The sequence below is a fragment of the Shewanella sp. 433 genome, assembly GCF_059338565.1.
In genome coordinates, this window is sequence record NZ_CM181703.1 from 461,372 (window position 1) to 519,042 (window position 57,671).

Annotated in this window: 50 protein-coding genes and 1 pseudogene (1 of these 51 cut by a window edge); 19 read left to right on the forward strand and 32 right to left on the reverse strand. The window is 48.4% G+C overall.

The window, feature by feature from the left end; all coding sequences use genetic code 11:
• Positions 1-432: 432 nt before the first annotated feature.
• Complete coding sequence (polA, locus tag AC5YB1_RS02220) at positions 433-3,192, reverse strand: DNA polymerase I (protein ID WP_494520544.1); 2,760 nt, start codon at positions 3,190-3,192, stop codon at positions 433-435.
• 386 nt (positions 3,193-3,578) lie between these two features.
• Between polA and elbB the strand changes: the two genes are divergently transcribed.
• A complete protein-coding gene (gene elbB, locus AC5YB1_RS02225; RefSeq protein ID WP_494520545.1) occupies positions 3,579-4,232 on the forward strand; it encodes an isoprenoid biosynthesis glyoxalase ElbB in 654 nt (217 codons plus the stop codon).
• Positions 4,233-4,263: 31 nt separating this feature from the next.
• On the opposite strand, the gene glpG is transcribed toward elbB, so the two are convergent.
• From glpG to AC5YB1_RS02250, 5 genes are all read right to left on the reverse strand, one after another.
• On the reverse strand, positions 4,264-5,100 hold the full coding sequence (gene glpG / locus AC5YB1_RS02230) for a rhomboid family intramembrane serine protease GlpG (protein WP_494520546.1): 837 nt from the start codon (positions 5,098-5,100) through the stop codon (positions 4,264-4,266).
• A gap of 19 nt (positions 5,101-5,119) precedes the next feature.
• Positions 5,120-5,425: a thiosulfate sulfurtransferase GlpE gene (glpE, locus tag AC5YB1_RS02235; protein WP_475515266.1), complete on the reverse strand. Its 306-nt coding sequence runs from the start codon at positions 5,423-5,425 to the stop codon at positions 5,120-5,122.
• Positions 5,426-5,513: 88 nt separating this feature from the next.
• Positions 5,514-6,539, reverse strand: a complete 1,026-nt coding sequence (gene tdh, locus AC5YB1_RS02240; protein WP_475515265.1) for an L-threonine 3-dehydrogenase — start codon at positions 6,537-6,539, stop codon at positions 5,514-5,516.
• A gap of 90 nt (positions 6,540-6,629) precedes the next feature.
• On the reverse strand, positions 6,630-7,826 hold the full coding sequence (locus tag AC5YB1_RS02245) for a glycine C-acetyltransferase (protein WP_475515264.1): 1,197 nt from the start codon (positions 7,824-7,826) through the stop codon (positions 6,630-6,632).
• 436 nt (positions 7,827-8,262) lie between these two features.
• Complete coding sequence (locus AC5YB1_RS02250; protein ID WP_494520547.1) at positions 8,263-8,916, reverse strand: TetR/AcrR family transcriptional regulator; 654 nt, start codon at positions 8,914-8,916, stop codon at positions 8,263-8,265.
• Between the two features lie 302 nt (positions 8,917-9,218).
• On the opposite strand from AC5YB1_RS02250, the gene waaA reads away from it, so the two are divergent.
• A complete protein-coding gene (waaA, locus tag AC5YB1_RS02255) occupies positions 9,219-10,484 on the forward strand; it encodes a lipid IV(A) 3-deoxy-D-manno-octulosonic acid transferase (protein WP_494520548.1) in 1,266 nt (421 codons plus the stop codon).
• A gap of 77 nt (positions 10,485-10,561) precedes the next feature.
• Here waaA and AC5YB1_RS02260 read toward each other — a convergent pair whose 3' ends face one another.
• Positions 10,562-11,287 carry a 3-deoxy-D-manno-octulosonic acid kinase gene (locus AC5YB1_RS02260; protein WP_494520549.1) on the reverse strand — a complete coding sequence of 242 codons (726 nt, stop codon included), beginning with the start codon at positions 11,285-11,287 and terminating at the stop codon, positions 10,562-10,564.
• A gap of 462 nt (positions 11,288-11,749) precedes the next feature.
• On the opposite strand from AC5YB1_RS02260, the gene AC5YB1_RS02265 reads away from it, so the two are divergent.
• The 3 genes from AC5YB1_RS02265 (at position 11,750) to AC5YB1_RS02275 (ending at position 15,097) form a co-directional block, all read left to right on the forward strand.
• Positions 11,750-12,793: a glycosyltransferase family 9 protein gene (locus AC5YB1_RS02265; protein WP_494520550.1), complete on the forward strand. Its 1,044-nt coding sequence runs from the start codon at positions 11,750-11,752 to the stop codon at positions 12,791-12,793.
• 112 nt (positions 12,794-12,905) lie between these two features.
• Positions 12,906-13,982 carry a hypothetical protein gene (locus AC5YB1_RS02270; RefSeq protein ID WP_494520551.1) on the forward strand — a complete coding sequence of 359 codons (1,077 nt, stop codon included), beginning with the start codon at positions 12,906-12,908 and terminating at the stop codon, positions 13,980-13,982.
• Positions 13,979-15,097: a glycosyltransferase gene (locus AC5YB1_RS02275; protein ID WP_494521561.1), complete on the forward strand. Its 1,119-nt coding sequence runs from the start codon at positions 13,979-13,981 to the stop codon at positions 15,095-15,097. The genes AC5YB1_RS02270 and AC5YB1_RS02275 overlap by 4 nt, the downstream gene beginning before the upstream one ends.
• Positions 15,098-15,236: 139 nt before the next feature.
• On the opposite strand, the gene AC5YB1_RS02280 is transcribed toward AC5YB1_RS02275, so the two are convergent.
• The 5 genes from AC5YB1_RS02280 to AC5YB1_RS02300 are packed head-to-tail and all read right to left on the reverse strand — an operon-like array spanning position 15,237 to position 20,096.
• Positions 15,237-16,373 (reverse strand): glycosyltransferase family 9 protein, encoded by a 1,137-nt coding sequence (locus AC5YB1_RS02280; protein WP_494520552.1) that lies wholly within the window; start codon positions 16,371-16,373, stop codon positions 15,237-15,239.
• Positions 16,374-16,381: 8 nt separating this feature from the next.
• Positions 16,382-17,158 (reverse strand): glycosyltransferase family 25 protein, encoded by a 777-nt coding sequence (locus AC5YB1_RS02285; RefSeq protein ID WP_494520553.1) that lies wholly within the window; start codon positions 17,156-17,158, stop codon positions 16,382-16,384.
• Positions 17,159-17,176: 18 nt separating this feature from the next.
• A complete protein-coding gene (locus tag AC5YB1_RS02290; RefSeq protein ID WP_494520554.1) occupies positions 17,177-18,022 on the reverse strand; it encodes a glycosyltransferase in 846 nt (281 codons plus the stop codon).
• 43 nt (positions 18,023-18,065) lie between these two features.
• Positions 18,066-19,019: an ADP-glyceromanno-heptose 6-epimerase gene (gene rfaD, locus AC5YB1_RS02295; RefSeq protein WP_494520555.1), complete on the reverse strand. Its 954-nt coding sequence runs from the start codon at positions 19,017-19,019 to the stop codon at positions 18,066-18,068.
• 60 nt (positions 19,020-19,079) lie between these two features.
• Positions 19,080-20,096, reverse strand: coding sequence for a glycosyltransferase family 9 protein (locus tag AC5YB1_RS02300; protein ID WP_494520556.1), 1,017 nt, complete (start codon positions 20,094-20,096; stop codon positions 19,080-19,082).
• 361 nt (positions 20,097-20,457) lie between these two features.
• Here AC5YB1_RS02300 and coaD point away from each other — a divergent pair, with 361 nt between their 5' ends.
• The gene (coaD, locus tag AC5YB1_RS02305; protein ID WP_494520557.1) at positions 20,458-20,934 is read left to right on the forward strand and encodes a pantetheine-phosphate adenylyltransferase; all 477 of its coding nucleotides are present in this window, start codon (positions 20,458-20,460) and stop codon (positions 20,932-20,934) included.
• Between the two features lie 10 nt (positions 20,935-20,944).
• Positions 20,945-22,453 carry a capsule assembly Wzi family protein gene (locus tag AC5YB1_RS02310; protein WP_494520558.1) on the forward strand — a complete coding sequence of 503 codons (1,509 nt, stop codon included), beginning with the start codon at positions 20,945-20,947 and terminating at the stop codon, positions 22,451-22,453.
• Positions 22,454-22,514: 61 nt separating this feature from the next.
• On the opposite strand, the gene mutM is transcribed toward AC5YB1_RS02310, so the two are convergent.
• From mutM to AC5YB1_RS02350, 8 genes are all read right to left on the reverse strand, one after another.
• Entirely contained in the window at positions 22,515-23,330 is an 816-nt protein-coding gene (gene mutM / locus AC5YB1_RS02315; RefSeq protein WP_494520559.1) for a bifunctional DNA-formamidopyrimidine glycosylase/DNA-(apurinic or apyrimidinic site) lyase, read from the reverse strand.
• An 8-nt stretch (positions 23,331-23,338) separates the two neighbouring features.
• Positions 23,339-23,791 (reverse strand): hypothetical protein, encoded by a 453-nt coding sequence (locus AC5YB1_RS02320; protein ID WP_475515251.1) that lies wholly within the window; start codon positions 23,789-23,791, stop codon positions 23,339-23,341.
• 82 nt (positions 23,792-23,873) lie between these two features.
• Positions 23,874-24,860 carry a GTP 3',8-cyclase MoaA gene (gene moaA / locus AC5YB1_RS02325; protein WP_475515250.1) on the reverse strand — a complete coding sequence of 329 codons (987 nt, stop codon included), beginning with the start codon at positions 24,858-24,860 and terminating at the stop codon, positions 23,874-23,876.
• A gap of 66 nt (positions 24,861-24,926) precedes the next feature.
• Positions 24,927-26,732 carry a bifunctional molybdopterin-guanine dinucleotide biosynthesis adaptor protein MobB/molybdopterin molybdotransferase MoeA gene (locus AC5YB1_RS02330; RefSeq protein ID WP_475515249.1) on the reverse strand — a complete coding sequence of 602 codons (1,806 nt, stop codon included), beginning with the start codon at positions 26,730-26,732 and terminating at the stop codon, positions 24,927-24,929.
• An 8-nt stretch (positions 26,733-26,740) separates the two neighbouring features.
• Positions 26,741-27,337 (reverse strand): molybdenum cofactor guanylyltransferase MobA, encoded by a 597-nt coding sequence (gene mobA / locus AC5YB1_RS02335; protein ID WP_475515248.1) that lies wholly within the window; start codon positions 27,335-27,337, stop codon positions 26,741-26,743.
• Positions 27,321-28,040, reverse strand: a complete 720-nt coding sequence (locus AC5YB1_RS02340) for an ABC transporter ATP-binding protein (protein ID WP_475515247.1) — start codon at positions 28,038-28,040, stop codon at positions 27,321-27,323. Before AC5YB1_RS02340 ends, mobA begins: the two co-directional genes overlap by 17 nt.
• A gap of 2 nt (positions 28,041-28,042) precedes the next feature.
• On the reverse strand, positions 28,043-28,750 hold the full coding sequence (locus AC5YB1_RS02345; protein ID WP_475515246.1) for an ABC transporter permease: 708 nt from the start codon (positions 28,748-28,750) through the stop codon (positions 28,043-28,045).
• Complete coding sequence (locus AC5YB1_RS02350) at positions 28,747-29,559, reverse strand: ABC transporter substrate-binding protein (RefSeq protein ID WP_475515245.1); 813 nt, start codon at positions 29,557-29,559, stop codon at positions 28,747-28,749. The genes AC5YB1_RS02345 and AC5YB1_RS02350 overlap by 4 nt, the downstream gene beginning before the upstream one ends.
• A gap of 277 nt (positions 29,560-29,836) precedes the next feature.
• Here AC5YB1_RS02350 and AC5YB1_RS02355 point away from each other — a divergent pair, with 277 nt between their 5' ends.
• Positions 29,837-31,222: a sigma-54-dependent transcriptional regulator gene (locus AC5YB1_RS02355; RefSeq protein ID WP_494520560.1), complete on the forward strand. Its 1,386-nt coding sequence runs from the start codon at positions 29,837-29,839 to the stop codon at positions 31,220-31,222.
• A gap of 1 nt (position 31,223) precedes the next feature.
• The gene (locus AC5YB1_RS02360; protein WP_494520561.1) at positions 31,224-33,362 is read left to right on the forward strand and encodes a sensor histidine kinase; all 2,139 of its coding nucleotides are present in this window, start codon (positions 31,224-31,226) and stop codon (positions 33,360-33,362) included.
• Between the two features lie 291 nt (positions 33,363-33,653).
• Here the strand turns inward: AC5YB1_RS02360 and AC5YB1_RS02365 are convergent, their stop codons facing one another.
• The 3 genes from AC5YB1_RS02365 to AC5YB1_RS02375 all read right to left on the reverse strand — a co-directional run bounded on the left by AC5YB1_RS02365 (position 33,654) and on the right by AC5YB1_RS02375 (position 36,540).
• On the reverse strand, positions 33,654-34,115 hold the full coding sequence (locus AC5YB1_RS02365; RefSeq protein WP_494520562.1) for a GNAT family N-acetyltransferase: 462 nt from the start codon (positions 34,113-34,115) through the stop codon (positions 33,654-33,656).
• Between the two features lie 85 nt (positions 34,116-34,200).
• Positions 34,201-34,860, reverse strand: coding sequence for a 7-cyano-7-deazaguanine/7-aminomethyl-7-deazaguanine transporter (locus AC5YB1_RS02370; RefSeq protein ID WP_494520563.1), 660 nt, complete (start codon positions 34,858-34,860; stop codon positions 34,201-34,203).
• A gap of 321 nt (positions 34,861-35,181) precedes the next feature.
• Positions 35,182-36,540 (reverse strand): isochorismate synthase, encoded by a 1,359-nt coding sequence (locus AC5YB1_RS02375; RefSeq protein WP_494520564.1) that lies wholly within the window; start codon positions 36,538-36,540, stop codon positions 35,182-35,184.
• A 386-nt stretch (positions 36,541-36,926) separates the two neighbouring features.
• Between AC5YB1_RS02375 and AC5YB1_RS02380 the strand changes: the two genes are divergently transcribed.
• The 8 genes and pseudogenes from AC5YB1_RS02380 (at position 36,927) to AC5YB1_RS02415 (ending at position 44,077) form a co-directional block, all read left to right on the forward strand.
• A complete protein-coding gene (locus AC5YB1_RS02380) occupies positions 36,927-39,068 on the forward strand; it encodes a TonB-dependent receptor (RefSeq protein WP_494520565.1) in 2,142 nt (713 codons plus the stop codon).
• 26 nt (positions 39,069-39,094) lie between these two features.
• Positions 39,095-39,550, forward strand: a pseudogene (locus tag AC5YB1_RS02385) (ABC transporter ATP-binding protein); the annotation flags it as partial.
• Positions 39,527-40,480 carry an ABC transporter ATP-binding protein gene (locus AC5YB1_RS02390; protein WP_494521562.1) on the forward strand — a complete coding sequence of 318 codons (954 nt, stop codon included), beginning with the start codon at positions 39,527-39,529 and terminating at the stop codon, positions 40,478-40,480. The pseudogene AC5YB1_RS02385 and the gene AC5YB1_RS02390, both read left to right, overlap by 24 nt.
• A complete protein-coding gene (locus AC5YB1_RS02395; protein ID WP_494520566.1) occupies positions 40,455-41,153 on the forward strand; it encodes an energy-coupling factor transporter transmembrane component T in 699 nt (232 codons plus the stop codon). Before AC5YB1_RS02390 ends, AC5YB1_RS02395 begins: the two co-directional genes overlap by 26 nt.
• Positions 41,154-41,167: 14 nt before the next feature.
• The gene (locus AC5YB1_RS02400; protein WP_494520567.1) at positions 41,168-41,707 is read left to right on the forward strand and encodes a core component of ECF transporter; all 540 of its coding nucleotides are present in this window, start codon (positions 41,168-41,170) and stop codon (positions 41,705-41,707) included.
• The gene (locus tag AC5YB1_RS02405) at positions 41,707-42,465 is read left to right on the forward strand and encodes a DNA-binding protein (protein WP_494520568.1); all 759 of its coding nucleotides are present in this window, start codon (positions 41,707-41,709) and stop codon (positions 42,463-42,465) included. Before AC5YB1_RS02400 ends, AC5YB1_RS02405 begins: the two co-directional genes overlap by 1 nt.
• Before the next feature lie 10 nt (positions 42,466-42,475).
• Positions 42,476-42,691 carry a hypothetical protein gene (locus tag AC5YB1_RS02410; protein WP_475515235.1) on the forward strand — a complete coding sequence of 72 codons (216 nt, stop codon included), beginning with the start codon at positions 42,476-42,478 and terminating at the stop codon, positions 42,689-42,691.
• A gap of 210 nt (positions 42,692-42,901) precedes the next feature.
• Positions 42,902-44,077, forward strand: a complete 1,176-nt coding sequence (locus AC5YB1_RS02415) for a cyclic di-GMP phosphodiesterase (RefSeq protein ID WP_494520569.1) — start codon at positions 42,902-42,904, stop codon at positions 44,075-44,077.
• Positions 44,078-44,385: 308 nt separating this feature from the next.
• On the opposite strand, the gene AC5YB1_RS02420 is transcribed toward AC5YB1_RS02415, so the two are convergent.
• The 8 genes from AC5YB1_RS02420 to AC5YB1_RS02455 form a co-directional block, all read right to left on the reverse strand.
• Complete coding sequence (locus tag AC5YB1_RS02420; RefSeq protein ID WP_494520570.1) at positions 44,386-45,333, reverse strand: YeiH family protein; 948 nt, start codon at positions 45,331-45,333, stop codon at positions 44,386-44,388.
• A 159-nt stretch (positions 45,334-45,492) separates the two neighbouring features.
• Positions 45,493-46,863 (reverse strand): magnesium transporter, encoded by a 1,371-nt coding sequence (locus tag AC5YB1_RS02425; protein ID WP_494520571.1) that lies wholly within the window; start codon positions 46,861-46,863, stop codon positions 45,493-45,495.
• 190 nt (positions 46,864-47,053) lie between these two features.
• Complete coding sequence (locus tag AC5YB1_RS02430; RefSeq protein WP_494520572.1) at positions 47,054-47,479, reverse strand: ATP-dependent zinc protease family protein; 426 nt, start codon at positions 47,477-47,479, stop codon at positions 47,054-47,056.
• 44 nt (positions 47,480-47,523) lie between these two features.
• Positions 47,524-48,549 (reverse strand): succinylglutamate desuccinylase/aspartoacylase family protein, encoded by a 1,026-nt coding sequence (locus AC5YB1_RS02435; protein ID WP_494520573.1) that lies wholly within the window; start codon positions 48,547-48,549, stop codon positions 47,524-47,526.
• Positions 48,549-49,454 carry a 30S ribosomal protein S6--L-glutamate ligase gene (gene rimK / locus AC5YB1_RS02440; RefSeq protein ID WP_494520574.1) on the reverse strand — a complete coding sequence of 302 codons (906 nt, stop codon included), beginning with the start codon at positions 49,452-49,454 and terminating at the stop codon, positions 48,549-48,551. The genes AC5YB1_RS02435 and rimK overlap by 1 nt, the downstream gene beginning before the upstream one ends.
• A 595-nt stretch (positions 49,455-50,049) precedes the next feature.
• The gene (gorA, locus tag AC5YB1_RS02445; RefSeq protein WP_494521563.1) at positions 50,050-51,405 is read right to left on the reverse strand and encodes a glutathione-disulfide reductase; all 1,356 of its coding nucleotides are present in this window, start codon (positions 51,403-51,405) and stop codon (positions 50,050-50,052) included.
• 140 nt (positions 51,406-51,545) lie between these two features.
• Positions 51,546-52,055, reverse strand: a complete 510-nt coding sequence (locus tag AC5YB1_RS02450) for a hypothetical protein (RefSeq protein ID WP_494520575.1) — start codon at positions 52,053-52,055, stop codon at positions 51,546-51,548.
• 98 nt (positions 52,056-52,153) lie between these two features.
• Positions 52,154-52,930, reverse strand: a complete 777-nt coding sequence (locus tag AC5YB1_RS02455) for a hypothetical protein (protein ID WP_494520576.1) — start codon at positions 52,928-52,930, stop codon at positions 52,154-52,156.
• 281 nt (positions 52,931-53,211) lie between these two features.
• Between AC5YB1_RS02455 and prlC the strand changes: the two genes are divergently transcribed.
• Positions 53,212-55,251: an oligopeptidase A gene (gene prlC / locus AC5YB1_RS02460; RefSeq protein ID WP_494520577.1), complete on the forward strand. Its 2,040-nt coding sequence runs from the start codon at positions 53,212-53,214 to the stop codon at positions 55,249-55,251.
• Positions 55,252-55,414: 163 nt separating this feature from the next.
• The gene (locus AC5YB1_RS02465; RefSeq protein WP_494521564.1) at positions 55,415-56,284 is read left to right on the forward strand and encodes a LysR family transcriptional regulator; all 870 of its coding nucleotides are present in this window, start codon (positions 55,415-55,417) and stop codon (positions 56,282-56,284) included.
• A gap of 57 nt (positions 56,285-56,341) precedes the next feature.
• Here AC5YB1_RS02465 and AC5YB1_RS02470 read toward each other — a convergent pair whose 3' ends face one another.
• Positions 56,342-57,671, reverse strand: the 3' portion of a protein-coding gene (locus tag AC5YB1_RS02470; protein ID WP_494520578.1) for an AbgT family transporter. The gene runs 287 nt beyond the window's last position; only the last 1,330 of its 1,617 coding nucleotides appear in the window; the start codon falls outside the window, past its right edge; its stop codon occupies positions 56,342-56,344.

Consider the following 57,671-nt stretch of genomic DNA (forward strand, 5'->3'; position numbering starts at 1 on the left):
AGCAATTAAATCGCTGAGGCGCCATAATTCGGCTATCCACTTAACAAGTGAATTAAAAAAGGTCTGAAAGATAGAACATCTTAACCTCTGTACCCTACGCCGAGAATAATACTGCATTAGCCGTTATTTGGGAAACTGTTTTTTATAAAAAACGACAATAATGTGAGCAACATCTAAACTTTAGGCGATAAAAACAGCATTTTTTTGATCTTAAAGTTTCATATTTGCACTTTAAAATAATAATTTAGCTGTTTTAACACTCAAAATGAAAATAAATTACTTTTTCAGGTGCAGATGCCCCGCAATGACTTAAGATGAGCGCGTTGATAGTCTATGTGGCTTTTTGCTGCAATAAAAAGCCTCACACTAAGTGAGGCTTAATCAATTCAAATATTGCGCCTTTAGTCAGTTGGCTACTGGATATGCATTGTATTAGTGCGCCTGTTCCCAGTTGTCACCAATACCCGCCTCGGCCAGTAGTTCGACATCAAGACTGGCTGCACTGGCCATTAATTGACAGACTTTTTCTTTTAAGCTCTCGGCTTTATCACTATCAACTTCGAAAACCAATTCATCGTGTACCTGCATGATCATGGTGATCTCACCTTGAGTGTCGCTTGCAATCCAATGCGCTACATCAATCATCGCTTTCTTGATGATATCGGCAGCGGTGCCTTGCATCGGGGCGTTGATTGCGGCGCGTTCAGCAGCTTGGCGCCGCATAGCATTTCTATCTTTGATGGCTGGTAGGTAGAGCCTGCGGCCAAATAGCGTCGATACGTAACCTTGTTCGGCTGCCGCGGCGCGTGTTTCTTCCATGTACTTGAGTACGCCTGGGTAGCGTTTAAAGTAAATATCGATATATTTTTGCGCTTCGGCACGAGGAATATCGAGCTGACGCGCTAGCCCAAAGGCGGACATGCCATAAATGAGGCCAAAGTTGACCGCTTTGGCGCGGCGACGTTGTTCGCTTGTCACTTCACTAAAATCGACATCAAAGACTTCAGCAGCAGTCGCGCTATGGATATCTTTACCCTCGGCAAACGCGCTCAGTAGGCCTGAGTCTTGCGATAGGTGTGCCATGATGCGTAATTCGATTTGCGAGTAATCGGCAGCCAGAATTTTACGTCCTTCACCCGCGATGAAGGCGTGGCGAATGCGGCGACCCTCTTCGGTGCGGATTGGGATATTTTGTAGGTTAGGCTCACTCGACGATAAACGACCGGTTGCAGCATTGGCCTGATGATAACTGGTGTGTACTCTGCCAGTATTTGCATCGACCATCAAAGGTAGTTTGTCGGTATAGGTACTCTTTAATTTAGATAAGCTTCTGTGCTCTAGCAGTATTTTAGGTAAAGGGTAGTCAAGCGCCAGTTCGACTAACACTTCTTCGGCTGTCGATGGTGCGCCTTTGGGGGTTTTCTTAATCACAGGGTAGCCGAGCTTCTCAAAAAACAGGGCTTGTAACTGTTTAGTTGAGCTGAGATTAAAGGTTTCGCCGGCGATGTCGTAAGCTTTTTGTTCTAGCTCATCAATTTTTCGTGCGAGTTCTTCACTTTGCTGGCCGAGTAACATGCTGTCAATTAGCACGCCTTGGCGTTCAATTTGTGATAGTACGCTCACCAGCGGCAATTCGATATCACTGAACACGCTCGCAAGTTCAGGGGCCTTGGCTAATCTTGGCCACAAATGCTGATGTAATCTTAGGGTGATATCGGCATCTTCAGCGGCGTAAGGCGCAGCTATCTCTAGCGGAATTTGATTGAAGGTCAGTTGCTTGGCGCCTTTTCCTGCAATCTCTTCGAAACCGATAGTCTTATGTCCGAGATACTTCAGAGCTAAGTCGTCCATATTGTGTTTCGAGGCGACCGAATTAAACACGTAAGATTCGAGCATGGTATCGAAGGCTATGCCGCGTAGCGTGATCCCCACGTTGGCCAGAATACTCATATCGTACTTTAGGTTTTGGCCAACCTTTTTGATACTAGCATCTTCCAGTAGTGGGGTTAATTTGGCTAAGGCTTGCGTCATGTCCAGTTGTTCTGGCGCGTCGGGGTAATCATGTGCCAGTGGCAGATACGCAGCCTGACCCGCTTCAATAGCAAAGGATAAGCCGACTAACTTAGCCTGCATATAGTTAAGGCTGGTGGTTTCGGTATCGACGGCAAAGAGTTCGGCGCTAGCGAGTTTTTCAATCCACTCGTCCAGTTGTTGCCAACTTAAGATGGTGACGTAATCGGCATCGATATCTTGTGGTACAGGAGGGGTATCTTCGTCCTTAGCGTCATTGGTTATGTTATTTGCGCCCTTACCATCGAGCACTTCTGCAAGCCAGCGCTTAAATTCCATTTCGCTATAGCATTTGATCAACTCTTCATTATCGGCTGGAGCGATATTCAGCTGATGCCAATCTTGCTCTAATTCTACATCTAACTTAATGGTCGCGAGCTCATATGAGAGTCTTAGCATCTCGCCATGTTCGGCAATTTTGGCCGGCATGGTTTTAGCGCCGCGAAAGCCGAGCTCTGGCATTTTTTCAGGATGAGCTAAGATCTGCTCAATACTACCAACGCCATTAAGCATCGCCAGTGCGGTTTTTTCACCCACACCAGGTAAGCCTGGAATGTTATCGGCTTTATCGCCTTGCAGTGCTAATAGGTCGACAATCAATTCTGGGCCGACGCCAAACTTTTCGAGCACTTCTTCAGGCCCTAATATGGTATTGGTCATGGTGTTGATAAGGGTAATATTATTATCGACTAGCTGCGCCATATCCTTATCGCCAGTGCTGATCAGTACCGAACGCCCCTCTTTACTCGCTTGAGTAGCAATGGTGCCAATAACATCATCGGCTTCGACGCCAGGCACACAGACTAATGGCAGGCCAAGTGCTCGCACAATACGGTGTAGCGGTTCAATTTGAGAGCGTAGGTCATCAGGCATCGTTGGGCGATGCGCCTTATATTCTGCATACAAATCATTACGGAACGTTTTACCCTTGGCATCGAATACCACAGCCATCTGTGTCGGCTTGTATTGCTTTAGCAAGCTACGCAGCATATTAATTACGCCATAAACGGCGCCAGTGGCTTCGCCTTTCGAGTTCGTTAGGTGAGGGGGGGCATAATAAGCGCGGTAAAGATAAGAAGAACCATCCACAAGGATCAGTGGGTTTTCAGCAATAGTAGGCATAATATCTATTCATTTATCGGTATTCGATGATGGCGCTAGCATGCCACATTAGGACGATTTCGGCCACGCAAAATTACTCACTAGGCTGTGGATAAGTCTGTGAGCTAAAAAAAAATCAACGAGCAGGCTTTATAACCGCGACGACATGGTGTGATTTTAAGTTATTGATTTTATGTGATGTTTATTTTTTGTGTGAACTAGGTATTACTTCCAAGTAAAATTTCCTAATGTGTGGACTTTTATTTTCATTCCATTTATCGGCTCTGGCTTGGCGAATTGACAGCGGCTTGCTAAAGTCGATGCACTAACTTAGCACGAAAAATAAACAGATCAAGTTGTTTGTTTCATTGTTGTTAAAACTATTGGGTATATAAAAGGAGCTGTTAATGAAAAAATTCGCAGTGTTATTGAGTGGCGCGGGGGTGTTTGATGGTAGCGAGCTCCAGGAGGCGGTGCTGACCTTGTTATCCCTCACTCAAGCTGGTGCTTGTTACCAGTGTTTTGCGCCTGATATTGACCAGATGCATGTGGTTAATCATCTTACTGGTGAGGTAGATGTCGAAGATAAACGTAATGTGCTGGTGGAGTCGGCGCGTATTGCTCGTGGTGAGATAAAGGCGACGACAGATCTTGTTATCGGAGAGTTTGATGGCTTACTGATCCCCGGTGGTTTTGGCGCCGCCAAGAATCTATGTAACTTTGCTGTTGCGGGCAGCGAATGCGAAATCGCACCAGAGGTGAGCCATTTTATTAATGAGTTTATCGAAGCAAAAAAACCAGTGGGCTTTATCTGTATTTCTCCGGTGATGATCCCTAAGTTGTATCATCAGGCTCGCGGCACCATTGGGCATGATACCGAAACTGCACATGCCTTTAATTTGATGGGGGGGCAGCATGTCGAGACTAATGTGGAGCAGATAGTGGTTGATGAAGCCAATAAATTAGTCAGTACACCAGCTTATATGTTGGCAGAAAACATTGCCCAAGCACATATAGGTATCAATAAACTGGTGAGGAAGGTGATTGAACTGGCCTCTTAGGCGGTTAACACTAAGCCCTAGGCGCTAGCGCCTAGGTGCGTTTTCTACTGTCGATAAAGCCCTGAATAACTCCAACAATCAATCCGCCAATATGGGCACCGTTGGCTATCGAGAGTCCAAATATATCGGTAAAGCCTAGTACTAGCCAGAGTAGCATAAAGACAATATAGGCGGGTGGCAGACCTATGCCAGCTTCAGGGCGTTTAACGCCCATCACCCAAGTGTAGCCAACTACCGCATAGACGACGCCAGAAAGGCCGCCAAAGTTAGGGCCAGTAATAAAATACTGCACAATATTGGGTAGGGTTCCGGCGACTAACAGTATGATAAACAATGGCGCTACGCCGAGCTTGTTTTCGATTTTACCGCCTAAATACCACCACCAGAGTAAATTAAACAAGATATGCATGGCTGAAAAGTGCATCAGGCTGGGAGTAAAGACGCGCCATACTTGCTCAAAGCCACTATTGGGGACGGCGCCAAAGAATGACAGGTGCTCAAATAGCACATTGGCAAAGCCAATATTAAAGCCTAAATAGATCACGGCACAAATGGCAATAATGCCTAGCGTGAGTGGTCCTGCGCCAGAAATAAATTGGCTTAGCAGTTGTAAGCTAGGTGCACCATAATCTAATTTTGTTGCTGGGCTGCCATTATCCCAAGAAGCCTGCAGGTATTTATCATCATGGGGATGTTGAATAAATTGCTCATACTCGGCGCGGGCTGGAGCATAGTCCTGTTCGCGCTCGACAGAGACGATAACATCTTGTTCATCGTAGGATAGTTGGCAGCTTACACCTTGACCTTTTAAATAGTCGATAAGTGCCTGTGCGGCACGTGCGTTGGGTAAGCGACCAATTTCTAGCATTAGCATCTTCTCACTGAGGTTAGTTCGCTTCGCGCCACGCTTGAAAGCCGCCATCTAGGCTATATACGTCATCGAAGCCTTGTTCGTGTAAATAGTTTGCGGCATTTTGGCTACTAATGCCATGATAGCAAACCACCACCAAGGGCTGATCCATATCGGCTTCAGCAATATAGGCTGCAAGATTGTCGTTAGTCAGGTTGGTTGCGTCTGCAATGTGTCCAGCCTCGAAACTAGCATTGTCGCGAATATCGACTATCTGGAGCGGACTGTTTTCTTGTTGCATTTGCAGCAGTTGATTAACGCTTAAGTGTTTAAAAGCTGACATAGTAAACCTGTAGAAATCAATAATTATTGGTGAGTGTGTGATAGGAGGCTGCAGCTGAACAGCCTCCTACTAGCTCAATTATACCGAGTTAATCCCAGCTAAGGATCACTTTACCAGATTGACCAGAGCGCATGGCGTCAAAGCCCGCTTGGAAATCATCGACATTGAAGTGGTGGGTAATAATGGGCGAAATATCTAAACCCGACTGGATCAGGCTGGCCATCTTGTACCAGGTTTCAAACATTTCACGACCGTATATGCCTTTGATAATTAATCCTTTAAAGATCACTTTGCTCCAATCGATTGCCATCTCTCCACCAGGAATACCCAGCATAGCAACTTTACCGCCATGGTTCATGGTATCGAGCATTGAGTGGAACGCCGCAGGAACCCCCGACATCTCCAGCCCCACATCGAAACCTTCGGTCATGCCAAGTTCGTGCATCACATCTTCGAGTTTTTCGGTCGCGACGTTAACGGCGCGAGTGGCGCCCATCTTTTTCGCTAACTCAAGGCGGTATTCGTTAACATCGGTGATCACCACGTGACGCGCACCGACATGGCGACATACGGCTGCCGCCATAATGCCGATAGGACCCGCTCCGGTGATTAAGACATCTTCACCTACCAGATCGAATGACAATGCGGTATGTACTGCGTTACCAAAGGGATCAAAGATAGAGGCTAAATCATCAGAAATATCATCAGGGATCTTAAAAGCATTAAAAGCTGGGATCACCAGATACTCTGCGAAGGCCCCTTCACGGTTAACCCCAACACCTGAAGTGTTACGACACAAGTGAGTACGACCTGCGCGGCAATTACGGCAATGTCCGCAGGTTATATGGCCTTCACCCGATACTCTATCGCCAATGGAAAAGCCACGTACCTCTTGGCCAATCTCAACCACTTCACCTACATATTCGTGACCCACTACCATAGGGACTGGGATGGTATTTTGTGACCATTCGTCCCAGTTATAAATATGTACGTCGGTGCCACAGATGGCAGTTTTACGAATTTTAATCAGTAGATCGTTATGGCCAACTTCAGGTTTTGGCGCATCGACCATCCAGATGCCTTCTTCAGGCTTTAATTTGCTTAGTGCTTTCATGTTCCACCCTATGACTGACTCACCCTAGCGGTCAGTAAAAAATGTCATTCAATAAGGGCTACAACACAATGTAGTCCCTTTGGTTTTATATTAGCCGATAATGCCCATCTCTTTACCGATACGGGTAAAGGCATCGATGGCGCGATCTAACTGCTCACGGCTGTGGGCGGCAGACATTTGGGTGCGAATACGCGCTTGGCCTTTCGGTACCACAGGGAATGAGAAGCCAACGACGTAAATGTGCTCTTCGAGTAATCGGTTGGCAAAATCGCCCGCTAACTTAGCATCACCAATCATCACAGGAATGATGGCGTGATCGGCACCGCCTAAGGTAAAGCCGGCAGCAGTCATTTTTTCGCGGAAATAACGGCTGTTCTCCCACACGGCTTCACGCAGTGCTTGGCCAGATTTGAGCATTTCAAGGACATGGATCGATGCGGTTACAATGGCTGGCGCTAAAGAGTTAGAAAACAGATATGGGCGTGAACGCTGACGTAACCAGTCGATGACCTCTTTTTTACCCGCGGTAAATCCGCCCGATGCGCCGCCTAATGCCTTACCTAAGGTACCAGTGATGATGTCGACTCTGTCCATCACATCGCAATATTCGTGGGTGCCACGGCCATTTTGGCCAATAAAGCCCACGGCATGAGAATCATCGACCATGACGAGTGCGCCATACTGGTCGGCAAGGTCGCACACACTCTTGAGGTTCGCAATAACCCCATCCATAGAAAACACGCCATCGGTGGCGATAAGGATATGGCGTGCACCTGCTGCTTTGGCGGCCTTAAGCTGTGTTTCTAAATCGGCCATATCATTGTTGGCATAGCGAAAACGCTTGGCTTTACACAAGCGTACGCCATCGATAATTGATGCGTGGTTAAGCGCATCGGACACAATCGCGTCTTCGGCGCCCAATAGGGTTTCGAACAGGCCGGCGTTCGCGTCGAAGCAAGAAGAGTAAAGAATGGTATCTTCCATGCCGAGGAATTCACTTAGGCTGGCTTCAAGTTGCTTGTGGATATCTTGTGTGCCGCAAATAAAGCGCACCGATGCCATACCAAAACCGTGATCGTTTAATCCTTGCTGCGCCGCGGCGATAAGCTCAGGGTGGTTGGCAAGGCCGAGATAGTTGTTGGCACAGAAATTCATCACTTCGCTGCCATTTACTTCGATTGATGTCTGTTGAGGAGAGGCGATTACACGCTCGCTTTTGTATAAGCCTTCAGCTTTTACTTCAACAAGTTGCTGATTAATTTGGTCGTAGAATGAGGTTTTGGTCACAGGAGGTCTCCTTCTTGGGGATAATTTTATTGTTATCATTTGCGCTTGATTCATCGAGCCTATTTAGACGCAAAATGAACGAAATGGCCTCTAACTAAGGGCCCATTTCGTCGCCGGAGTCGCGGCTTAGATGTTGTTTGAGCTCATTACGCGAACGTCAATAAGTTAGGTTTACTTGTCGATATTTACTGCCATGGTGGCCGTATTATCGACACATGAACACAGCGAGCACCAGCCACGCTAAGCGATAGGTTGGCCGAATTCTAACCTTAAATGGGCTCGGCACCACACTCTTTTTTTCATCATTAACTTAGCTAGTGCAATAACAACTTTTGCATAACAAAAAGTAATGTGAAATGTCACATAGACAACATTGTGAGGAGCAGCTTTATGTTGACTAAAGCTGCGGGGGGGATGAGTGATTGCTCCTTGGTGCTTAATCAGCGTGTTGTTCGTTCTGCGCTAGCGTCTGATAATGTTGCTCGAGTCGCATAAAGGTGGGCTTAGCATTATCACTGGCGTAAGCTCTAAAAATCATCAACACCCTAAGTAAACCCTCATACAAGGAAGTTTTGGTGATTATGGTGGTTTCAGAGTGGGTGAGGCGATTACTTATCCAGAAACAAGCGACCATTCTAATGGTGTCGGCCAACGGGGCGATATCATGATCATCGATGGTTAGTACGCCGTCTTGTTTCAGTTGGTTTAAAATGTTGCTCGCGCGTGCAAGTACCTGTTCTTGCACCTGGGTATATTGCTTATTGAGCTCGGGATCGCGGCCTAAAATGATCACTAAGTTAGAGTACATAAAGCGGAACTGCCACAGGGTATAAAATAGGGCATCGAAATAGCCAATTAATAGGTCAACATCCACTTTTTTGTCTTGATAGGGCTGAAAGCCTGATTCAAGGTGTTGCTGGTAGAGGGTGAAAATAGAGCGAATAATGTCTTCTTTATTGCGAAAGTGGTAATAGAGGTTACCCGGACTGATCCCTAAATGCGCGGCAATATGGTTAGTGGTAATGCTTCTTTCGCCGTGCTCATTAAAGAGTTCTAAGCTGGCATGGACAATTTTATCGCGGGTTTTCATGCAGATCCCAAATTAGGTCGATTAAGAAAAATGCTTAAGGTAAAGCCTTTGTTGTCGTTAGGCTCTAAGGTTGGGGTCGTTATTGTGCAAGCCCGTTGAGCTCAGGCTCTAAATGCCAACTTAAACAGCCCCTAGGCAAATGTCAATCGATGGCTTATCAGACCAGTTTGAGAGACAGTATGTATCAGTGACACATAATCTCCCTTATTTTTAAGCTGTTAACCTTGGGGGGAAAGTGCCTATAACGGCCTAGCATGCTAATATTAGGTCTCCTGTGCTTAACCGATTGACAAGCCTATCTCATGAACCGGATTTTATACTCAGCTCTACTTTATTTAGCTTCACCCCTGTTATTGCTTTATTTGACGTTTCGCGCTATAAAAAGTCCCGCTTATCGAGGCCGCTGGGCAGAACGTTTTGGCTTAAGTCGTTTACAGGCTACCGATCTGTTAGTCCATTCAGTATCGATGGGAGAAACCCTCGCGGCCATCCCGCTGATTAATAAAATAATGACCCAGTATCCGCATCTGACTCTCACCGTCACGACGACCAGTCCAACAGGGTCGGCAGAGGTCATTAAGGCGTTTGGTGACCGAGTACAACATTGCTACCTCCCTTTCGACCTGCCGCTATGTGTGGCTCGCTTTCTCAACCAAGTGCAGCCTCAACAGTGCATTATTATGGAAACCGAGCTGTGGCCTAACTTACTGCATCAGGCCAAACAACGTGGCGTAAAGTTGATGTTGGCCAATGCACGTTTATCTGCCAAGTCGGCCAAGCAATATCAGCAGCGGCCTAAACTGGTGAGCCCCATGTTGCAGACCTTAGATGTGATAGCGGCGCAGTCGAGCCCAACCGCAGAGCGTTTTATCGCCTTGGGGGTGCCGGCCAGCAAAATTGAGGTGACAGGTAGCTTGAAATTCGATCTCACCATTGGTGAGCAGCATATCGCCAAGGCAAGGCAGCTGCGCAGCGAGTGGCAGCGCCTAGAGACGCCGGTATGGGTTGCAGGCAGCGTGCATCCGGGGGAGTTTGACGCCATTTTATCGGCGCATAAAAATGTATTGATCCGCTTTCCTCATGCGCTGTTGGTCATGGTGCCAAGGCACCCTGAGCAGTTTGAGGCTGCAGCCAGTCGAGTTAACACTGCGGGATTAACGCTGGCGCGTCGCAGCCAAGCAGACAAGGTAGATACCGATACCCAAGTGTTGCTGGGCGATACCATGGGAGAACTACTCAGTTTCTATGGCGCCGCAGACCAAGCTTTTGTCGGGGGCACGCTTATTGAAAATGGTGGCCATAACCCGCTCGAACCTGCCGCCATGGGACTGCCTGTTTACGTGGGGCCCAATTTCAGGGACTTCGCCGAAATTGCGCTCATGCTACAAGAAGCAGGTGCCTTATCTGTGGTGAAATCTGCCGAGGACTTGTCACTACAATTAGTGGATAAATTTGATGACAAAGAGGCGTATCTGCTGGCTAGGGAGGCCGGGCTTAAAGTGGTGGAAGACAATAAAGGGGCGCTTGCTGCCCAATTTGCACTGGTGTGTGGTTTGCTCGACCAGTAATGCTGCATCACTTGTCGAGTACCGAGGCATGCTTGCGTTAATTTATCTTTATCAGATAGCGCCGTAATCGTCTGAGTTTACGCTTGTGAATAGCCAGCCATTAACTGCTGCCAATTGTGGTCGTTAAAATGCAGCGTGGCGAGTTTAGTTTTCTCTTTGTTAAATGAGCGTAATAAGCGGTCTAGATTAGCCTGCTGCCATTTGGGCGAGGGCGTGCGCAGTTCACCGCGGTCGAAATCAATCAAGGTGAAGTTGTCATTGCCGATTAAGATGTTTTTGGCATTAAGATCGGCGTGGTAAACCCCGCGCTGGTGGAATGTGGCGATAAGCTTACCCAAGGCTTGCCACTGGGCGTCTGTCATGGAAGCATGAGATAACTGAGCCACTAAGTCTTGTGCGCCTTCGATGCGTTCAATAATGATATCACCGCGATAATGCATACCGTGACGCTGAATTTGCGCCGCGACCGGTTTAGGTACCGCAAAGCCTTCGCTAAATAACTGTTCGAGTAATGCCAGCTCGGCGATAGCACGGGTGCGCTTGAGTCCGGTATACAGGTAGCTGTCTCGGCTGAATTTAGCCATCACGCCGCCGCGGTAATAGTGACGTATCACCCACTGAGCATTCTTGTGGCGGGTAATATGTTGTGGGTCGACAAACCAAGTGGTGTAACGGCCAGTTGAAGATCCTGTGATGTCACCCAGATCCTGCCAATAGTCAAAGGTAAACCAATCGGGTGTGATGGGTTTAAGTTCTGGCTCACAAAAGGCGATATAACCGGCGTCGGTACGTTTGATTTGCATAAAATTACAAGCTAACTCTGATGGCATTAAGCGAATGGCTTAATTGTAACTGATCTTCAGCGTCGAGCAGAACTGTTTCACCGACTGTTTAAGTGCTTGAATCACAGTGTTGATATTCTTCTACTAGGGCTTGCTCAAGCGATTGTCCGCTGGGTTGCCGCGAGTCAGGTGGTGCGTTTAATTGTGAGCTTGATAGACAACATCATCAGTGGGTATTTGTCAGAATATTTAGGCCCGATTTCAGATAATAACTGCGACGCTAGTTTGGTGCGCCGCCATACTCTTGCCGTCTGGGGGAGCCTACCAATGCGAGCCTTTGGATCTTTTGGCGACAGGGCTGTAATAGCGCGCTTAAGGCTATTTGCCCGGTTTTGGGGGCTAAACATGGAACCTAGCAGCATTCTACATTAAACTCGTTGCGGATCTTTAACGGCTATTAATCCCAGTGAACCCTGAAATCTTATGAGCTTAAATTTACAGTCCGCCCACTCTTTATGTTTGCTTCGTTTATCGGCCATTGGCGATGTTTGTCATGCCGTTGCCATGGTACAGGCGATCCAGCGGCATTATCCTCATCTAGAGATCACTTGGGTGATAGGCAAGGTAGAATATCAATTGCTTAAGCATCTACCTGGGGTGCAGTTTGTGGTGTTCGATAAGTCACAAGGCTGGCGAAGTTATCTTAATCTTAAGCGTGCCATAGCTGGGCAGCGTTTTGATGTGCTGCTGCATATGCAGGTGGCGCTGCGGGCAACGATTGCTTCATTGGCCATTACCGCAAAATACCGTTTGGGATTCGATTGCGCTAGGGCTAAAGAGGGCCAATGGTTGGTGACCAATCAGCGGGTTGCGCCGTTAGCGACTCCCCATGTGTTAGACGGTTTTATGGGGTTTGCTAAAGCTTTAGGGGTAACCGATTTGCAGCCATCGTGGAATATTCCAGTCCCAGCCTCTGACACTGAATTTGCGCAGAATTTGATCCCCAGCGGCCAGAATACCTTAGTTATCTGCCCTGCAGCCAGTAAAGCCGAGCGTAATTGGCTACCTGAACGTTATGCCGCAGTTGCCGATTATGCGGTCGCGCAAGGTTATCACGTCATATTGTGCGGCGGACCTACAGCGTTAGAGCAAGATTTAGCCATTGCAATTCAAGGCTTTGCCCAGCATGAGTTGGACAATCAAGTCGGGCGCACCTCTTTAACGCAATTATTGGCCGTACTCAAACAGGCCTCCATGGTACTTGCGCCTGACACCGGTCCCGCTCACATGGCTGTCACTCAAGGCACTCCAGTGATCGGTTTGTATGCACACTCTAATCCTGGGCGCACAGGCCCCTATACTTGCTTAGATTTAGTGGTGAGTGTTTATGATGACGCTATCAGGGCACAAACATCGGGTAAGGTGGTCTGGGGTACCCGTGCAAAAGGTGCTCAACTGATGCAGATGATTAGCGTCGAGAGCGTGCTTGCTCGCTTTAATCAGCTCTCGCAACGGTTAAGCCACTAATGGTAAACTGACCAGCGCTGTGCTTACTTGGGCAAGTTACAGCGAGCAATAGTCAATAGGTACCCAATATCTTAAGGGTTGCTTACGTGGTGAAGCAATAGGGAAAGAGTGAATGTCGATAGCGCCAAAATTTCTGTTTGTCCCAGTTTCCTCCGAAGAGGGAATTGGAGAGTATATGCGCTCAAAAATTGTCGCCGATGAGGTGTGTAAACGTTGGCCTAATGCCCAAGTTGAATTTGTGCTTAATAGTCATGCTCCATATGCTCAGTCTTGCCCCTATCGTGCTCATTTAGTCGATGACACACCGACAAAACATATCAGCGCCGTCAATCAGTTGATTACCCAATTTAAGCCCGATGTGGTGATTTTTGATGCGTCGGGTCGCAAAGCCCAGCTTAAACACGCCAATTTACATGGGGCAAAAGTGGTGTTTATCAGCCAGCATCGCCGTAAGCGTGCCCGAGGCATGAAAATTGAGCGCGCACTGGTGACCGACAGTCATTGGGTCGTTCAACCTGAATTTGTCATTGGCGATATTAATTGGTTGGATAAGTTAAAACTCAATTTGATTAAACGTGAGCCGCCCATTTTTACCGGTTCAATCTTTGCTAACCCGACTCAAGCCGAGCAAGCGGTTTTGCAGCAACACTATCAGGTTAACCCTAAGCAATATCTGCTCTACAGTGCCGGTTCCGGTGGGCATAAGTTGAAAGGTGGGTTAGCCGCCGATCTGTTTGCGCAGGCGGCGCTGGCGGTGTTTAAGCAAACTGGCGTGCCAAGTTTGATGGTGTTTGGTCCTAATTACCCCAAAGCCTTACCCGAGTTTGAGGGGGTTATCGCCATTAAGCAGCTTAATACTGACGATTTTATTAATTTACTCGATGGCGCTAAGGCGGCGGTATTGAGTGGGGGGGATACCTTGTTGCAAGCCATTGCATTAAGAGTCCCGACGCTAGCCGTGGCGGTGTCGAAAGATCAGCCCAGTCGTATTAAGCAGTGCACAGCAAAACACTTGGCGCTTGACTGTGAGCCGGAAGTTGCGTCAATGAGTGAGCAGATCATGCGATTACTGCAAGAGGATACCGCCAAGCAATTAACCCAGCAGATGCAGCAAGTAGCAGAGGCTAAAGGGTTAGACATTTGTATGGCTGAAATTTCCCGCTTATTAGGACAACCCTTGTGCAAATGAAACGTATCGGCATCGCCATCGACAGTTTAGCGGGGGGCGGAGCAGAAAAAATTGTATTAACCCTTGCAGCTCAGCTTAAAAAACTAGGCCATGAGCCTCACCTCCTAGTACTGACACCTAATTGTGACTACGAGTTACCTGACGATATTCCGGTGCACTTTTGTTTCTCGCCAGAGCAGAAACAGATCGATAGTGTATGGCGCCTGCGTCACTCTGTGGCGCAAGTGCAGCAATGGCTAGAGGGGCTTGTCGAGCAGTTTGGTCAATTCGATCTGTTTTTATCCAATTTAGATAAGACCAATTTATTATTTACCAAGGCCAGCATCACTCCGCTTTACTGCGTGATCCATAACTCGATTGAAGAGGAGTTAACCCGGCAATTAAAGCTAGGTCCCTTGGCTTATTTTAATATGCTACGAGCTAAAAAAGCGCTTAATGGTCAGCACTTGGTGACGGTGTCCGAAGGGATTGAGCGTGAAATTGTGCAATCAAAGCGCGTGAGCCCCGCCTCAATTCGTACCATCTACAATCCGTTTGATATTGCGCAGATCCGTGCGCGAGCCGACGAGGAGAATAGCGACATTCCTCAAGGCAATTATCTTATTCATGTCGGACGAGTGGCTAAGCAGAAACGTCACGATATTTTATTTAAAGCCTTAGCCAAGATGCGCCAGCCATTGCCGTTAGTCCTATTATGTAATAATCCGAAAAAGGCGCTTAAATTGGCTAAAAAGCATGGCGTCGCCGACCGAGTGATCTGCCCCGGTTTTCAGGCCAACCCGTTTCCTTGGATAAAGCAAGCCAAATTGCTGGTGCTGAGCTCTGATTATGAGGGGTTTGGTAATGTGCTGCTCGAAGGGCTTGTTTGTAACACGCCAGTGGTGAGTACTCGCTGCCCTCATGGGCCCGATGAGATCTTAACTCAGGGGTTAGCCCAATATCTGGTGCCGAGACGAGATGCTGTGGCGTTGAGCCAAGCCATGGACGCCGCATTAACGGCTTATCCCGATATTACTCATATTGATATGTTTGATCGTGTGGCAATAGCTGAGATAACTCAGGCTTATTTGGCCCTGTGTGATGCGGAGTCTGAGTCAAACCAATCAAACTCATGATCCCTCTAGCGGGGGAGCTTTAATCATTATTGTCGCATGCTAGCCATTCAGAATGGTTAGCATGCGATTAAGCTCAGTGAGGCAGCAGAGCATCACTTTGCACAGTGACGCTCTGCTGCTGTATTAGTCGCTAGTGGGCTTAACGAGGCTGATACTTGCTAGTGCCGTTAAAATGAGTCTCAACTTGGCACGTAAATGCCTTGCAAACTTGCTCTGGCGTCACCGTTCTAGCCTTACCCGTGCCCTCTAAAACTAGGCTATCACCCAAAGGTTGCCACAGCTTAAAATCGCTCGCCATGATAGTCACTTGTGGTTTGCCCATACAAACGGCTAAATGCGCCGTTGCCGTGTCGACACTTATCACGATATCGCACAGACCAATCAAGGCGGGTAGTTCGAAAAAGTTATCCAATGCTGTGAAAGTGAGTATGGGTAATGGCTTCAATGTCGTATCTTGATTGATCACATCTTTGACAGCGTGTAATTGATCCGGCGGAGTATTAATCACAAAAACCAGATTGTTATATTGGTGATTGAGTTGCAATAGTAGGGCTTTGACTTGCTCCCAAGGGTAGTCTTTCTTGGTTGCGGTAGAGAGGTGGTTGATAAACACCACTAACTTATTAGGATCGCTATCGGTTAACGCTGCAATAAGCGGCTTTACGCTGTCGTGGTATTGAGGTTTGATATCGATACTAAGCTGGGTTTTGCCATCTAACAGATCTTTTGTTTCCACTCCCAAGGCTATTTTAAAGCATTGACGGTAAAGATCGGTTACATGTTGGCTATTGTTGGCAAGCTTATCGTAGTTAAAGGTCGCATCTAGCTTTTTAAAGTGTTGGTAGCCTTTAATCGTACGGATAAGGCTGCCACTTTTAGATGCCACTATGGTAGCGGTGGGTGAAATTTGCCGAGCAATTTTGGCAAATTGCTCGGGTCTATTTTTACCAATAAAGACGATCGCATCGTAATGCTTATCTTGGGCTCGTTTGATGGCCGCTTGGCGTTCATCTAGGTTGCTGACAATGGGGTAAGTTTCATTAAAGTCACCAATGGCCTCAATCCACTCCCCTAAAATCTTATTACGTCCAGTAGCCCAGTCATGGGGTTTAGTGCGGCAATCATCAAACCAAATATCTATGATTAAATGTGGGTATTTTGCTTTTAAAGCGCGTAACCACACACCTTGGTACACAAAGTCACCAATGGCAAGATGAGTCATATACAAAAGGCGCTTGGCGCCCTGCAAGGTTGAGTGATTAATTAAAGCTGCCACATAAATCCTTACTTCAGGCTCTTACTAAATAAGCTAAAAGCGTTATCTAATTTGGGCGTTGACACCAGCCGCATAAAGGCACGTTGCCAATTTAAATACAATTTATGCAGACGACGTTGTGGTAATTTTTCTAGCCCACCCGTTGGATTAATATCTGATTGTCCTTGTAAATCGACCGAGACACAATAAGGAATTAAACCAAATGGATAGATACCTAATGTCCACCAAGACTTTAAATGCCCGTCAACCGGTTGTACTACATAGGGCATACGCTGCAATAGTGTTGTCGCCCCTTGATGGCTAATCACCTGCGCTACCGCGCTGAGAGGAAACTTGTGGTAGCTAATAAACTGGTGCTGCTTATAAGTGACCGATTGGCGAATATTTTTGGGACTTCCTTTGCGCAATGGATACAGCTTAATAAAGTCCCAATTGGCGTGAGGTAGCCCAGCCATCAGCTCGACTACGTCGGCAAAGTTGCTTTCAAGATCGATATCATCTTCTAAAATAAAAGCGAAATCCAATTGATCATCGACTATCTGCTGCCAGGCTTTTTTATGGCTTAAACTGCAGCCGACTTCGCCCTTATTCAGTGCTCTGTAATAATGCTTTTTAACTAAAGCGGCCGGTGATACTTGTTCAATTTCGGCATCGGAGAGCAAATTACCATCGACTCCTTCGATGCGTTCAAAGGGGACGTTGGCGTCTGCTAACTGCTGGCTTATACGAGCCATACGTTCTGGCGAGCGAGCCAAGTTAATCACAAATACTTTGTATTTCAGCATGATGATCTGTCTTATTCGTTATATGGTGACGAAGCTTTTAGCTAGCGTATTGATAATTGGTTTGGGCAATTTATAGCGTTTATGCGCTTTATCGATAAACAGCTGCCATCCTGCTTGTTGCAGATCTGCTAGGGTTTCGCTATCAAGATGCTGGTCGAACAGTTCACAAAAATCATTGATAAACCTTACTTCGCGCTTTAGCGATGAGTTGGTATATCCTCGTCCAGCATAATGAATAAAGCTAGCCTGCTTGTAACCATCGAGACCTAATACATCCATTCTGTTAAATTCGGCAGAAATGCTTTGATGCTTTAAATTATCTCTATGAATAAGATAGTTAACATAGGTTTGCTCGTAATACTTAATGTGATTACATATTTTTTGTAAATCATCTAACTGTGCAATTTCAAATAAAGGGCACTGCTTTGAGATCAGCATGCAGCCTAAGTTGTAGTACACAGGGCGTTGATTAACCTGAGGCCAATTGGGTAGGTCACCCATGATGTGGGTAATTTTATCAATAACCGGTTGGCGTTCGAGTAACTCACCTTCATTAAACAGATACAGGGTTTCGAGGTCATCGTACACCTCAAAAATATTGTTAGCATCTGGAGTGATAATGATATCGGCATCGACATACAAAACCCGATCATATTCTTTAAGTAGCTCTTTAATATAGAGCTTTTCTGTCCATGCAGGGCTTGCAGTATGTTTAGGTTCGCTAATCGTGATCGGGTAATGCAGCTCTTTCGAAACAATGAGATCGGCACCGACTTTTTTGGCGTACTGTTCGAAGCTCAGTAACGCCGCACGATACATCGGATTTTCATCGCCAATAGCAAGAGTGAAAATAGCTTTTTTCATCATTGTGTCCATGTTGAAGAATTAGGTACGGTGAACTTGCAGGTCATTGGCCAATGAAATGCTGTGTTTTAAGCCAGTTTAAGTATTCAGGCACGGCCTGCTCAACGGTCTTAAATACGTCGGTGTAGCCCGCCGCCCGCAGTTGAGTCAAATCGGCTTGGGTGTAACTCTGGTAGGCACCTTTTAACTTATCGGGGAAAGGAATGTACTCAATGTGGCCTTTCGTGTGATAGTCGATAACGGCGTTGGCGACATCATTAAAGCTCTGGGCTTGGCCGGTACCGCAGTTGTATACACCTGAAATACTGGGGTTTTGCCATAACCACAAGTTAACTTTGACGACATCTTCAACATAGACGAAATCACGTAATTGCTCACCATTGTCGTAACCATCGATGCCTTCGAACAGACGGCAAATACCGTTAGCATTAATCTGATTATTAAAATGAAAAGCCACGCTGGCCATGCCACCCTTGTGTTGCTCGCGAGGTCCGTAAACGTTGAAGTAACGTAGGCCAGCGACTTGGGTATTAACGTTTTGTCTTCTCACATATTGGTCGAATAAAAACTTAGAATAGGCATAAACGTTAAGTGGTTTTTCTAACTCACGCTGCTCGATAAACTTGTCACTGCCGCCATAAACCGATGCCGATGAGGCATAAATAAACTGGCAGTTATTTTGGGCACTAAAGTGCATTAACACCTTAGAATACTCATAATTATTGGTCATCATAAACTTGCCATCCCACTCTGTGGTAGAAGAGCACGCACCTTGATGAAAAATAACTTCGAGTTGGTTGTCGAACATGCCACTGGTTATTTTGGCAAGAAAATCATCTTTATCGAGATAATCGGCAATTTCACAATCGGCCAGATTGAACATTTTTGTGCCATCGGTCAGATCGTCCACCGCGATAATATCGCTGCGGCCCATGTCGTTGAGGGCCTTGACTAAGTTACTACCAATAAATCCTGCTGCACCTGTCACTACTATCATATTATTCTTCCAAATTTTTTAGCAAACCTAAGGATAAGCGCAATGATGAAGCTCGATTGCTTATTGCTGATCCGCGTAATGAGTATCTAAAAAAGCCGCGATGTCGTTGGCGGCGGCATCAAAATCTATCAGCGCCATATTACGGCCAGTTCGCTTGCCTACCGGTGGGGTAAACGCTAAACGTTTGTGGCTTTGAGTTAACGTTTGCCAGCGTATCTTGGGTGCTGAGCGTCTACCCGCATAAAAACCCACTGTGGGTACGTCATGTAAGCCGGCTAGATGCAACGGACCAGTTGAGCCCGCGATAAACATATCCGCCGCGACAATGGATTCGGCAAAGTCGGCCAAGCTGGGCAGTGGCTTAGCCATCACCACTTTAATGTCATCTTGGCGTAAGTTGTCATAAATGCTTTGCGCCAGCACCTCTTCGTCACCACTAAAGGTTAGAACAAACTTGCAATCTCGCTGCGTCTGCTGATTTACCTTACGTAACAGGGCGGCAAAATCTGCTGGCGCTAAAGCGCCAGAAGAGCCTCCAGTGCCAGCATGAGCAAAAATTAATAACTCATTACCTTGTTGACCATAATATTGCTGCCATTTCTGTCTGTGTTGACTCATGTCCCAATATTGCTTGGGCAGTGCAGGGATAGGGTAGCCGTGATGACGTAAAAAATGCTCTACAAGCATGCAGCTGCCGCGCCAGCAGGGTTCATCTTTACGGTAGATGACATTGGCTCTATGACGATAGAGATACTGAAACCAAGCATGCTTAGGAGCCAGCTTGTAAGGCACATCTAAATGGCGGATCAGTTTATAGGTGCGCAACTCTGATAATGAAACCAAAATCGCATCATATTGGCGCTCGGCAAATTGTTGGCTGATGGCGGCGTCGTCGCCATTATCGACGATGACATGGTCAATATAGGGGCACGCTTGGGCAAAGGCTTTGACTGCAGGCGAGACAAACACTTCAATGCTGGCTTGAGGCAATGCCGTTTTGAGCAGATACAAAGACGGCCAAGTGAGGACAAAGTCCCCAATCTTATCGTGTTTTATCAGTAAGACTCTTTTTATCATATAAAAATCAACCAACTACAGTTTATTACGTCAAGCGAGGCCCAGTCTTGTTCGCGATAATCACTCCCGAACCGCCTGCGACAGGATAAAATTTGCAGCAGTATAACAATTATAACGCTTTTGATCTGTGTTTTAAGCGTGAGATATGCAGGGGCTATCTCAGTTTATTCTGGGTAATTGAGAACGTTACTGTCATCGGACGGTCATGAAGGTAACAATGTTGGCCGATAGTTGTGGCAGCTATAATCACTGATAGTAGATCGCAGTTTTGGCGGCGATTAAGCTAAAAAGATTGGTTCATTCTAGCAGATAAAATCGTTACACTATGCGCCATTACGACGTGAGCTAAAGTGAGTCAAATATGCACACGAAAGCGATTTACCCTGGAACATTTGATCCTATTACTAATGGCCATGCGGATCTCATAGAGCGGGCCGCCAAGCTATTTAAGCATGTAGTTATCGGTATTGCCGCTAATCCTTCTAAGCAGCCGCGCTTTACTTTGGCCGAACGTGTCGAGCTAGTGAAGTTAGTGACCGCTCATTTGGATAATGTCGAAGTGGTTGGTTTTAGTGGGCTATTAGTTGATTTTGCCAAAGCGCAGCGGGCCAGTGTCTTGGTGCGTGGCTTGCGAGCCGTGTCCGATTTTGAATATGAATTTCAGCTAGCCAATATGAATCGACGTCTCAGTGCCGATTTAGAAAGTGTGTTTTTAACCCCCGCCGAAGAGAATTCGTTCATCTCATCGACATTAGTGAAAGAGGTGGCATTGCATGGTGGCGATGTCAGTCAGTTTGTTCACCCCGCAGTGAGCAAAGCGCTCGAACTCAAGGATTAAACCGTTCGTTATGATCATCAATAAAATCAAAGCTTATTTTACCGCCGCAGTGGTTACGGCTAGCCTGCTATTTGCTTCAGTCGCGCATAGTGCACCTTGGGTCGATGTGTCTGATATTTACCTGCGTGCCGATATTCAGGCGCTAGCCGATGCGGGGGTGATAACGGTACCAGTTAATACCTATCCGCTTATGTGGTCAGGGATCGGCGTCGATTTGAATAACATTGAGCCGTCTAAGTTAAGCCCAGCCTTGGCGGATGCATTTGCGCGGGTTAATTTTTATTACAATAACGCAGTAGGTAACCGAGGCAATACCAGTATCAAAGCGGTGGCAGCCACTGATGCCGCAAGGTTCCAACACTTTGGCTCTGATTATCGTGAAGAGGCTGAGCTACAGGCGAGCCATGAATATATGGGCGAGCGTTTTGCCTTTAAGCTTGCCGCAACCGCCACTCTTGATCCACTCGATGAAGAGGAATTTCGTCTCGATGGTAGTTATGCTGCCATGGCGCTTGGCAACTGGATGATCACTGCAGGCGCGATAGAGCAGTGGTGGGGACCTGGGTTTGACTCGGCGCTACACAAGTCAAACAATGCTCGCCCCGTTCCTTCGGTAATGATCAGCCGTAATAACGCCGCGGCATTTGCAACGCCTTGGCTCTCTTGGATAGGGCCATGGACCGTGACCACTGGCATTAGTGAGCTCGAAGAGGAGCGTGCGGTTGCTAACCCCTTGTTATGGAATATGCGAGGTAGCATCAGGCCGCTGCGCCAACTCGAGATGGGCCTGTCGTGGACCACCATGTTTTGTGGTGATGGGCAAGAGTGTGGTTTGTCTACCTTGTGGGATGCGATTGCCGGTAATACTACCTGTGTCAATGGTGAATCAAGTTGCGATCCTGCGCTGCAAAGCAAAATCGGCAACCAAATGGCGGGTTTCGATATTCGTTACGCCGACACCTGGTTTGATATTCCTGTGGGCATCTATTTAGAGCGTACCTGTGAAGATTCTAGTGGCCCGATGCCGTGGGACTTAGCCGATTGTGCCAAGTTATTTGGTGTCGATAGCCGCCTCGATTTTGACCATCAGCAATATAAGCTGTTTTTTGAATACACAGATACCATGGTCGCCTGCGGTGAAAATCAAAATGCATTTAACTGCTTTTATGAACACAGCACTTATCAAAGTGGCTCTCGTTACTATGGCCGCTCATTAGGCAGTACCTATGATAGCGATGCCAAGGTGTATGTACTCGGGTTGATTGGTCGATTTGCCAATAGTCATGGTCTAACGTCGGTAGTACGTTACGCCCAGCTTAACAATGACGGTGTCAACCGTGGTGGTGAATGGGCGCCACAGCCACCTAAAGAAGATCTACTCATGCTTGAATTAAGCTATCGTCTCCCCCTTTGGCAAGGCATGATGAGTGTGGGGGGGACGGTATCACAGTCGAAGTTCGAAACCGCCGACAACGACACCGATGCGACCCTGTTTGGTACCTATGAGTATCGTTTTTAATCTAGGTTGCTGGTGGTAATAAAAAGGCTGACAGTGTGTCAGCCTTTTTTGTGTTTCGTCCTTAACGGCGCTGGCACAGACCACAAAAGACCGTGGCTCTTTGGCCTAACTTAATCTCGCTTAACAGGTTACCGCATTGGGTACAGGTCTCACCGCCGCGACCATACACATGCAATTTTTGGGCGAAATAACCGGGTTTACCCTCGGCATTGGTGAAATCTTTGAGTGTGGTGCCACCCTGCTTAATGGCATTGGCGAGGATCTGTTTCACCTCGGCTACCAGCAGTGTCAGGCGTTCGTTATCGATTCGCCCTGCTTCGGTTTGCGGATGAATACCGGCGGCAAATAGGGCTTCATTGGCATAAATATTACCGACCCCCACCACGATATGATTATCCATTAGGCACAGTTTTATCGCCTTTTTCTTACCCGCCAAGGCTTGCGCTAAATAATCGACATTAAATTCGCTTTGTAGCGGCTCGGGGCCAAGTTTAGACAATAAAGGGTGCGCAGCTTCAGGCAGCTCACACCATAGCCAAGCGCCGAAACGCCTTGGGTCGTTAAAACGTAATATTTTGCCGCTGGCCATGACTAAGTCGATATGATCATGTTTTTCAACCTTGGTCGAGCGAGAGACGATCCTTAAGCTGCCAGACATGCCTAAGTGGACAATCGTGGTGCCTGCGTCGGTGTCGATTAGCAGGTATTTGGCGCGGCGACGGATATGGCGTATGGTCTGCCCCACAATTTGCTGGGCAATATCAGGCACGGGCCAACGCAGCGACGGGTTACGTACAATGAGTGCGGTAACCTGCTGGTCGATAAGGTGCGGCGTAATGCCTTGGCGAGTCACTTCCACTTCGGGTAATTCAGGCATGGTATTCTCTATTTTGGGCTAGCGTTAATGATGGGCACCAGTGCGCCACGTAAACTGGGAGGAATTTGATACCAATTGCCTGCGGGCGATTTCAGCAGGCCCTCCTCGGGATAGATGACCCACACCTGCGGCGTAGCAATATTGGTAATTTGAATCACCAGTTCATGGGGTGTCGATTCTGGCGGGATCAGTTTGTTGATAGGTGAGACTAAAATCGAGCTCCAGGCATCGGCCCATTGACTGCAATTGAGGATCTGCGGCGTACATTGCCATGAAAATCCACCTTGGCTCAACCACACATCATCATATTGCAATTGATGTAACGGCGCGGCTTTATCAAATAGCGGCTGAGCGTCATCGGGGAGCGAAGGGGTCTCACGATCTAAAAAGGTGAGAATTGCCACCATAGCCACCGAGGCGAAGATAATGATGTTATTCCACTTTTTACGAGATAATGCCATCGTTGCTTTAACTCAATTGTTATCGATACAGATAATGAGTTTATCATCGAAAAAGCACTAGGGCATTATCTTAAGCGGGTCATTAGCCGCCGGTGGTATTCATAAAACGCAGGATTTGCGTATCATCCTCGCCGCCAAAATGGTGCTCTTTAGGTTTGAGCTTAATGGCGGCGATAATCGCCTGCTTTAGCCGGCTTATATCTCCAGGGTATTGACGTACAATCGCCTTAAGGTCGACCGAGTTTTCATTGCCTAAACACAGCAGTAAACGTCCCTCAACCGTCACCCTGACGCGGTTACACTCATGGCAAAAGTTATTGCTGTGCGGTGAGATAAAGCCCACATGGATAGCACTGCCTGCCATGGTGTAATAGCGCGCCGGCCCGCCGGTACGTTTGTTAGACAGCATCAGCGGGTAACGCTGCTCTATGATGGCTTTCACCTCGTCACTGCTGCAATGACGGCTCTGTTTACGTTCGTCGATAATGCCCAAAGGCATCTCTTCGATAAAGGCAATATCCAGTTCGCGCGCGCGGCAAAACTCGATTAAGTCGAGCACCTCATCATCATTTTGGCCCCGCAGGATCACCGCGTTGACCTTGATCCGCTTAAAGCCTGCCGCCTTAGCCGCATCGATGCCCGCGATCACCCGATCCAGTTTTCCCTTGCGCGTCAGCTCAGTAAAACGTTCAGGTTTAAGGGTGTCGAGGCTGATATTGAGCCTATTTAAGCCAGATTGATGCATCTTGTCGGCAAATTTAGTCAGCCTTGAGCCATTGGTGGTCATCGACAGCTCTTGCAGCCCGGGTAACTTACCCAGCAGGCTCACTAATTGATCGCAATCGCTTCTCACTAAAGGCTCTCCGCCCGTGAGGCGAATTTTTTTGACCCCAAGTTCGGTAAAGGCTTGGCCAACCCAGGCCAGCTCTTCGAGGCTAAGCACCTGCTCTCTATCGAGAAAGCAGGGATCTTCGCTCATGCAGTAGACGCAGCGAAAATCACACCTGTCCGTGACCGAAAGGCGTAAATACTCGACGGTGCGGCCAAAGGTATCAACAATCAAACTCATACAAGATCACCTACAACGGCCAGTGGTGCGCTGGATACCCACTGGCCCGGCTAAAATAATGACCGCTTATAACAGGTCGGCAAAAGGCTGAATATACACAGTGTCGCCAGGGGCGAGTTGTTCATCCTGCTCGCCGATGACGATAAGGCAGTTGCCCTTGACCATAGAGCTGAGCATCCCAGAGCCTTGAGCCCCCGTGCTGCTAACATGCAGCTTGCCATCGACGCCTAAGTGATACACGCCGCGGCTAAATTCGGTGCGTCCGATACGGCTGCGTAGCTGGCAATCGGCGATGGCGGGTAGCAGTGTGGGAGCCCAAGCTGACTCGCCAGCTAACTTGCGCAGTGCAGGTTGGACAAACTGCATGAAAGAGACCATCACGGCCACCGGATTGCCGGGTAACCCAAAGAATAGGCAGTCGCCAATTTGACCAAAGGCCAGTGGGCGACCTGGGCGCATATTGATACGCCAAAAGTTAATTTGGCCTACTTTGGCTAAGGCGAGTTTAATAAAGTCTGCATCTCCGACCGACACGCCGCCAGAGCTGATCACGGCATCGGCTTGTTGCGCCGCGCCTTGCAGCGCTTCCACCAAGGCCGCTTCTGAATCGTGAATGATCCCGAGGTCTATCACCTCACAGCCTAACTGTTTGAGCATAGATTTAATGGTGAAGCGGTTAGCGTCGTAAATGCAGTTGGGCTTTAATGGTTCACCCGGCTGGCAGACCTCGTCACCGGTAGAAAAAACCGCCACTCGTGGTTTGCGGTGCACTGCCAGCTGGCCAAAACCTAATGACGCTAGCATGCCTTGATGGGCCGCTTGTAGGCGGTGCCCAGCGGCCAGAGCCGTGCGACCCTTGGCGATATCTTCACCGGCTTGACGTACGTGTTGCCCTAAGGTGATATTACCGCTAAAGCTTACCTTATCACCTTGATCATCGGCCAACTCTTTCATCTGTACAGTGTCAGCGCCCTCTGGTACTGGTGCGCCAGTCATAATACGCACCGCTTCACCGTCATTTAAGCGGCCTTGATAACTGTGTCCCGCCATTACATCGGCAACAATCTGGTATTGGCTCAACATAGGGTCGCTATATTTAAAAGCGTAACCGTCCATTGCCGAGTTGGTCTGCTGCGGCACATCGACGGGCGAAATCGCATCTTCGGCCAATACCCGATTGCTGCAATCATCGAGGGCTACAGACTCGACTTGCGTCACGGGCTTAACGAAAGAGAGGATATTATCCACGCCTTGTCTGACAGATAGGCTGTTGCTGCTGTCCATTTCGCAGCCACACTCAGGCGCGGCTTGTAGCGGCACCTGGGTGGTTGATGGTGTCCAGTTTTTTGCATATTGGATAACAAAATTGGCGATCTGTGCGACGTTATTAATATCCAGTCGCTGCAGATCTGATGGCAGCTGGGTGTCATCGCAACAGGCGATCGCTTGAATATTAGTGTCGTGAGTATGGATAAAGGGTTTGCCGTGAGCGGCGCGGTGCAGTTCGATTTTCGGTAAGGCCAATTTTTTAAAGCCTTCGACCAAGACGATATCTATTTTGTCCTGTTCAATCTGCTTAAGCAGGTGCGGTAACTCTGGCGCATCGGCCACCAAGTCTTCAGTCATCAATGCCCAGCGTACATGGGAAGCAACCAGCATCTGGCGTGCACCGGCTTTACGCATCTCGTAACTGTCTTTACCGGGAATGTCGACGTCAAAATCGTGATGAGCATGCTTAATCACCGCTAGGCGGATCCCACGACGATTAAGTTCTGGGATCAGTTTTTTCAGCAAGGTGGTTTTGCCTGTACCGCTATAAGCACAAAATCCGAGAACGGGCACCGACAGGGGATTATTAAACGCTATGCTCATGTAGACCTCTAAATTGATTGGGCTATTGCCTCAGAAAGCTGTTGTTTTTGTTCTGGCGTGTTGACGTTGACAAAGGCATTGGGCTGGTCAGAAAAATCGCAAACCGCACAGTTATGTTGAGCGTACCAGACATCAATTTTACGCTCGCCAGCATCTAAAAATGCCTTCATCGAACTGCGTAGCTCAGGCTTGATCAGTAACACCACGGGTTGTTCACGTTTGCCGTCACTGGCCACGGCCATGTCGGCCTGCTGAGCGTCAATAGCCGCTAGCATTCTTGCCGCTAAATCCTGGGGTAACAAAGGGCAATCGCAAGGCACCACTAATAGATAATCGGCCAAGGTATGGCCTAGTGCGGTGATCATGCCTGCCAAGGGGCCAAGATAGCCAGAGTCTTCATCGCTTAATACTTTGAAACCAAATTCAGCATACCGATTTTGGTTACGATTTGCGTTGATCAGGATCTCCTTAACTTGAGGTTTTATCCTGTCAATGGCGTGCTTGATCATAGGTTGGCCATTGAGTTCGACCAAACCTTTATCGTTACCGCCCATACGTCTTGCCATGCCGCCGGCAAGGATCACCGCATCAATTTGCTGTGACATAGTGTAATTCCTGCTTATGTTGGTTGAGTCCCACAATGGGCGATGCTGCTGCATCGGTAGCAATAATCTGTTGCTGTTCTATTTGCCAACTTTGTTCACACAGGCTGGTGAGTGAACAGCTTTGATGACTACTGATAAGCATACCTGTTCCCTGTGTTTTTAGGTCACTTATCATGGTCAATACTAATTGCTGTGACAGTTTGTCCATGTTAGAGGTGGGTTCATCTAACATCAATAATTTCGGCCGCATGACCCAAGCGCGTGCAATCGCCAAGCGCTGACGCTCGCCACCAGATAGGCTTGCAGCTTGCTGTTGCATGAGGGGGCCTAATTGTGCCATTTCGACGGCGGTGCGTGTTCGCTGCTGTATCTCTTGAGTCGAGAGCTCGCAAAAGGGTTGCACATAATTAAGGTTATAGGCAACGTTGCCATCGAACAGGTAAGGGTGCTGGTGTAAATACACGGCTTTTCCTAGCAAAGGGTTGCGGCGCCACCAAGGCGATGATGGAAATCCGTGGGCCTGTAGGTTGCCACTGGTCGGGGCTTGTAAGCCGGCAAATAGTTTCATTAAGGTGGTTTTACCCGAACCGTTATCACCTTGCAGGTGTACGGTTTGCTGCTGGGTAATGCTGAGGTTATCGAAACGATATAGCAGGCGGCTACCAAAACGCATTTCGATATTACTGGCCGTTACTTTAACCATAACTAGTGGCTCCTCGGCTCGGCTTTGCCTCTTAACGTGCCCAAGGTAAAGTTGAGTATTAAAGAGAGGATGAGTAATACCAGCCCCAAGGCAATGGCTTGGGCAAAATCGCCTTTACTGGTTTCCAGCGCGATAGCGGTGGGGATATTACGTGTGACACCAGCAATGTTACCGCCCACCATCATAGAACAACCCACTTCGGTCAAAATACGGCTAAAGGCAGCGACAATGGCCATCAATAACGGCACTTTCAATTCTCGGCAAATTTGCCACACAGAGCGTAGCCACGAGGCGCCTAAGGTGCGAGAGGTTTCCCATGCGCGTTTATCGACGCTGGTAAAAGCGGCTTGGCTCATGGCGATTAATACCGGAGCACAAATCATCATCTGTCCAAGGATCATCCCGGGTTGGGTAAACAGCCACCTCAAATCGCCCAGCGGCCCCATGCGAGTCAGTAATAAGTAAACCAATAAGCCAATAACCACGGTGGGGATAGATTGAATAGTTTGAATTAAATTGGTAGCAAACCAGCGGCCGGGGAAGGGGATAAATGCCAATAGGAAGCCTAAGATCAGTGACGGCAGCAGGGTAAACGCCAGCGCTGCAAAAGAGACTGAAAAAGAGACACTGACAATGGCCCATACATCAGGGTCCAATGAAAACAGCAGGCTTAACGCCTGCTGTATAAGGGCTAACCAGCCTTCACTCATTCGCTATATGTTGCCTTAAATAGTTGCTCACCATTGACGGTGTAGCTGTTAATCATATTTTGTGCATCCTTGCTGATTAACCAATCACTTAACGCCTTAGCTCCCTGATGGTTTAGATCGGGATATTTGGCAGGGTTAATCAGTACAATTTGATATGGATTGGCTAATGCTGCGCCGCCATCGTAATCAATTGCTAGGTCAAGCTTGGCCTTATAAGCGACGTAAGTGCCGCGGTCAGATAAGGTGTAGGCCTGAAGTTCATTCGCCATTAGTAGGGTTTTGCCCATGCCTTGGCCAACTGAACGATAACCGTCGAAGTTAGGCTCAACGTTTGCCGCCTTCCACACGATAAGCTCTTTCATGTTGGTGCCAGAGTTATCACCACGCGACACGAAGGTTGCACCAGATTCGGCTATTTTAGCAAAGGCTTCTGCTGCTGTCTTACTGCTGCGGATCTTTGCTGGGTCATTTTTAGGGCCCAAGATCACAAAATCGTTTTCCATTATGCCACGAGGCATAACGCCATAGCCTTCTTCTACAAATTTAGCCTCGGCTGCTGGCGCGTGAGTCATTACGACATCGACATCACCTTGGCGTGCCAGTTTTAATGCTTTGCCGGTACCCGTAGCGATAACCTGTACTTTATAACCTGATTCAGCTTCAAATTTTGGCAGCAAGTTTTTCAGTAGGCCCGAGTTTTCGGTGCTGGTGGTGGTCGCCAGTTTAATCACTTCTTGTGCTTGTAGTGGTGATACGGTTAAGGCGCTAGCGATAACCGCCAGACTGAAAATGGATTTTAGGTTTAACATTGGTACTCCTTGGCATAGTGATAAGATGCGATTTGCCGCTCTCGCATATATTTGTTTTACAAAACAGTGATTAGTCAGCAAAAAAGGTGCCAATGCGGAATTTAAATAAAACATGTCTCAAGTCAGTTATAAAGTGTGAGACAGATCGCAAGGTCAATAAAATTTCAGCAGACATAATGTCCCAAAGTCATAGAACTCTGGTTCAGGGTGACCAATTCCCTGAGCTTTGATGCTAGAATCTGTTTAATGTGTGTCAAAATGTCCAAAAGAAGACAATATGAGCCAGCCAAATAAAGAGATGAAACCGTTACCGTCTGCCGTATCTGTGTTAATCGTTGACGATGAACCCGGAATGCGCAGTTTTTTAAAAAAAGCTCTGTCGAAGAAATTCGCCTTAGTAGAGACGGCTGGCAGTGTTGAAGATGCCGAACAGCTCCGCAGTCGCTGTCACTTTGATCTGTTAATTGTCGATATCCGTCTGCCGGGACGTTCAGGGATCGAATGGGATGAAGCCCTAAACGATAATGAGCGCCGCTCTGACATTATCTTTATGACAGGCTACGCCGATATGGATGTGGCGATAAAAGCACTGCGCGCCGGTGCCTCCGATTTTATTATGAAGCCGTTTCATCTAGAGCAGATGATGAAGGCTGTAGACCGCTGTATCGAGCGTCGCTTGCTTAAGCGTGAAAACCTGATGCTACGCCGCGAAGTCTCTATCGGTCAATCCTCAACCATTATTGGCAGCAGCGATGCCATGATGGAGGTGAAGCACGTGATTGAGCGGGTTGCACCGACCAATGCGGTGATCTTAATCGAAGGCGAATCGGGTACAGGCAAAGAGCTGGTGGCCAGACAGCTGCATCTCTTAAGTGGTCGTCAAGGGCCATTTGTGCCCGTTAACTGTGGCGCCATTGCCCCAGAACTACTTGAGAGCGAGCTATTTGGCCATGCTGCAGGTTCATTTACCGGGGCTAAAGGCAACCGTGAAGGGCTATTTAGTTTTGCTTCAGGCGGCACCATCTTCTTAGATGAAATAGGTGAGATGCCGCTAAAAATGCAGACCGCGTTATTGCGGGTGCTTGAGCAGCGCACTATCCGTCCGGTGGGCAGTGAAAAAGAGATCAAGATTGATGTGCGAGTGCTCGCGGCGACCAACCGTAAACTCGCCGACGAGGTTGAGGCGGGCAATTTTAGGCGCGATCTGTTTTATCGACTCAATGTGCTCGATATCGTCATTCCCCCATTACGCACGCGCCCAGAAGATGTGGTCGAGCTGACCCACCACTTTACTCGTCAACTGGCCGCCGAGCTTGGGGTTAAAGAGGTAGTGTGGAGCCATGAGGATATGTTGAAATTACAACAACATGAGTGGCCAGGAAATATACGCGAGCTGCGTAACATGATTGAGCGGTGTATTTTGCTGGGCAAGCCACCGGCAGAATATTGGAAGCAGCAACCTAAGTCAGAAATGTTAAACGAAGCCGGTTATCCGCTGAACTGGAGCCTAAAAGAAGTAGAAAAACATCACGTTACTGCTGTGGTGGATCTGCATCAAGGCAACAAATCGGCCGCCGCTCGCGATTTAGGCGTCTCTAGAAAAACCCTAGATCGTAAATACAAAGAGTGGTTTGACCAAGGCCAAGACGAGGCGGAGAGCTAAGGTGGCGTTTTTTCCTCGACTGTTTGGTGTTAACTGGCAGCAACTGCAGGCTAAAGTACGCTACCGAATTTTAGTATTAACCTTGCTGCCGATTTTATTGACCCTAGTCAGCCTAGTGTTTATTACCATCTATTGGAACATTAGCTACACGGGCAAGCAGCTGTTTATGAAGGTTAAAGCTGACCTCACCGTGGCGCGCAATACTTTGGATGCGGTGCAGGCTAAGCAAGAAGATCTGCTTAAACAGGTGATGGTGTCGTGGGAGTTTCAAAACGCCTTTCGCCAACTCGACCCCAAAGCGCCCATCTTAGCCGATGACATTAGCGCCTTGCTGGGGCAACAAAAGGCGGCGTTGCATCTCGATTTTTTGCGGCTTATCAGTGTTGCAGAGGCGGCTGCTGATCCCGACTTGCGCATGATGCTACCTAAAACCAACAATACAGCAGCTGTTTCTGGGCTGATGGTGCTTCCACCGCAGCGTTTAGCGCGCTTGGGCGAACAGCTTGACGCGGCAGCGGTGATCCCGCTTGTTGATACGCCACGCTCACAGAAACCCAGTAAGGTGGTAGAAAAGCGCGGCATGCTCAGTCGTAGCCTGTTACCCATTGTCGGTAACGATGGCACTGTTGGCTGGTATCTCGATGGCGGCATTTTGCTTAACCGAGATATGCGCATTGTCGACCATATTCGCGACTTGGTGTACGACAAAGGCACACTGCCAGAGCGCTCTATCGGTACCGTGACCATTTTTTTAGACAACATCCGTATCAGTACCAATGTACCATTGCATTTCTCGCCGCAAAACAGTGAGAAACAGGGGCGCGCGTTAGGCAGTTTAGTGTCTGAAGAGGTGCGCCAAAAAGTCTTGATTAATGGCCAGCTTTGGGTCGATAGGGCCTTTGTCTATAACGACTGGTTTATCTCGGCCTATGCGCCGTTGACCGATATTCGCGGCAAACGTATCGGCATGATCTACACCGGCTTTTCCGAATCGCCCTTTATTCATAATTATCTGCTTAATATTATCGAGCTCGGCACCATCTTAATGTTGGTCTTACTGGTGTCAGGCTTACTGGTATACCGCGGCGCCTATAGCTTATTACTGCCGATAGAGCGGATCCATCACGTGGTCAAAGCGGTGCAGTCGGGGCGTAATTTACGTATTGGTTCACTCGGGCTCGAGCAAGATAATGAGCTGTCGGATCTGGCTGAGCAATTTGATCGCATGCTCGATTTACTTCAGCGGCGTAATAGCCAAATTCAAGCGGCGGCCGAGCAGCTAGAAGTGAAAGTCGAAGAGCGCACCCGCAGCCTGCAAGAAAAAACCGAAGAACTACAGCGTAACGTGGCCTTGTTAAACGAGACGCGTCAGCAGTTGGTCACTAATGAGAAGTTAACCGCACTCGGCGAGCTAACAGCCGGTATTGCCCATGAGATCAATAATCCGACGGCGGTGATCTTAGGTAATATGGAGCTGCTTAAGTATGAGCTGGGCGATCAGGCGGCTGACGTTGAAGAAGAGATTGAGATAGTGATCCAACAGGTTGGCCGCATCAGTACCATTATTCGTAGTCTGTTGCAGTACAGTCGGCCCGGTGAATTTAATGCGCCGCTGGAGATGCATCAGCTGACGCCCATTATCGAAGAGATGCTGATTTTGGTGCGTCACTCGGTGCAGCAGCAGGAGGTGGTATTGATCCAAGAGCTTAACGCTAGCTATCCCATCGAGGTGAATCGGCCTCAATTGCTGCAGGTGTTGATCAATTTGGTCGTTAACGCTGCCCATGCAATGGACGGTCGTGGACGCATCAAGATCCGCACCTACGACTGGTTGCAACACGGTGAGCCTGTGGGGGTTAAAATTGAGATTGAAGATGAGGGCAAAGGCATTCCCGAGGAGCAGCTCGGACGGATTTTTGACCCCTTCTATACCACACGTAAAGATGGCACTGGCTTAGGCTTGTCACTCAGCTACGGTATTATTAAACGGATAGGTGGCACCATCGAGGTCAGCTCAATCTTAGGTAAGGGAACCCTGTTTACCATTGGTTTATACCATAAGGCCAAAGATGATCAATTAAATCCGCCTTATGGTGGGTTACATTTCTCCAGCAATATGACCAATAAAAATAGAGGCTAAACCCTATCAATACCAAAACGGCAGCCCTTGAGCTGCCGTTTTTATGGCTAAGGATAAAGGCCGATAAGGCTTATCATTAAAGTGATATGGGGGAGCGCTTAATTGCAGGTAAAAAAAAGCCGGAATAAAAATATTCCGGCGAAAAAGTACGTGAGCAATGTTAAGCATATAACCCAATCATTAAGCAGAGATGAAGTGCTAATTAAACTGAGCTTTGGAACGCATGTAAATGATAGTCATTATCATTTGGGTTGGCAAGTTATTTACGTGTAAATAACAACGCCATTGCGATCAATTTAATAACTTGTTTAAAAACAATTTATTATTGTCAACTTGCTCTTTGTTTGTCTGTAGGCCTACCACTTTATAACCTTGTTTAATCAGCATCTGCAGCATGCTAGTAAACTGGTTGTAGGTGTTAACCGCTATGCGCTCAAACCCGTGTGCTTTTGCCCAAGCCTCTTGATCGGCCAGTAAGGTTTTGGCCAGCCCTAGCTGTCTGTACTCGGGCAGTATGCCACCAAGCCAGCTATAAAATTGGCCTGGCTGTTCGCTGTAGCCTATTTTAAAGCCTGCTAATTCACCCTCAACACTCATCAGTTGAACCAACATAGGCTTATTGGTTAAGCGGGCGCGATAATCTTCAATAGTATAACGGCCATCAAATTCAGGGATTTGCTGAGCTAGGGTGATTAGCGTTTGCAATAAGTCATCGCTCAGGTCGCTATGACGGGCAATCGTCGTGGTGTACATCTTTAGATCTCCAGACAACAATGCCACCAAAGCGGCACTTGGAATTGATTAAAAAAGTGCCGCGATGATAGCCTAAAACAACTGGTCAGGCCAGTTCGTTGTGTGGTTTTGAGGCTAAAATCCGATCTTGCAGTACCTTGAGCAATACGCCATAGGCTGGCAGGAACAGACCTAAACTAACCATCAATTTAAAGCCGTAATCGACGGTGGCAATTTCGGGCCAGTGCGTCGCCATAAAGGGATCGCTAGAAGCGTAAAAAGCCACGCTAAAAAACACTAAAGTATCAATAAGATTGCCTACAACGGTCGATGCCGCTGGTGCCACCCACCATGATTTTGTGCTTCTGAGTTTGGCAAATACGCGAATATCCATGAGCTGCCCCACCAAATAAGCGGCAAAGCTAGCAAAGGCGATGCGAAAGACAAAACTATTGAATTCGGCTAACGACTGCGCGCCTTGAAAGCTGCCTTGATGAAACAATACCCCAATAAAATAGGAGATCACCAATGCCGGTAACATGGCTTTAAGGATGATTTGACGCGCATGCTGCTGGCCGAAAATTCGCACGGTTAAATCGGTCGCGAGATACACAAACGGAAAGCTAAACGCACCCCAAGTGGTGTGAAAGCCAAACAGTTGAAAAGGAAGTTGAACTAAGTAGTTACTGGCTGCAATGATCAGTATATGAAAACTGACTAACAGTAATAGAGCACGCTGCAATTGCGCGCGAGATAACATTAACATCTTGTGGCCTTTTTAGTCGGTTAATGCGGGGTGAGGGAACCCGCTAAGGTGAATCTTATCCCATTGTGCATCGCCGTAAGTTTAGCGCTTATGACGATACCTTGCTTACGTACCCTACTTAAGAACCCTTAAGTTATCAGAGTGACCAGCAGCAATGGGGTCTATCGATTTGGGCGGCAAATTATAGATAATTACTACCAATGTACAAGCATAATTGACGTTTTTAACTGCATCAGGCCAGATATTCTGTGCTTACAGGGGGAAGCCTGCTTAGTATCGCTAGATAACGGCAGGCATTGAATACGATAGAGGTTAGGGTTGTTACACTTCGGTGAGTATCGACAGTATGGTCGCCAGTTTGTTTTCCAGCTCGCCCCATTCGGCGTCGGCCTCGGAGCCAGCCACAATGCCAGCACCTGCAAAAAGGTTAATTCTGCCTGGTTCAATCAAGGCGCTGCGAATGGCCACCGCAAACTCACTCTCATATTTGTTGAAGTAACCACAGGCGCCCGCATACCAACCGCGGGTGTACCCCTCGCGCTGGCGAATAAAATTAATCGCCGACTCTCTGGGTAAACCGCCTACCGCTGGGGTGGGGTGCAGGGCTAATAAAATCTGAAAATCGTTCACGCCTGGTTTGAGCTCGGCTCTGATCGCCCGGTGTAGATGTTGAATATGGCTAAGTTTAAATATCTTAGCGAGCTCATCGGCACCGACATAGTTACTCAGCGGCGTGAGCGCATCGACAATATGTTGGCGTACCAGTTGGTTTTCATGGCTGTTTTTGCTGTCATCGATGAGCGCTTTGGCCAGCAGTGCATCTTCCTCTTCATTAAGGCCACGAGTGGTGGTACCCGCTAATGCTTCGGTAAACAACTCGCGCTGACAGCGGCGGTATAAGCGTTCGGGCGTGCAAGAGATATAGGCGCTGTCTGGACTAAACTGGAAGCCAAATTGAAAACTGTTTTGATTGCGCCCCTGCCAACTGGCGAGCAGCATCCAGGGATCGACTTTCTCGTTCACTTCCAGTTGAGTGAGCCGTGACAGCACCACTTTGGGGGTATCTTGAATAAATTTATCTTGGGTGACCTGATTGACCAGCTCACGCCAGCGCTGCTGATTAGGGCGATCGCTGCGACTGAGCAGGTGGATTTTATTGGGCGCTGATAAGGGCGCTGGCGGTGACAATTGCTGCAGTGCATCGAGCGCTAACTGACGCTCGCTTTCGATGTCATTAATCTCAATATTGAGATTAATTAATAACTTGTACTCATTACCGCTGCGGCGTAATTCGATACGAGGCAAGATAAAATGTGCCCGGCCATATTCTGGCCAGCAATCGGTATTACGATCGAACGCCACACCACCGTAGTAGCGGATCTCTGGATTGCTCGACAATGCGCGCTGCTGCTGATAGGCGGCACACAGCTGGCTGTCATCGACAGCATCTTCAAACATAAAATCTTTGCACGCCCCGACAGCTGCGACCTCTTGTTGGGTGTCACGCCCGCGCCAGTATACTTTGGGATAACACGACTGGCTCGCTAACCACGCAATAGAGGGCAAGGGAGTTACAGGCACAGACAGCTGAATGATCGGCTCGCCGTACTGATGGATCTCCAGTTGCTCAAGTGTGCTAGTTAAGGATGCTATGGCTTGGGATAGCGAGAAAACGCTCAATAAATACTCCAGCTTTATCGATAAGTATCTTTGTTTGATGGCAACAATCGCCACCAATATGCAATGCAGAGACTTATGGTGTATTGCTAATAAGAATCTTTCCCACAACCTAATGCGCCGGTAAAAGACTGTCAAGTTACAGGGAGTTAAGCTGTGAACTTGTCCAAATATTGTTTATTTATATTTGGTTTATTGATAGATAAAAACTGCGTACTTTTGTCTTAAGTGATTTTCTTATTGGACAAAATGTCCACCGAGGGGGGAGTAAAGCACAGACAAAGTCGTAATTAGTCGATCTGGGTTGGTTTTTGTTTTTAGAGCGCTTGAGACCACTATCGTAACATTGAACAATGATGCGATTAGGTTACTCGGAGTGTTAATTAAAAATGTATAAAAATCAAAAAATAATCAAATTGTCGTTGGTCGCTCTTGCGATGGGTAGCAGTCCTATGGTGTTGGCTGATAATGCCAATAGAACCCCTATTTTAGATGTGTCAGAAGTGATTGTGGTGACGGGCGAAAAGCCAACGGCGCAGCAGCAGAGTACGACCACATGGCGTATTACCGCCGATGAAATCCAAGCCTTAGGCGTACAGAGTCTCGACCAAGTACTTAAAAATGCCCCGGGTGTGTTTGTGCGCGTGGGTGGCCAAGGCACTCCGCGTGTCGATATTCGTGGTTTTAAAGCGCGCCATGTTATCTATCTCATTAATGGCGTGCCAGCAAATGGCGCCGAAGATGGTCAATTTGATCCTAGTGTGATCCCCGCGAGTCAAATCGCCTCAGTGACGGTATCGGTAGGCCCCACCTCTGTGTTGTATGGCCCGGGCGGTGCAGGCGGCGTGATCAACATTCGTACTAAAGAGGGCGATAACGCCCCCTTACTGTCGGGACACCTTGAAGGCGCCGATAATGATACTTTTGCCGGTGACCTGACCATGGCGGGTTCAGGGGCACAGTGGCAAGGATTGCTCTCGTTATCGAGACAGCAAACCGATGGCTGGCCTGTGTCTGGTGATCAACCTGATACGGCATTGCAACAGGGCGATACGCGCTTAAATTCTGCTAAAACGGTCAATAGCCTGTTCGGCCAAGGTTCATATTGGTTATCGGATCGTACCGAACTGATGGCGAACGTTAACTTGAGTGATGGTGACTGGGGTAAGCCTGCGGTTGATGGCACTACGAGTCGTAACCCTAAATTTGAGCGGGTCGATGATTACCAGGCGCATACTGTGCAGGTGGGGATGGCACATCAATTTAATGACAGATATACCCTACGTGGCTTTGCCTATCAAAACCAATCTGACGTGTTAGAAAATCGCTATGTCGATGACAACTATCAACTAATCGAGCAGCGTTTAGATGGTCGCTCAACAATGAGTGGTGCTAACGTGCAATTTATCGCCGACTTTAAGCATGGTCAGCTGCTAACAGGAGCAGTATTAGCCGAGCACCAAAGCTGGGAGTCGAGCAGCGACAGCTTTGATACCAGTGGCTCAGGCTCGGGTGGCGGCAGTGGCTTAGGTACGGGTGGCGGTAGTGGCTCAGGTACGGGAGGCGGTAGTGGTTCAGGTACGGGCGGCGGCAGTGGCTCAGGAACGGGCGGCGGCAGTGGCTCAGGTACGGGGGGCGGTAGTGGCTCAGGTACGGGTGGCGGTAATGGTTCTGGTGGCGGCTCTGGGGAAACCTTTGACGATACTTCATGGATGTACACTGCGGCGCTCGAGTATCAGTATCAGCACGATCACTTAGGTGCAACCGTCGGTGCAGCACTGCATCAACAAGATCGCGTGCAAGACGATGAAACCGATTATTCGGCGCAAGTGGCCGGTTATTGGCAGGTATTAGACGCGACGCGGGTGAACTTAGGGCTCGCGCGTAAAGTACGTTTCCCATCAATGCGTAATCTGTATGCGTTATCTTCAGGTAACGAAGCATTGCAAGCGGAAACTTCCGAGCATATCGAGCTGAGTGTCGATCAAGGTTTGGGGTATAACACCGACTTGAATATCGCTGGGTTCTACACCGATGCCGACAACTATATTGCTAAAGATAAGGGTGGCGTATACCAAAACATGGGGCGCTATCAGTTCACCGGCGTCGATGTGTCACTGCGTAACCACAGCATCGATAAGCTAGCCGTGACCTTTGCCTATAGCTTCCTCGATAGCGAAGATAAAGACGCAGCTCCTGGGCTAGCAACCTTAGAGTATCGTCCGCGTCATCAATTAAGGCTGCAAGCCGATTACGAGCTGCCTTTCGCTACACGTATCAATATTAATATTGAGCACATAATGGGGCAGGTGTTTCAACAGCAACAAAAGGTCGCGGGACAGAAGGTGTTGGTTGAGCAAGATTTAGCTGACTATACCTTGGTGGATCTCAACTTAATTCAACCCATCATGGGGGATAACTTATCTGTGTATCTGCGTGCCAGTAACTTGCTTGACGAACATTACTACCAGAGTGAGGCGTTACCTCAAGCGGGTAGACAGGTGTTCTTAGGCATTAACTGGCAGATCTAGACGGCAGATATAGACTGAGTGTTCTGATGCAGCTACTTCAATTGCGACAAATCAGTTTTCATTATCAAACAGCGGCTAAGCCGCTGTTTGATAATCTTGATTTTACTATCAAGGCCGGTGATTGCCAGATGATCCACGGCCATACTGGCTCAGGTAAATCGACCCTGTTAAAACTGATCTTAGGCGTGATGGAACGTCCCTTTGTGGGCGATCGCCATTGCGCGTCGCCGCTGTGCTTAGGTGTCGTGATGCAAGATCCCAATGTGCAATTGCTGCGACAAACCCTAGGCGCCGAGGTGGCATTTGCATTGGAAAACTTAGGGGTGGCAGCGCAAGATATGCATGCCCAAGTCAGCCAAGCCCTGCGTAACGTCGGGCTGTTTATTAGCTTAGAAACCCCCATAGAGACCCTGTCGTTAGGACAAAGATACCGTTTAATGATTGCGGCGCAGTTAGTACTGCAACCCGATATATTACTGCTCGATGAGCCGTGGGCGCAGCTCGATAATCAAGGGGTACAGGAACTCACGGCACTGTTAGCACAGCTGCAACAGGCCGGTATGGCAATCGTGATTGTTGAGCATCATAAGCGTGCCTTTTCGAGTTGCGTGACCCACAGGTGGCTGCTCGATGCTGGGCGGCTGCATCCTTATCAGGAGGATGATGCCGAGCCAGCACTGCTTAGTATGGCCGGCGCGCGCACTAAACCTAATACGTCTGCGATGCAGGCTCCGGTTATCCATGCCGGGCCTTTTAAGGTGGGTTTTAGCGGCCAGCCGTTATTGTTTCAAAGTGATGCTCTGTGTTTGTACCCTGGTGAAATCGTGGCCTTAACGGGTGACAATGGCACAGGCAAAAGCACCTTGCTTAAATGTTTAGCCGGTATTCAGGCGGATGTGGGTAATCTCTGTATTTCAGTTTTAAATCAACGTCCTAAGTTAGGTGTGTATGGGCATCAATTGGCGCTATTACATCAACGACCAAGCCGGCAGTTATTTGAGTCAAGCGTCATCGAAGAGATGCAATTTAGTTTAAAACGTTATGGGTTGCCGCTCGAACGTGCGCCGCAAATGCTCGCTAGATTAGGCTTATCGGCGCTGGCCTCTCAATCGCCACACCAACTTTCTTATGGGCAGCAGCATTTAGTGGCGCTTGCGTCATTGGCCTGTTTGCAGCCACAAATCTTGCTGCTGGACGATCCCTTTGCTGGGCTAGATAGTGGCTTCTTCTACCAGGTAGCCAAGTTAATTTTAACCCTGAGCGAGCAAGGCTGTGCCATCGTATTGGCTAGCCATCGACCGCTGGACTTATTGCCTATCGATCAGGTGTGGCACATTAGCGATAAGCGTCTGCAATGTCTCACGGGTGATGAGTTGACTGAGCAAGATGAAAGGTATGCTCGTGTGGGTTAAGCAGAGCAAGGCAAGGGGCCACGTTACGTCGGCAGATAACGACATGACGCAGCACTTTATCGTTAAAAATCCTAAGTTGTGTGCCCTGTGTATCTTGTTAAGCCTGTGTCTGTCGAGCAGTGCTTTTTTTGTACCCGATCAGTTTTTATCGGTTATCGCCCTCTTTAATGGTGTGCTGTTACTCCAAGGGCGCTATTTGGGCGGCGGTGTTAAAGGATTATGCTTACTGTTTACGACTCAATTGGCGATCACTTGCGCACTTTACCAGTTGCTTCATGGGGGCGAGCGGATAGGTGAGGCTGTGCTGGCGGTGGTACGCATATTACTGGCGATGATTCCCGGCTGGTGGTTATCCATTACCTGCGCGCCCCAACGCATTGGCGAGGTATTGAGTTGGTGTTTACCGCACAAATGGGCCTTTGTGATGGCGGCCAGCTTTAGTTTGCTGCCGCGAATTGGCTTGGAGGTGAAGGAGATTTATCAGATGCAGGTGATGCGCGGCGCGAAGATAACGCCCAAAGCCTTGTGTCGACCGAAACATTGGGGCGAGCTGATTTACTGTGTGCTCTACCCGCTATTAATTCAACTGCTAAAGCTGTCTAAACAGATAGCCTTAGCCGCTAAATTACGCCGCTTCGGTGTCCACCATAAGCCAACCCACTGGCCCGATTAATGAGATTAAATTACATGCACAATAAAGGTTTTACACTGCACGATGCGCTATTTATTGGCTTTTGCGCCACGCTCTTGGTGGCCTTAAAAGGATTGCTGCGACTCAAGTTAGGCTTGACCGGACACTCGATGTTTTTGATGACTTTTTTTTATCTTATTTGCTATGGCGCCGTCGGTAAAAAAGGGGCGATCACTGTGTGTGGCATCTTGGCTGGCTTAATGGCGATGATGTTGAGTGTCGGCAAAGGGGGCCCCTTTATCGTGCTTAAATTTGCCTTGCCCGCCGCCGCCATGGATCTGTGCTTACTGCTGTTGCCGACTGTGCTGGCACTCAAATGGCGCTGCATTATCTTAGCCCTAGTGGCTACTGTGGCGTGGGCGAGTAAGGGAACGATTGAGGATATATTAGTGGGGCTAAGCCTTGAGGTAGTGCTATTGCAACTGGCTAAAAGCTTAGTGTTTGGTGGTTTTTTTGCTGTACTGGCGGCGTTATTGGTACCGCCAGTATTACAACGTTTGAGAAGTCATGATCTGTTAGACCGTGAGGAGCTGTAATGATGAAGAGTCAACAGGGGTTAGCGTCTTGGTTAGTCTGTATCGATGATACCGATGATATTGGCACTAAAGGCACGGGTGAGATCGCCGAAGAAATTGCCTTAAAATTATCGGCAGGCCAGCCTAGCCGCTGCGCGTTTGTGACTCGCCATCAGCTATTTGTGCATCCAGATATTCCCTACACGTCACACAATAGCGCCATGTGTTTTCAAGTGCGAACGCCTTTGTGTCAGGCTCAGATCTTGGAGATAGCCGTTAACCATTTACTGCAAGAATGCGCGTCGGCGTCCGATCCTGGCATCGCCTTGCTCGATCTACAAGCTGCTTGCGATCATCAAGCCTTAATCGACTTTGGGCTGGCGGCTAAGAAGGTGGTGAAAACCAAGGCTGAAGCTTACGCCTTAGCGCATGCACAAGGTATTCACTTAAGTGAGCATGGTGGCACTGGCCAAGGTGTCATTGGCGCCATGGCAGGATTAGGACTGCGTTTGCAAGGTAATGATGGCCGGATCAAGGGGCAATTTAAGCTACCCGGGCTGGAAGCGGGCACGGTGGAATTGTCGGTTGCCGAGGCGATTGAACAAACAGGCGTCGATTGTGTGCTAACCGACAGCGGTGAGCCACTGTGTTTTAAAACGCCGTTGCAACTGTCAGGTAAGGTGAAGGCGGTGTACCGCGAACATCAAGTTTGCCTGTTGGTGTATCAGCAAGAGGGTGTTTGGCGCAACGCCCTAAAACAACAACTGAAGCATTATTAATGGGGCCGCTATGACACAGTATTTTAGTCTACATCAGGGACGTTGGCAGTTAGCCGTTGAGGCTGACAATTATCAAGCGGCTCGTCATATTGCGGCTCAGTGCCAGCACTTTATCGCCGACGACGAAGATGAGCAGGTCGATGATCAGCTACGCTCTTGTGTCAATTGTGCTCGCCGCCGTTGGTTAGTGGACGCGATTGAATGTACCGTATTAACTGCGAGGTAAGGTGAGTTAACATTCTGTTTATGTTGGCATAATTTATTTCACCGCTGAGCCACCTAAAATACGCAAAAATGAGTGGTAGTTTTAGTGTGCTCAGCATAACATGGCGCCCTTAGAGCTTGATGTTGTGAATTGGCCCTGTTGGGCTGGATCCTGACTAGATTGAAAGTGGTTAGAGAGCTCGTGGTGAGGCTTGGCGCAGATGGTGAAACAGTGGGTAACAAAGCGGACATTATAAAAATTGCAGTGCGGCGCTTGTCTATAGGCATGTATGTCACGGCGATAGAGCGGCAAGGTCAAGTTAATATTGCTCATCCTGGGCAAATTAAAAGTACTGCGGCTATCCAGCAGCTAATTAAAAATAACCTCAAATATGTTTGGGTCGATGTTAATCGTTCGGACCCGAGTTGCGGCCTAACGCCTCCTAAAGTCGCGCTGGCACCGGCTCCTCCTATCGTAAAAAAAATCAGTCGAGAACAGTCACAAGATAAAGCCAAACGCTTAATGGCAGAGGCAAAAGATCTGGTGCAAAAAGTCTTGTCTGAAACCTTTGAAGGCAAGGCCGTTGCCGTTGAGCCGTTTGAAGATTTAGCAGAGAACATGATTGAGTCAGTCATGTTAGACGCCGATGCCTTTAAATGTATTTCAGCGCTGCGTTCTAAAGATGCCTATTTGCTGGAGCACTCTATCAATGTGGCCTTTTTATTAGTGACCTTTGGTAAGTATTTGGCCCTTGAACGTGACGAGCTTAAACAGTTAGCCGTAGGCGGTATCTTGCATGATATCGGCAAGGTGAAGGTCGACAACAACATCTTGCATAAGCCCGGCAGGCTAACGCCCGCAGAGTTTGAGCATATGAAGTTACATCAGGTGTTTGCCAAAGAGATACTGGCAGATACCCAAGGCTTGTCCCAGATCAGTCGTGATGTCTGTTTGATGCACCATGAAAAGCTCGATGGCAAAGGTTATCCTAATGGTCTTGCTGGCCAGCAGATAAGCCTGCATGGTCGCATGAGCTGCATTGTCGATATTTTTGATGCACTTACCGCTACGCGTTGCTACAAAGAGGCGATGAGTCCAGCCGCGGCGTTTAAGATCCTACTCAGCTTAACCCCGTTTCATTTAGACGAGGCATTAGTATATGAGTTTATCCGCTGTATCGGCATTTATCCTGTGGGTTCTTTGGTGCAACTGTCTGATGGTCGCGTGGGGATTGTGTGGGATGCGAAAGATCGTGATGCGTTGCATCCCGTGCTTAAGTGTTTCTACTCTAATACCCATAAACGCTATACCGATGTGGTGATGGTGGATCTATTAAAACATGATGTGCATATCGAGCGCGGGCTCTCGCCCAGCAGCTTAGATGTCGACCCGACGCCCTTCTATTAATGAATCGATTAAGGGCGTTAACGTCAGCATCGTCTTGTGTCACAGTCTATCGTCATCGCCAGCAGTGTGGCTGGTTAGCTTATTGAGCTATTTGTTAGTAAGAATAGGTATTTGGTGAATGCTAGATACCGATAAATAATGGCCACTTCAACATAGCGCCCAGCGGAGGCAAAATGGAAAAGTGGCTGATTATAATCTGTTGTGGCATCTTCGTTATGGCCTCGATGCTCACCACAGGTCTGATTCGCGCCCTTATCGATATTGGCGCATTTGTAGTGATCTTAGCCTTAGTGTGGCGGATAAACGGCTCAACTAAAATGAATGATATACAATAACGAACCCAGCCCAATCGCGACCCAAAGCAGTAAGCCTAATATCATCGGCTTAGCACCTGCCTGACGCATCTTGCGTAGAGTGATCCCCGCGCCAATCAAAAATAGACACAAGACGAGTATCCGTTTTGACAACATAAAGATGGCTTCATAAGCCGCCTGCCCTTGGGGGAGGTAATGGGCGATGGCGATGGCGACACAATAAAACACAATAAATAGCGGCACAGATACCTTGCGCTTGTTACCGCCAAATACCATGGCGCTAATGAATGCCAGTGGCACTATCCACAGGGCGCGCGCCAGCTTAATGGTGGTGGCGGTGACTAATGCTTCATCACCATAGGCAGAAGCCGCACCGACCACTGAGGAGGTGTCATGGATCGCAATCGCACTCCATATACCAAAGTGATATTGGCTCATCTCTAATAGATGCCCTAAGGCGGGAAACAGAAATAGGGCTACCGAGTTAAGTACAAATACGGTGGCGAGCGCCAGAGCAGTTTGCTGGCTGTCAGCTTTGATGGCTGGAGACACTGCAGCAATGGCGCTGCCGCCACAGATGGCGGTACCTGCGGCAATCATATGGCCGAGCTTGTGGTCTAGCTTGAGCAGCCGAGTGAGCAGGGTGCCCAAGATTAAGGTAAATACAATTGAACCTAGGATTAAGCCGAGGTTGTCGAGGCTGGCACTGAGCGCCGTTTCAAGCTCAATACCAAAACCTAAGCCGATGATGGAATAAGCCAGCAGTTTTTTGGTTAACGCGCCGATATCCCATTGGCTGGGAACCAAGCCAAGGCTGGCCAACGTAAAGCCCAGCACTAAGGCGATAGGTGAAGAGATAACCGGAGTTAAACAGAGCAGGGCGCACAGCATAAAAATCAGCCGTGAAGGCTGGTCAATGAGTTGGCTAAACAAAGATTTCATCTACAAGGTGATCGAGTTCTAGTGTGATTGCCGCAGTATAACTAGCACTTAGGTTCTAATAAATTCAATAAGACTTATCTTAAGATTCAATTTTATTTAATCTTTTATAAGTTGGTGAGGGTAAACGTGGGCAACTGAGATTGCCCACGTTATAGGCGCTTAAGGTAGCAGCAATAAGCTGCCTAAGCCTAAGAAGATAAAGAACCCGACCACATCAGTCACTGTGGTTAAGATCACCGAGCCCGCAACGGCAGGATCAATCTTCATCTGTTTGAGTACAAAGGGGATCACCGTGCCCGATGAGGCCGCGGCCAAACTGTTAAACACAATGGCGACAAAAATAATGCCACCCAGCGGCACCGAGTTAAACCAAAAGCTCACTACCACCCCAATTAAGGCGCCCAGCAACACGCCGTTAAAGGCGGCAATTTTAAGTTCTTTGTCGAGTAGCAGTTTTAAGTTGCTACGTTTTAAGTGGTTAAGTGCAATACCGCGTAGCGCCACTGCCAAGGTTTGGCTACCGGCAATACCGCCCATACTGGCAACCACAGGCATTAAGATAGCCAGTGCCACCACTTGTTGCAGCGCATCACCAAATAAGCCAATGACCCAAGAGGCTAAAAAGGCGGTTAATAAGTTGGTTGTTAACCAGATAGCGCGCATTCTGGCGGCAACGGTGACCGGAGTAAACAGATCTTCTTCATCTTGCGCCGTTTCTGAGGCCAGCACTTCTAAACTACGCTCTTTGAGGCGTTGCATCAAAATGGACACCGCTATTGCGCCAATGATCTTGCCCTCTTTTTGTACCGGATGCCACGCAAAGCCAGTCACGGGATTAAGATGTTGCGCCGCTTTAGTAATATCTTGATCGTCGTTGATGGGGTCCACTTCCACAATAATGTCAGCCAGTGGCGTACTCGGAGCCACATTGTGAAGCTGCTCTATGGTGCATGCGCCTTGGTATTCGCCTTGGGCATCGACGGCATAAACCGCAACAAAATCTCGTTCGGGATACTTTGCGATGCGCTCTAGCACTCTTCTAACTGGAGCTGTTGGGCGTGAGCGTAAAATATCATTATTGAGGTAACGTCCCACTTCCTCATCTTGATAGCTTAGAGCCTGTTGCATCTGCTCTATGGTGAGAGACTCTTGTTGCTCGAGATAATCTTCGACCACGTCACTGGGTAAGATTTCGGCGAAGGTCAGTACATCAATTTCTGTGATGCGCTTAAGCAATTCCTGCATCTGCGCGTCGGTCAGAATATCGAGCACATGGCGTGCGGTTTCATAATGCAGCAGGTGTAAGATAGCCCAGCCACGCTCGGCAGGAATGTAGCGACACACGACCGCACGGTATTGGTCTGTGATGGACTCGAATAGGTTGGCTAAATCGGCGTCACTGTAGTCACTGATAAAGGCCAGCGAGGCAGATTCTTGTTCTTCTGGGTGGCTGACAATGTCGATGACCCGAGATAATAGGTCGTCTCTTATTTCCTCTTCATTAAGAGGCTCATGTTCAGGCATTGCCATGGAAATATCCTTGTAATCAAACGAGTGACAGGCCAACATGCGGCGATGCGCCGTGGCGTACTACAGGCTGCAGTCCATTGATGATATTACTCAATGCACTAGCCGTTTCATGTCGGCTATGATAACCGACATGAGCTAAAAGCGACGCTGTTTATCTGTTACTAAATCACGTGATTAGCGATTGTTCCCGCTAGCAATCGAGTAAAAAGCTTTGTGCTGGGTCAACCAGCACGCGGTCGCCCATCCCTTCGCGGCCAAGCAGCATCAAATAGGTCATATCCTGACGGTTGCTTAGTGTCAGCTCGATAGGCCATTGATGATCACCCAATTGCAAGGTGGTCTGGATAACACAGCGCTGCTCAACTTCGCCATTAGAGGATTTTATCCTGCGAGAGTCATGCATTGGTGCTTTACAGTGTACCGTCTGATCCAAATTATACACATCGGGATGCAGATCGAATTCGACATAAGGTCGGCCGCCAACTTTAACACGTTTTAGGTTGTCGACGTGTAAGGATGATGTCTTAGCCCCGGTGTCGATCCGCACCTGCAGGTCACTAATACCGAGATCGGGTAGGTGGCATATTTCTAGATTGCCAATAATGATTTTTTTCATGTTTTTATCCTAACAAAATAAAATTACCCCGCTCTGGTGAGCCTTCATATCACGGGAGTGGTGATAGGGGTGATCTGTTCGTTCATGATCTCAATATGCTCAACCACTTCATCGGCAGCACTGCCAAAATAGGCGATATGGAACATAGCATCACCCTCCAACACGAGGGGGATATTTTGTTTACCTATGACAATACCAGCGCGATTCGAGGTTACTTGCTGGATAAGCTCGCCCATGGGGTTGTTGATTTCAGCCAACACCTCGCCCTGTTCAACATAGGCGCCCAGCTTGGCAAATTCACACACAAAACCACTCGCCGCGGCGCGTGTCCAGTCGCTACGGTTGGCCACAAAGGGCGCTATTTTTTGGCGTAAGCGGCGTTTACGCATCACGCCCAGAGATGACAAGACATTGAGTATGCCTCTGACCCCAGTTTGAATTGATAACTCATCAAAGCGTAAGGCTTCGCCAGCCTCATACAATAGTACCCGCGCGCCATTATTCACCGCTGCTTCGCGCAGGGAGCCGTCCCGCACATTGGCATTGAGCAGTACTGGCACGCCAAAGGCTTGTGCCAAGGCTAATGTTTCACTGTCGTCTAAATTAGCTCTGATTTGCGGTAAATTAGAGCGATGAATCGCGCCAGTATGTAGGTCTATACCATAATCACAATGGCGCACTATGCTGTTGATAAAGGTGTAAGCCACTCGCCCCGCCAGCGACCCTTTTTGCGACCCTGGGAAGCTGCGGTTAAGGTCGCGCCTGTCTGGCATATAACGGCTCTGGTTTAATACGCCATACACATTGACCATAGGCACTAAAATGAGTGTGCCTTTAGTGAGTTTGATATTCAGCTGCAGTAAGCGGCGGATGATCTCAATACCATTGAGTTCATCCCCATGCACCGCCGCACTAATAAACACCTTAGGCCCAGGCTTTTTGCCCCGCATCACATGCACTGGCATCGACACTTGGGTGTCGGTGTACAGGCTAGCGACGGGCAGTTGCAGTTGACGCTGCTCGCCTGGGAGAATATCGACTCCGCCAATGTGTAAGGCTGAGTTATCCATTAGCCTTTACCACGTGTTTTATTGGCATGAGGTTTGGCATTTTTTTCGATAAAGGCATAAATCAGCCCAGCAACATCTTTCTCGGTTGCTTGTTCGATGCCTTCTAATCCTGGTGATGAGTTAACTTCCATGACCACTGGACCATGATTAGATTGCAAAATATCGACACCGCACAGATTAAGCCCCATCGCCTTGGCTGCGTTGAGTGCTGTGGCGCGCTCCTCTTTGCTTAACTTCACCAGTTGCGCGATACCACCGCGGTGCAGGTTGGAACGAAACTCGCCTTCGGCCGCTTGACGCTTCATGGCGGCCACGACTTTATCACCCACAACAAAACAACGAATATCAGCGCCGCCCGCTTCTTTAATAAACTCTTGTACTAAAATGTTGGCTTTAAGCCCCATAAAGGCTTCGATGACACTTTCGGCCGCCTTAGTGGTTTCGGCCAATACCACGCCAATACCTTGGGTGCCTTCAAGCAGCTTAATGACCAGTGGCGCGCCGCCGACATTTTTAATCAAATCTTTGATTTTATCGGGTTTGCTAGCAAACCCAGTGCGCGGCAAACCAATGCCTTTACGCGATAGCAATTGCAGTGAGCGCAGTTTGTCGCGCGAGCGGCTGATGGCCACCGATTCGTTGACGCAAAACGTGCCCATCATCTCAAATTGACGCACCACCGCCGTACCGTAAAAAGTGATCGACGAGCCAATGCGTGGAATAACGGCATCATACTTAGGCAATACTTTACCCATGTAGCGTACGGTTGGATTACTGCTGGTGATGTCCATGTAGCAATGCAGGGTGTCGATAATATCGACCTCATGGCCACGAGCTTCACCAGCTTCTTTTAGGCGACGAGTTGAATAGAGGTTTTCGTTTCGAGACAGAATTGCGATGCGCATAACTATGTTCCTTAATAGCGACCTTAGTCTACCTAAGGCATAAAATTTCAGATTAAATCAGCAGGTAAGAGTGAAACCTATGGTCATGATGGCATGTTAACTAAACAGTAACACATTTAATCGTTAGCTGGATTATTGCCGTTGATTAAATATAGCCATAAATCATATCAAGGCATTGATATTGGCATTTTCACTTGGTTTATCATTCGATTGTTTGCTGTTACTGCTTAAAAATAAGGACGCGACATTAGGGCTAAAAGCGCAGGCTGCAAAGCTAATTATTTTTGTCGTCACAATAAGGTTTTTTGCTTGTGAGCACGGCGGTTTTTGCTAAGGCGTAAGCGATCGTTTTAAGCTGTTGTTAATGGGTGGGTGACGAACATTAAATTGACTAGCGTGGTGCACTGTTGTGGATGTTGGTTGCCAATAGCTGCGGGCTTTTGAACGCTGCAGTAAGCGCCAGCAATTAAGCATAATATTGGCCAGCTATGGGATTAATTCGGCGAGGACGCGGCGCAATAAAAAAGGTTATGTCCTTAAGGGCATAACCTTTTAACCACTATTCATGGATTAATCGATGCTTAGCCAGAAGCTATCAGCGCATCGTCACAAATTCCTCGGCGCCAGTGGGGTGAATGGCAACCACTGCGTCGAAATCGGCCTTGGTGGCCCCCATCTTCATGGCAACGCCAAATCCTTGCAGTATTTCATCCATGCCATAACCTATGCCGTGAATACCCACGACTTTTTCATTGTCGCCAGCGCAGACAAGCTTCATTTTACAAGCTTGGCGATGAGCGGTGACGGCGGTATACATAGAGGTAAAGCTTGAGGTGTACACTTTGACATTGGCTTCACCGTACTGGGCGATAGCTTCTGGCTCTGTGAGCCCCATGGTGCCGATAGCTGGATGGCTAAAGACCACGGTTGGGATCAAGCTGTAATCCATTTTTGCCTCTGTCATGCCATTAAACAGGCGCTCAGACAACAAACGTCCCGCTTTAACCGCCACAGGCGTTAATTCGACGCCGCCTTCGATAATATCACCGACGCAGTAAATGCCTTTCGCTGTGGTATTTTGCTGTGCATCGACCACGACATAGCCCTTATCGTTTAGGGTGACGTCGGTGTGCTCTAGGCCTATTTTATCGGTCGATGGTTTACGGCCGATAGCCCAAATAAGGGTGTCGACCTCATATTGCTCGCCGTTTTCTAAGGTGAGCGTTAGGCTGTTGTCGGCATTTTTGACCACAGATTGTGGCACGCTATGGGTGTGCAGGCTTGGACCGTTACTGGCCATGCTTTCCATCAAGGCTTCGCTTAGCATAGGGTCAAAGTTGCGCAGTGGTGCGTGTTTACGCACAAACAGATGGGTCTCGCTGCCCAGTGCATGCAGCACGCCAGCCACTTCTACGGCAATGTAGCCTGCGCCCACTACGGCGACGCGTTTAGGTTGTTCGTTGAGGGCGAAGAAGCCATCAGAGTCGATACCATATTGGGCGCCCGGAATATCAGGAATGGTCGGTGCACCGCCGGTTGCGATAAGGATATGGTCGGCACTGTAATGCTCGCCATTGACTTCGATGGTGTTGTTATTGATGAAACGCCCATAACCGCGCACTAAGGTGACGCCATTGTTTTCAAGGCCGCGGTCGTATGAACCGTGGATGCGCTTGATATAGGCTTCGCGGCTTTCGACTAGTTTGTTCCAATCGAATTTATTGACCGCCACATCGAAGCCATAATCTTTGGCATATAAGTGCATGGCTTCGGCGACCTGAGCGCCATACCACATGACTTTTTTAGGCACACAACCTACGTTGACGCAGGTGCCACCAAGAGCTTTTGCTTCTATCAACAGTACTTTAGCGCCACGCATAGCAGCGCGGTTTGCCGAGGCGATCCCCCCACTGCCTGCGCCTAAACAGATATAGTCAAAGTGTTGAGCCATCATTATCTCCAAATTCGAACGATTGCATATTGCGGTCATTGTAGGGGCAAACCGCTTGTCAAACCAGTGGCGTTTTTGGCTTTATGCAAAGACCATATGCTGAGTAAGTGCTTTGGGTTGATGCTATTAATGGACTGAGGTTAGCGCTTGTATTGGCATTTTTGGTAGTCGCTCACTGAGGGGCCTTCGGCGCCGCATTTCATACAGGCCCATTCGCTTCTACGGATATTAAGCTCATCCCGATGAAAGCCAAACTCGGGTTTAGATTGTGACCGTAATTTGCTTTTTAATTGGTTCATACGTTGATGCAGCCAACGGCAACTAGGATCATCGGCTACTTGTTGCCTCTGTGCGATGCGTTGACGGTTATCTTTTTTTGACTTTTTACTGGTCTCACGGCGCTGGGATTTAGATTGCTTAGTGGCGGGCAGATCCTGAGGGCGATAATGTAGCGCACTGCGGTGCTCGTCTGGGATCATGATAGGGTTACCTTCACTGTCTAACGCGCTGTCTGCGGGCAAGGTTATCGGTTTACTGGTTGGTGGCGTTGCGGGCTGGAGTGATTGTAACGGTTCGCCTGCTTGGGCTTTGCCGTCAATGGCATTGAGTATCATCAAGGTGATTATGGCGCTGCGGATAACATTAGGCATTCCTTGTCCCTCATGGTTGCTAAAGGCGTTCCTTGCCTTTATGTCAGCTTTAAAGCTAGTTGAGATTAGCCCTAGGTGCAACACGCTTTAAATGCGCGTTATAAGCTCCAGTTGAGGTGTAAGCCGGCAAAGGTATGATCTAAGTCGCCGTTATTGGGGCCCACCTCACGCTTAATATCTTGCTGGGCTAAGGTGTGGCTAATATGGCCCGACAGGGTCAGCTGTGGGCTGAATTGATATTGGATTTCGACGCCTAACTGTAAGTGGTTACGGCCATTATGTGCTTCAGTCGCATATTGAAAATCAAAGCCTTGGGTGACATAAGGGGTGATAGTTAGTTGTGGTGAAAGCGCCCACTCACTGTGAAGGTTGGCTTCAACAAAATAGCCTGCAGCTTCAGTAGAGTAGGTATAGGCAATCGAGGGGGTGAGCCAGCCAATATTTGTGTAGCTAAGTGAGGCAAACAGTTCGTTATCAGTGCATTCTTCATCACCATAGACTTGGATGCGTTGGTAGCCTAGTGAGCCATCAAAGCGATCACCAAGAGGTAAGGCGTATTCTAGGCCGAGGTTCCATTCGATGTAAGTCATGCTATCGGCGCGCCCAACCGTGCCATATAGGGTGATATCGTGCTGTTGCCAAGCGGCAGTTGCCCAGTAAATGCCCCCCTCGTCCAAATTATTACGGCCTTGGGAAATATATTGGTTGTCCCATGCTAAGTCGATGATAACGTTATTGGAGGATGGCTCGAAGGTGATGATATTGTTTAGGTGTAAATCATCGACGCTGCCTGAGGGGATCATGTCCGCCGCCAATAGCGGCGTGCCAATTGTCAACAACGCTGTGGTGATCAAGGGTGTGGTCAAGCGATTCATGTTAAACATTAGCCTAAACAGAACGAGAATGGAGTGGATCATAGCGTCACCGAAATCAAACGAAAATGAGAATAAGTTGTATTTGAGACCGGCTTATCAATTATGTTTTTAGGTGCTGCGGGCTAACTCTTTTTTAAGCGAGATCACAACATTAATGTGTATCGGCTGCTAGAGAGCGTTATAGTGAGCCTTTTTAAGCGGGTTTGGTATCAAATGCTTGAATCACGTGGCCATCGCCCATATTTAGTGGTGTATATCTGTCGATCTTTAGAGGAAACAACATGAGCAATCCTTTGCTAAGCAAAGCGGAATTACCGCTTTTTTCGCATATTAAACCTGAGCATATTCAGCCTGCCGTCGAGCATGGGATTGAACAGTGTCGTCGCAAAATCGATGAAGTATTGGCCTCTGGCGGCCCATATACTTGGGATAATTTTGTGGCGCCGTTAGAGCAAGTCGATGATGAACTCAGCCAAATTTGGTCGCCAATATCGCATATGAACGCGGTGTTAAGCACCGACGAATGGCGCGCTGCCCATGATGCTTGCTTGCCGCTGCTGTCTGAATACGGCACCTATGTTGGCCAGCACCAAGGCCTGTATCAGGCGTATAAATCACTTAAAGAATCGGCCGAATTTGCCAGCTTGAGTCAGGCGCAGCAAACCAGTATCGAGCATAGTCTGCGAGATTTTGAGCTGTCAGGCGTAGGATTGAGCGATGAAGATAAACAACAATATGGCAAATTGGTGAAGCGTTTATCTGAGCTAACCAGTCGCTTCTCTAATCAGCTGCTCGACGCGACGCAGGCGTGGAGCAAATTGATCACCGATGAGGCCGAGCTTGCCGGTCTGCCAGAGTCGGCAATTGCTGCCGCCCAAGCCATGGCAGAAGCCAAGGGGCAGCAAGGCTGGTTATTTACCTTAGATTATCCCTCTTATCTACCAGTGATGACCTACAGTGATAACCGTCAACTGCGCCAAGAGTGCTATACCGCGTTTGTCACGCGGGCGTCGGATCAAGGCCCGAATGCCGGTGAATTTGATAACGGCCCGCTGATGGATGAGATCCTTGCGTTACGCCACGAGCTAGCACAGCTGCTGGGCTTTAAGAGCTATGCCGAAAAGTCGCTGGCGACCAAGATGGCGCAGTCGCCACAACAGGTGATCGACTTCTTAGAAGAGTTGGCAACACGCTCTAAAGCCCAAGGTGAAGCCGAATTAGCCGAACTGACCGAATTTGCCAGGCAGGAATACGGCGTGAGCGAGCTCGAACCCTGGGATCTCACCTATTACGCGGAAAAACTTAAGCACCACAGATATGAGATCTCACAAGAGCTATTGCGTCCCTATTTTCCTGAAGATCGCGTGCTGTCTGGACTGTTCTATACCGTCTCGCGTCTGTTTGGTTTAACCGTTGAAGAGCAAGCCGAATTTGATACTTGGCATAAAGATGTGCGCTTTTTCACCATAAAAGATGCCCAAGGCCAGCACAGGGGCAGCTTTTACTTAGATCTGTATGCCAGAGAAGGTAAACGCGGCGGCGCTTGGATGAATGATTGTCGTGTACGACGTCAAACCGCTAATGGTTTGCAGCATCCGGTGGCCTTTTTAACCTGTAACTTTAACGCCCCTGTGGCGGGTAAGCCTGCGCTGTTTACCCATGATGAAGTGACGACCCTGTTCCACGAGTTTGGCCATGGTATTCACCATATGTTGACTCAAATTGATGTGGCCGGTGTGTCAGGGATCAACGGAGTACCTTGGGATGCGGTGGAGTTACCGAGTCAATTTATGGAAAACTGGTGTTACGAAGAGGAAGCATTAGCCCAAATTTCAGGTCATTTTGAAACGGGTGAACCACTGCCTAAGACGCTGCTTGATAAAATGCTGGCGGCGAAAAACTTCCAATCGGGCATGATGATGTTACGTCAGTTGGAGTTTTCGCTGTTTGATTTTCGTTTGCACCATGAGTATGACCCGCAAGTGGGGGCGCAAATTCAAGCCAAACTCGATGAGGTTCGACGCCAAGTGGCCGTGGTCCCCACTGCCGACTTTAACCGTTTTCAACACGGTTTTGCGCATATTTTTGCGGGAGGCTATGCAGCAGGTTACTACAGCTACAAGTGGGCTGAAGTGTTATCGGCCGATGCATTTTCTCGTTTCGAGGAGGAGGGGATCTTCAATGCGGCAACCGGACGTAGCTTCTTAGAAAATATCTTAGAGATGGGCGGTAGCTTAGAGCCAATGACCTTATTTAAGCGTTTTATGGGCCGCGAACCCAAGATTGACGCCCTATTGAGACATTCGGGTATTCAAGCTTAATATCAATGCTTTATAGCAAAATGCCAATCTTTAGGGGTTGGCATTTTTGTATCGAGTGTTCAGCTAACAACGCGCTATTGCAAGGTGACAGTGGGGCGTGGCTTACAAATTACGCAAAATCATGTAAGGTTATCAATATCTGAAAACTTGATTATATTTTGTGATGATAAATCCCATTTGGCTACGAAGTTTTTGCACCTTGGTGGAATTAGGGCATTTCACCCGCACCGCCGAGCGCTTGCACATGACTCAATCTGGCGTCAGTCAGCATGTGCGTAAATTAGAAGAGCAGCTGGGCACGCCACTGTTAGTGCGTGAGGGCAAGCAGTTTTCACTGACCGACGCAGGGCAAACCCTCTACCAACAGGGGGGCGGTATACTGCAGGCGCTGCAGCAGCTACAACAGGCGGTGCGCCAAGACCCTCCCTTTGCGGGCATAGTGCGGGTGATGTCGCCTGGCAGCATGGGGTTAAAGCTGTATGCAGACTTGCTCGATTTGCAGCAGCTCCACCCTCAGCTGGTGCTCGATTATCGCTTTACCTCTAACTCAGGGGTTGAGCAGGCCATTGCCCAACTCGATAGTGATATTGGCTTAATGACACGGCAACCGACCTTAAGCGAAGTGCACGGTCACAAGGTGGGGCAGGAGTCATTACTCCTGGTGACACCAGCGCAGTCGCCCTCGTTAACTTGGGCAAGCTTAACCCAGTTGGGGTTTATCGATCATCCCGATGGCGCGCACCATGCCAGTTTGTTGTTAGGTGCCAATTATCCCGAGTTTGAGTACAGTGAGCCCTTGCCAACGCGCGGCTTTTCTAACCAGATAAGCCAGATCCTCGAGCCGGTGAGTCGTGGCTTAGGCTTTACCGTGTTGCCAGCCTATGCGGTTGAAGCGTTCACGCGGCCTGAGCGAATAAAGGTGCACGCTTTATCTGTCCCCGTGAGCGAGCCTATCTATTTGTGTTACAGACGAAAGTCGGCATTACCACAGCGGGTGTTGTCAGTGATAGATGTGATAAAAACCCTCTTGTGAGCGTATGATAACAACACGCCGGATGGGCTCCGGCGTGTTGGTCTGCAGGCTGAGTTATTAAGGCGTGTAGTAGGTCGCCGCACCGGGGCCAACGGGTAGGCCTAAGGCAAATACCCAGATAAAGAAGAAGCAGGTCCACCCGATAAAGAACACGATAGAGTAAGGCAACATGGTGGCGACTAAGGTGCCTATGCCTAAGTTTTTCTTATACTGGGAGGCAACCGCCAAGATAAGCCCGAAATAACTCATCATAGGGGTAATAAGGTTAGTGACCGAATCGCCTATTCGGTAAGCCGCCTGAATGGTTTCAGGGGCATAACCGACCAACATCAACATAGGCACAAAGATCGGAGCAGTCACCGCCCACTGCGCCGATGCGCTGCCCAGCATCAGGTTGATAAACCCACACATCATAATAAACAGCAAAAATACCAGCGGCCCAGTAAGGCCAACGGCATTTAAGGCATCGGCCCCGGTAACTGCCAATACCGCGCCTAGATTAGTCCATTTAAAAAATGCCACAAATTGCGAGGCAAAAAACACCAGCACAATATACATGCCCATGGTGCTCATGCTGTGAGACATGGCGTCAATCACATCTTTGTCGCGCTTCATGGTGCCCACCACCTTGCCGTATACTAAACCCGGAATGGCAAAGCAGATAAAGATAAAGGCGACGATCCCTTTGAGAAACGGTGACCCTGCCACTAAGCCTGTTTCAGGGTGACGCAGTGGCCCGTTTTCCGGCACTATGGTCAAGGCTAAGATGGCGCCTAACACCACAGTGGTGATGGCCGCAGCCTTAAGGCCACGCTTTTCTACTGCGCTTACACCATCCATTTTTTGTGCGCCTAGGTCGATACTGGCTTCGCTAGCATCGTATTTACCTAGCTTAGGCTCGACAATTTTTTCAGTAACCAGAGCACCTAACCCAGTGATCACAAAGGTCGACACAAACATGAAATACCAATTCACCTCTGGGCCGACTAAATACTCAGGATCGATCATCTGCGCTGCGGCCTCGGTGATACCTGACAACAAGGGATCGACCGTACCCAGTAATAAGTTGGCGCTATAACCGCCCGAGACCCCAGCAAATGCCGCGGCCAGCCCAGCCAGAGGGTGACGGCCTAAGGAGTGAAAAATCAAGGCTGCCATAGGGATGAGCACCACATAACCCAGCTCGGATGCGGTATTTGAGACGATACCGGCAAACACTATGGTTAAGGTGACTAAACGCTTTGAGGCGCCCATGACCAGTGAACGCATGGCTGCCGATAGCAGCCCTGAACGCTCTGCAATGCCCACCCCAAGCAAGGCCACCAATACAGTACCCAGCGGAGTAAAGCCAGTAAAGTTAGTCACCAGATTTGAGACTATCATTCGC

Coding starts and splice junctions, on each gene's coding strand:
- polA (WP_494520544.1), bottom strand. CDS start 3,192: ATGCCTACTATTGCTGAAAACCCACTGATCCTTGTGGATGGTTCTTCT.
- elbB (WP_494520545.1), top strand. CDS start 3,579: ATGAAAAAATTCGCAGTGTTATTGAGTGGCGCGGGGGTGTTTGATGGT.
- glpG (WP_494520546.1), bottom strand. CDS start 5,100: ATGCTAGAAATTGGTCGCTTACCCAACGCACGTGCCGCACAGGCACTT.
- glpE (WP_475515266.1), bottom strand. CDS start 5,425: ATGTCAGCTTTTAAACACTTAAGCGTTAATCAACTGCTGCAAATGCAA.
- tdh (WP_475515265.1), bottom strand. CDS start 6,539: ATGAAAGCACTAAGCAAATTAAAGCCTGAAGAAGGCATCTGGATGGTC.
- AC5YB1_RS02250 (WP_494520547.1), bottom strand. CDS start 8,916: ATGAAAACCCGCGATAAAATTGTCCATGCCAGCTTAGAACTCTTTAAT.
- waaA (WP_494520548.1), top strand. CDS start 9,219: ATGAACCGGATTTTATACTCAGCTCTACTTTATTTAGCTTCACCCCTG.
- AC5YB1_RS02260 (WP_494520549.1), bottom strand. CDS start 11,287: ATGCAAATCAAACGTACCGACGCCGGTTATATCGCCTTTTGTGAGCCA.
- AC5YB1_RS02265 (WP_494520550.1), top strand. CDS start 11,750: ATGAGCTTAAATTTACAGTCCGCCCACTCTTTATGTTTGCTTCGTTTA.
- AC5YB1_RS02270 (WP_494520551.1), top strand. CDS start 12,906: ATGTCGATAGCGCCAAAATTTCTGTTTGTCCCAGTTTCCTCCGAAGAG.
- AC5YB1_RS02275 (WP_494521561.1), top strand. CDS start 13,979: ATGAAACGTATCGGCATCGCCATCGACAGTTTAGCGGGGGGCGGAGCA.
- AC5YB1_RS02285 (WP_494520553.1), bottom strand. CDS start 17,158: ATGCTGAAATACAAAGTATTTGTGATTAACTTGGCTCGCTCGCCAGAA.
- AC5YB1_RS02290 (WP_494520554.1), bottom strand. CDS start 18,022: ATGAAAAAAGCTATTTTCACTCTTGCTATTGGCGATGAAAATCCGATG.
- rfaD (WP_494520555.1), bottom strand. CDS start 19,019: ATGATAGTAGTGACAGGTGCAGCAGGATTTATTGGTAGTAACTTAGTC.
- AC5YB1_RS02300 (WP_494520556.1), bottom strand. CDS start 20,096: ATGATAAAAAGAGTCTTACTGATAAAACACGATAAGATTGGGGACTTT.
- coaD (WP_494520557.1), top strand. CDS start 20,458: ATGCACACGAAAGCGATTTACCCTGGAACATTTGATCCTATTACTAAT.
- AC5YB1_RS02310 (WP_494520558.1), top strand. CDS start 20,945: ATGATCATCAATAAAATCAAAGCTTATTTTACCGCCGCAGTGGTTACG.
- mutM (WP_494520559.1), bottom strand. CDS start 23,330: ATGCCTGAATTACCCGAAGTGGAAGTGACTCGCCAAGGCATTACGCCG.
- AC5YB1_RS02320 (WP_475515251.1), bottom strand. CDS start 23,791: ATGGCATTATCTCGTAAAAAGTGGAATAACATCATTATCTTCGCCTCG.
- moaA (WP_475515250.1), bottom strand. CDS start 24,860: ATGAGTTTGATTGTTGATACCTTTGGCCGCACCGTCGAGTATTTACGC.
- AC5YB1_RS02330 (WP_475515249.1), bottom strand. CDS start 26,732: ATGAGCATAGCGTTTAATAATCCCCTGTCGGTGCCCGTTCTCGGATTT.
- mobA (WP_475515248.1), bottom strand. CDS start 27,337: ATGTCACAGCAAATTGATGCGGTGATCCTTGCCGGCGGCATGGCAAGA.
- AC5YB1_RS02340 (WP_475515247.1), bottom strand. CDS start 28,040: ATGGTTAAAGTAACGGCCAGTAATATCGAAATGCGTTTTGGTAGCCGC.
- AC5YB1_RS02345 (WP_475515246.1), bottom strand. CDS start 28,750: ATGAGTGAAGGCTGGTTAGCCCTTATACAGCAGGCGTTAAGCCTGCTG.
- AC5YB1_RS02350 (WP_475515245.1), bottom strand. CDS start 29,559: ATGTTAAACCTAAAATCCATTTTCAGTCTGGCGGTTATCGCTAGCGCC.
- AC5YB1_RS02355 (WP_494520560.1), top strand. CDS start 29,837: ATGAGCCAGCCAAATAAAGAGATGAAACCGTTACCGTCTGCCGTATCT.
- AC5YB1_RS02365 (WP_494520562.1), bottom strand. CDS start 34,115: ATGTACACCACGACGATTGCCCGTCATAGCGACCTGAGCGATGACTTA.
- AC5YB1_RS02370 (WP_494520563.1), bottom strand. CDS start 34,860: ATGTTAATGTTATCTCGCGCGCAATTGCAGCGTGCTCTATTACTGTTA.
- AC5YB1_RS02380 (WP_494520565.1), top strand. CDS start 36,927: ATGTATAAAAATCAAAAAATAATCAAATTGTCGTTGGTCGCTCTTGCG.
- AC5YB1_RS02395 (WP_494520566.1), top strand. CDS start 40,455: ATGAAAGGTATGCTCGTGTGGGTTAAGCAGAGCAAGGCAAGGGGCCAC.
- AC5YB1_RS02400 (WP_494520567.1), top strand. CDS start 41,168: ATGCACAATAAAGGTTTTACACTGCACGATGCGCTATTTATTGGCTTT.
- AC5YB1_RS02405 (WP_494520568.1), top strand. CDS start 41,707: ATGATGAAGAGTCAACAGGGGTTAGCGTCTTGGTTAGTCTGTATCGAT.
- AC5YB1_RS02410 (WP_475515235.1), top strand. CDS start 42,476: ATGACACAGTATTTTAGTCTACATCAGGGACGTTGGCAGTTAGCCGTT.
- AC5YB1_RS02420 (WP_494520570.1), bottom strand. CDS start 45,333: ATGAAATCTTTGTTTAGCCAACTCATTGACCAGCCTTCACGGCTGATT.
- AC5YB1_RS02425 (WP_494520571.1), bottom strand. CDS start 46,863: ATGGCAATGCCTGAACATGAGCCTCTTAATGAAGAGGAAATAAGAGAC.
- AC5YB1_RS02430 (WP_494520572.1), bottom strand. CDS start 47,479: ATGAAAAAAATCATTATTGGCAATCTAGAAATATGCCACCTACCCGAT.
- AC5YB1_RS02435 (WP_494520573.1), bottom strand. CDS start 48,549: ATGGATAACTCAGCCTTACACATTGGCGGAGTCGATATTCTCCCAGGC.
- rimK (WP_494520574.1), bottom strand. CDS start 49,454: ATGCGCATCGCAATTCTGTCTCGAAACGAAAACCTCTATTCAACTCGT.
- gorA (WP_494521563.1), bottom strand. CDS start 51,405: ATGGCTCAACACTTTGACTATATCTGTTTAGGCGCAGGCAGTGGGGGG.
- AC5YB1_RS02450 (WP_494520575.1), bottom strand. CDS start 52,055: ATGCCTAATGTTATCCGCAGCGCCATAATCACCTTGATGATACTCAAT.
- AC5YB1_RS02455 (WP_494520576.1), bottom strand. CDS start 52,930: ATGAATCGCTTGACCACACCCTTGATCACCACAGCGTTGTTGACAATT.
- prlC (WP_494520577.1), top strand. CDS start 53,212: ATGAGCAATCCTTTGCTAAGCAAAGCGGAATTACCGCTTTTTTCGCAT.
- AC5YB1_RS02465 (WP_494521564.1), top strand. CDS start 55,415: ATGATAAATCCCATTTGGCTACGAAGTTTTTGCACCTTGGTGGAATTA.